Here is a 57,671-nt window from a genome sequence, read left to right as displayed (position 1 = left end):
TACACCTTGGCGCCGCAGCTTCTCCAAGCAGGGCAAATGATGCAGTTCTCAAACAGCAAGTCAGCAGCCAGTTCGCACAGGACGATTCCTGGATTTATAATGGAATGAAAAAGAAACAGGGTAACCGGATAACGTTCAGGCAAGTGTACAGATAGGGGGAGCGCGGGTGGCAAGGCTGCAAGTCCTGGTAGTGGATGACGAATGGAACATGAGAAATTTGCTGCGCATATATTTGACGAAGGAAGGGTTTGACGTCAAAGAGGCCTCAACCGGCCATGAGGCGTTGTCCCTGATTAACGGGCAGACCATTGACCTTGTCCTTCTCGATGTCATGATGCCGGATATGGACGGCTGGCAGATTTGCAAAGCGATCCGGAAGGAGACCGATGTGCCGGTCATGATGCTGACGGCCCGTTCGGAGACCAAAGACAAAGTGCTTGGCCTTGGCATCGGTGCGGACGATTATTTAACAAAGCCCTTTGAGCCGGAAGAATTGATTGCCCGTGTCTACTCGCTGCTCCGCAGGTCGTCCATCACGCATGCTTCGGCTGTGCAGCAGGAGCCTGCCATTGAGTTTCCGGACCTGAGGATTTATCCGGAAAGACGCGAAATTGTCATTTGCGGCCATCCGGCGGATTTTACGCAAAAAGAGTTCGATCTGTTCGCCACGCTGGCCAAAAGCCGGCAAAAAGTGTTCAGCCGGCCCGAGCTGCTCAATCTGCTGTGGGGGTATGACTATGACGGGGATTCCCGCGTCGTGGATACCCATGTCAAGAACATTCGGGAGAAGGTACAAAAGGCGGGCCTTGGCTATAATCCGATCCAAACCGTATGGGGAGTAGGCTACAAGTTTAGTGGGGCCGGTGAAACGAATGGGCAGAAATAGAATCGGATTCAAGCTGGGACTCGTCATTCTGGCCGCTTTTGTCATCGTATTGACGTCCCTGGCCTGGGCCGTTGACCGGATGTTTGCGGGCTTTTACAACACTGAAATGAGAACAGAGGTTGAAGAGCTGACGGCGCACTTCGCGGCGATGGCGGGTTCCCCTGATCTGTCTACGGAGCAGACGGTGCTTGAGTTCGCGGATTTCTCAAACGTAAGCATTGTGCATATTAACGAGAAGGGATCAATCATCGCTATGTCCGGCGAGCCAGTAACCGCGCTTTCGTTCATTCATGCCAAGGACGTAACCGCGCTGTTTTCCGGAACAACGGTCAGCTTCGAGCATCAGGACGGGGCAGGGAACCGTTATTTTGTCTCCGGCAAACCGATCCCGGGTTCTGATGGAAACCGCATAACCTCGGCTATATACGTGCTCTCTTCAACAAAGCATATGGATGAATCGATTTTGGCCGTACGGCGTCTGCTGATTCTTGCGGGGGCGGGAGCCTTCCTGTTGGCGATAGGGATTACGTGGATTATCGCCCGGATTTTATCCGGGCCTCTCATTCAAATGCAGCGGGCGACCCGGAATATCGCAGCCGGTGAACTGGAAACCCGCCTGAATATCCGCAGCAAGGACGAAATCGGAACCTTAGCCAAAGCGATCAATGATCTGGCCGGGGATCTGCAGCGGTACCGGGATACCCGGCAGGAGTTTTTTGCGAACATTTCCCACGAGCTTCGAACGCCGATTACCTATCTGGAAGGATATGCGAAGGTGCTTCGGGACCGGCTGTATGATACCGAAGACGAGAAGGACAAATATCTGGACATTGTCCACCAGGAAGCGCAGCGTTTGCAGCATATGGTGAACGATTTGTTTGAGCTGGCCAAAATGGAAGAAGGGAAGATCAGCCTGTCCCTGGAATGGATGGATCTTGCGGAAATCGCAGACAATGCGGTCCGGAAAATCCGGCTAAAAGCGAATGCGAAAGGGCTGCAGCTAAATGTCCGTGCAGACGGCGATGTCCCTTTGATTTATGGAGACGGGCTGCGCATGGAGCAGGTGCTGTCCAACCTGCTGGAGAATGCCGTCCGCTATACGGAACAAGGCGGGATTACGGTTAGCCTCGGTACGGAAGGTGCCTTCGTTTATCTCTCGGTGGAAGACACCGGGGTAGGCATTGCGGAGGAGGAGCTTCCCTATATTTTTGACCGTTTCTACCGGGTGGAGAAATCCCGTTCGCGTCAGCACGGCGGGACGGGCCTGGGACTTGCCATCGCCAAAAAGCTGATTGAGCTTCAAGGGGGAGAGATCACCGTCACAAGCAAACCCGGGGCCGGCACCCGGTTTGAGATTAGGTTCAGATTATCGGCGGAAGCAGGAGGAACGGCATGAAAAAGCTGGAGTGGCTTGTCGCCATATTCATTATAGTAATGGGCGTCATGTGTTTGGTCTTGTCGGCAGCCTCTTTTCGCGGCATGTCGTTCCCTGATACGGGGCGTTTGATGGGGAATTATTGTTTGTGGCTCGTCCCCCCTTCCCTTTTGATCGCTTTGATTTATTGCCTGATTAAGCTGTGGCGCAAGCGATAAAGCGGGGCCTGCTGCAATTGAAGAAAGTATTATACCGGCAGCCGATAAAAAGGCAGGGTTACCGACGGCCGAAAGCCCAGCTTCTGCACCAGATAATAAGACCCCTCGTTATCGAGACGGCAGGCCCATACCGGCTCCAGATCATGGTCCAGACAATAGTCGATTAACGCGGAGCATACGGAGACTGCATAACCTTTTCACCTGTGGGCATCCGCTGTCTCAATTCCAATCTCCAGCTGATTCGCCGTGCAGCAGGCCGAGAATGAAGCAGAAGCAATCTCTCCATCCCGCAGCAGGGTATAACCTATGCCTTCCTCGGCAAAAAGCTCTTTATTCCACCAGAAGAAACGGGGGATGACAGCTCCGGTTTGGATCAAAAACTGCTCTTTGGTTGTACGGATGACCGGCTCATCGTGCCTCGGAAAGTTCTGCTTCTCATCCAGGTAAGCATCGCGATTGAAGCTGAAGTTGACTCTGGTGTTTCTCAGAATCTTTTTCCTATCAAAGTCTTCGGGCGACAAATCGCGATTCTCCAGCCGGCTGTTATGGGAAGATAACATGGAATCAATCACCCCGCTCCATTCTCCCGCCGGATCTGTCTGCAGCCATTCCACCTGATGTCTGGTTGCCGATTGATTGGTTATGTAATCATAAAGTGCTTGAGTGAATGACTCGTTCCCCGGATCACCGAACAGCAATGACATTCCATAGGGATGAACTACATAAAAGGTACGGGGATTCTCGCTGCGATCGACATAGACACGGCCTGAAACATGCTGCTTAAGCACCGCTTCGGCAAACATGGTGTTGGTTTGCAATTGGCGAAGCGGCGGCAGCGCTTTGTAATAATCCTTGGGTGCCAGTTCAATCATCATTTTTATTGTCTCCTCTCTTTGCCGCTGAACCGGTTAAACAGCCAGCGCAATTTCCCACCGGAACACATGAGACATGCCTCTGTTAGCATAAGGTGCGCCGAACGTCGTTCGCCAGCCAGACTTCCGAAAGGCCGCTCAGGTATGGCCGGGTGGTGTTGCTCAGAATAAGATCGCCCGTATGCCGGTATTCAGCACTCCGGCGCCACGGTGATGGTACACATGACATCTTCATCTCTACTCGTACGGCAAGTATGTCCGCCGCGATAAATGCGACCTTCTCCTAATCAAGCATCTATTCGGTCTCCTCAGGCTCTTGGATTCCAAGTTAAGTGTCATTGTAGCATATTTTTACAATCAGGATCACCCAGACCCGACTCGTTAAATGGTTCATGGCGTTACATTATCGGCATCAGTCAGAGGTTCCTCTCAAAAAAATGCTCCTCGCAAAAATGTCTTGCCTCTTTTGGGACTATCTGGTATGATTTTGTCCTTCTCACTTTTATTGCCCTTGTCTGAAGTAGACGGACCAGCCGTCACATACACTTATCGGAGGTGCTGCCTATCATGCTTTATTTCACTCTGGCTTCCAAAGCCTATGCCCGCAATTTGCAATACCGAGGGGCGCACATGGTGCACAACCTCGCGAGCGCCAGCTTCGGCTTCATGTATGCCTGCCTCTGGATCGGTCTTGGCCAAGACCATTCGCTCGGGGAATACGGCACGCAGGGGATGGTCAGCTACATCGCCTTTAACCAGGCCGCGCTGTGGGTAACAACTTTCCTTACGAACGGTCTCGGCATTCCGCTTTCCGTCAGGACCGGCCACATTTCCCTTGATCTGATGCGTCCCGTTCATCTGTTCAGCCACTTGATGGCCAGGGAATGGGGGCAAATCGCCTACCAGTTTGTCTATAAGTCCATCCCGATTTATGTGCTCTATTATTTTGTGTTCCAGCTGCATTTTCCAGGAAGCTTGACGGATGTCGTCTGTGCTGCGGCAGCGCTTGCCGGGGCGGCCTATTTGTCAATCTGCATGAACTTTCTGATCGGCGCATCGGCGCTGTGGACGACGGAATCCTCCTGGCTGTATTGGGGCAACTATGCCATGAGCAACTTGCTTGCCGGGTTCTTCATTCCGCTGGAATGGCTGCCGGACTGGCTGGAGCGGATCGCCTGGCTGTCGCCCTACCCGTATCTGCTTTACGTCCCTACCCGTTTGTATCTGGGATACGGAGGAGGCTCGCTGCTCTGGGGAACGCTGCTTTGGTGCGTCCTCATGACCCTTGTCTGTCTGATGGCAACGGCGCTGCTGCGCCAAAAAGTGGAGGTGCAGGGCGGATGAATGCGAGAGCCTGGATTTCCCTTTACGGCCTGCTGATCCGGACCAGTGTGAGAAGCCGGATGCAATACAAGTTCAACTTTGTTTTGAGCACGCTGCTTGCGGCGTTGATTCAGATTTCGGAATTTTTGATGGTGGCGATTGTCCTGTACAAATTCGGTGCCATCAAGGGCTGGTCGCTGTACGAAATCGGATATTTGTATGCGGTTATGACGCTTGCCAAGACGCTGTACCGCACGTTTGCAGACGAAGTTCATCATCTGGAAAAATATTTGGTAAACGGCGAGCTCGACGGCTTGCTCATCCGTCCGCTTCCCGTGCTGCTGACACTGATGCCGCAGAGCTTCCGCATCATGCTGGGAGAAGTGCTGCAGGGCGGCTTTGTGCTGTACTGGGCACTGAGCGGCATGATGCAAAGCGGACAGGTTGGCTGGACGTCCGTGCCGTTAACTTTGTTTATTATTTTTACAGGGGCCATCATTTTGTTCTCGATCGGTCTTGCGACCGCGACATTGGGTTTTTGGACAACCCGCATTTCCGAGCTGCAGAACATCACGGAGGACGCAGCCAGGACGGCTGCTCAGTATCCGCTCACCCTGTATCCGAAGTGGATGTCCGGCCTGCTGCTCACCCTCATTCCGGTGGGACTGGTCAACTACCTGCCGTCTCTCTATATTTTGCGGGGCGAGATGGGACCGTGGGTGCTTGCTTTGACCGCCGGAGCCGCGGTCCTTTGCCTGGTGCTTAGCCTCCTGTTCTGGCGGCTCGGCCTGACGAAATACCAGAGCACGGGAAGCTGATGCTGTACAAAACTTTTAGGAGGCTGAAACAGTGCGAATCGAAGCCAAACATCTGAACAAGCAGTTCAAAACCCCCGTCGTCCGGGAAGGACGGTTTGCCGGCCTGCGCACTTTGTTTGCGCGCGACTATCGGGTGAAAGAAGCGGTCCGGGACATCAGCTTTGAGGTCGAATCCGGCGAGTTTGTCGGCTATATCGGGCCCAACGGGGCGGGAAAGTCGACAACCATCAAAATGCTGACGGGCATTCTGCATCCGACGGGAGGCGAAGTGCTGCTCGGCGGGATCAATCCGCATCGTGAGCGGCGCCGGGCCGTCAAGCGGCTTGGAGTCGTCTTCGGACAGCGCAGCCAGCTCTGGTGGGATTTGCCGGTCAAAGATTCCTTCGATATATTGGCCCGAATGTACCGGGTTGAAGAGAGCGTCAAGCGGAAACGGCTGGATCAATTCGCGGAGCTTCTGAACCTGCAGGAATTTTGGCAGACACCGGTGCGCAAGCTTTCGCTTGGCCAGCGCATGCGCGCAGACCTGGCGGCGGCGATGCTGCATGACCCGGATCTGCTGTTTCTGGACGAGCCGACCATCGGTCTCGATGTGAACGCGAAACGCGGCATTCGCGGGTTTCTGAAGCTGCTGAACGAGGAGTTCGGCAAGACGATCCTGCTGACCACTCACGACATGGACGACATCGAACAGCTGTGCCGGAGGGTCATGGTGATTGGGGACGGCGAATTGTCTTATGACGGGACCCCTCAGAGCCTGCGGGATGCGATCGGGCTGCCTACGCGGTTTCACGTAACCTACCGGGGAAATTGCAATATTCCTGATGGGACGATGTACAGGAGTTGCAGCGGTTCCATTGCGGAGGGCGAGGCGGGGAATGCGGGAATTAAGGGGAATACCACAGTAACGGGGACACGATCAGCGGTTGCGCCGGTTGCCGCTCCTCTTGTCGTCACCTCCAGACAGGGAAATATGATCACCGTGGAGGCCAACAGACAGGAAATGAAGACGATGGACGTGCTTCGCATGCTTGCGGAATGGGGAGAAATTGAGGACGTCGACATGGAGGAGCCCGATTTCGAAGAGGTAATTCACCGGGTTTATTAGACATAGGAGCTGAATGATGCCTGACGAATGAGGCTGGCGCTGTCCGTTCTTCAGGGCCGGTCAGCTGGGTGTCCAGCCGAAGGGCTTCCTGCAGCGGTCCCTTTGGAAAGAGATGATCCCGGCTTGCCCGGTTTGGTTGATTTGATTATAGTTAAGTTGGAACAGAAAGCGAAAATTCGGAAGCTTGTGGGAAAGGGGACGGAGAAGCCATTCCGGCGCCTCCCGAAAGAACAAGCAGAACAGGAGAGACGGTTAATGAGCGATCAACAATTATCCCCATTGGTTAAGGCTTTAAATATGGAACGGCATATCGAGGGCGGCTGGTTCAAGGAAACGTGGAAATCATCGTTCAGGATCCCGCATGAAGTGCTGAAGCCGAAGTATTCCGGGGCCAGGGCAGCGGCAAGCTCGACGTATTTCCTGCTGCATCCGGGCGAAGTGTCCGCGTGGCATGTCGTGTTGTCGGACGAGCTGTGGCTGCACCATTCCGGCGGTCCGCTGGAGCTGACGCTTGGCGGCAGCGGAGAGCAGCCGGAGGCGGGCGAGAAGATCATTCTCGGTATGGATGTTGAGAACGGGCAAATCCCGATGGCCCTTGTTCCGGCCAATGTGTGGCAGACAGCAAAGCCGATCGGCAATGAACCGGTATTTGTAACCTGTGTCGTTGCTCCGGCGTTTCATTACGATGACTTCAGCATGGTTGAGAAGAAATAAATGGACAATTGGAGTTGAACCGAAGCGATGGTTACGATTTCCGACATTGCCCGCTTGTCGGGTGTTGCCAAAAGCACGGTCTCCCGTTTTCTCAACGGGGGATCGGTGGGCAGCCATACGAAGGAGAAGATTGAAAAAGTCATTCGCGAGACCGGCTACGTGCCGAATTCATTTGCGCAAAGCCTGAAAGCCAAGCGGCCCAATATGATCGGGACCGTTGTGCCCCGCCTCGATTCCTATGCGTCTTCTAGAACTTTAATGGGGATTGACGAGCAGCTCCGCTCCATGGACTTCGATATGCTGATTTTGAACAGCAGCCGGGACCCGCACCGCGAGGTGGAGAATCTGTACAGCTTCGCCAGACAAAAGGTGGCGGGGATTATTTTGCTCGCGACCGAAATTGACGGGGAGCATGTCGCCGCGTTTAAGTCGCTGCAAGTGCCGTTAATTTTGGTAGGGCAGCAGTACCCGGGCATATACAGCATCATCCATGATGATGAAAGCTCCGCCTATGACTTGGGGAGGCTTGTTCTTCTGAAAGGGCACCGCCGCATCGCTTTTCTCGGGGTGTCGGAGAAGGACGTTGCCGTAGGCGTTGGCCGCAAGAAGGGCTTCAAGAGAGCGGCGGAGCAGTGCAGCGATGCTGAGGTGGTCTATTATGAAACCGGATTTGGCATAGAAGAAGCCCAGCAGACAGCGGTGGAAGTCATCCAAAGCGCCTGTCCAACCGTATTTGTCTGCGCGACGGACAACATCGCGCTCGGAGTGCTAAAGGCGGCAAACCGCCTCGGCTTTAAAGTGCCGGACGATTTCTCGATAACGGGGTTTGGCGGGTACGAAATTGCCGGCATCGTTCATCCCGGGCTGACAACGGTCAAGTTTTTTTACAAGGAAACGGGAAAAATGGCCGCATCCAGCATCATCAAGCTTGTCAACGGACAGCCCGTAGAACAAGTCATGCATTCACAATATGAAATAATCGAGCGTGAAAGCCTTGACATTCCGCAGGTGAATTGAATATAATCCATCTTAGAAACCGGTTCCAAAAACCGGAATTCCTTCAAACTCGTTTGGAACCGGTTTCTAAGGCGGAAAACTGATATTGTTGACATTAAATTTTTTTAAGTGCATTGGAACCGGTTCCGCAAACAAAGGAGACATAGACTATGGATCACAAACAAGTGGCTGAGGATATTCTTCAGGCGATCGGCGGCAAACAAAATGTGACCGCTGCTGCACACTGTGCCACACGCTTGCGCCTCGTGCTAGAGGATGACTCCAAAATTGATCAGAAAGCGCTTGATCAGATGGATGCCGTAAAAGGCACATTTTCCACGGGAGGACAGTACCAGATTATTCTGGGAGCCGGCACGGTAAACACGGTATACGGTGAATTTGCCGCATTGACCGGTCTTGGCGAAATGTCAACCAGCGATGTGAAAGAAGCCGGTGCAGCCAAAATGAATCTATTACAGCGGTTTGTGAAAGCCCTTTCCGATATTTTCGTGCCGATTATTCCGGCGATCGTGGCCGGCGGTTTGCTAATGGGGATCAACAATGTATTGACCGCGCAAAACTTGTTTGGAGCCAAATCGCTGGTTGAAATGTATCCGGGCATGGCGGATTGGGCCGGCATTATCAATTTGTTCGCCAATGCTCCGTTCGTCTTTTTGCCGATTCTGATCGGTTTCTCGGCGACTCGCAAGTTTGGCGGAAACCCTTATCTGGGCGCAGCGCTGGCGATGATTATGGTGCACCCGGATTTGCTGTTCGATGGGACCGGCGGCGGTGCCTGGAATTATCGCCATCCGCCCTCAATCGATTGCGGCCTTCTGTATTGGGATGGTCATCAGCTTCGCGGTTACCTTTACCATCACGCTGATCTGGGGCAGACGAAAAGGTGCGGCCGAAGATTCTGCAGCATAACATTAGAATCGCCGCCCGTAAATTTTATCTGATGGAACAAGGATTCCGCCAGGGGTACGAGGCGAAAGCAGCCTGCTCTCTAACTCCATGGGAAAAGGAGGTTAAACTTGAAATGGAGTGGACGAGAACAGAAAGATATCGGAAGCTGGAGGATACCAGCCCGGAAGAACTGTCGGAGCTGACCGCAAAGGTTGCGCATTGTCCATGGAGACAAAGCTTTCATATTCAGCCCGAAACCGGTCTTTTGAATGACCCAAACGGATTTGCCTACTACGAGGGAGAGTATCATTTGTTCTACCAATGGTTTCCGCTCGGCCCGGTACACGGACTCAAATACTGGTATCATACCAAATCAAAGGATCTGGTCCATTGGGAAAATGCCGGCGTCGGCATCAGGCCCGGCGGGGCATTCGACAGCCACGGGGCCTATTCGGGAAGCGGCATCGTACACGACGGCCTTCTGTACCTGATGTACACGGGAAACACGAGGGATGAACAATGGGAGCGCCGTCCCTACCAATGCATGGCTGTCATGAGGCCGGACGGCAGCATCTCCAAGTTCGAAGCTCCGCTTGTATCGGGTGCTCCGGACGGGTATACGGAGCATTTCCGCGATCCCAAGGTTTGGGAAGAGGACGGCACATTCTACGCGGTGATCGGCGCGCAGCGCAAGGACCATACCGGCTGCGCCCTCTTGTATCAATCATCCGATCTTAAGCGCTGGAGCTTTGCAGGAGAAATCAAAACCTCGCCAAAGCTCAGATCGTTCGGCTACATGTGGGAATGTCCGGATTATTTCGAGCTTGACGGCTCCGGCGTCCTCATGTTCTGCCCGCAGGGGATTGAAGCGGATGGAGAACGATTCCGGAACATTTACCAGGCCGGTTATGTGGCTGGCGAGAAGCTGAATCCGGACAGCCGCGAGCTGAAGCATGGCGCATTTCATGAACTGGACCGGGGCTTTGACTTCTACGCCTCCCAGACTACGCTTGCGCCTGACGGGCGCCGGATCATGATTGGATGGATGGGGCTGCCGGACATTGCCTGCCCGACCGATTCCTACGGCTGGGCCCACTGCCTGAGCCTGCCGCGCGAGCTGAGGCTTCTGGACGGGAAGCTGCGGCAGCTGCCCGTGCAGGAGCTTCGCGCTCTGAGAGGACAGGAGAGCTTCGCCGAAGGCGAACTGAACGCCGAATCAATCTCTCCAAAGGGCTTTGCCGGAACGCGCTATGAAATGATCTGCGAATTCGAGAACCGGGATGCCCGTTCGTTCGGCCTTGCATTTCGCTCCGGGAACGGCCAGCGAACGGTGCTGTCCTGCGATTCCATACAGGGCAGGCTGACGCTGGACAGAACCCTTTCCGGCGCACCCGTGGCAGCCGAATACGGAACGGTCCGCTCCTGCGCGGTTGACGCGGAGCGCTTGAAGCTGCATCTGTTTGTGGATACTTCCTCGGTTGAAGTGTTTGTCAATGACGGTGAAGAAGTGTTCACGGCGCGGATTTTTCCGGATCAGGGCAGCAAGGGCATCTCGTTGTTTGCGAGCGGCGGGCAAGCCGTTTATAAGGCCAGCAAGTGGGATTACTGAGGCCTGACCGCCGGATCGCTGCGGCTTGCCGTCGCCTCATTTGAAAGGAGAGCATCAAAAAATGCCTGCAGACAAGTGGTGGAAGCAAAGCGTTGTTTATCAAATCTATCCGAGAAGCTTTATGGACAGCAATGGGGACGGAATCGGGGACATTCCCGGCGTTACGTCCAGGCTCGATTATTTGAAGGAACTCGGAATCGATGTCGTATGGCTGTCTCCCGTTTATTCGTCGCCAAATGCCGATAACGGCTACGACATTAGCGATTACCGCGGCATCATGGAGGAATTCGGCACGATGGCCGATTGGGAGCATATGCTTAGTGAAATGCACAAGCGAGGCATCCGGCTGCTTATGGACCTTGTAGTCAACCATACATCGGATGAGCATGCCTGGTTTGTGGAAGCCCGCAAATCCAGAGATAATCCGTACAGAGACTATTATATCTGGCGTCCTGGTTCCCCGGATCACCCGCCGACGGACTGGGTCGCATCTTTTGGGGGATCGGCTTGGGATTATGATGAAGAAAGCGGGGAGTATTACCTTCATATGTTTTCCCCCAAACAGCCCGACCTGAACTGGGAAAATGCAGACATGCGCAGGGATATCTACGATATGATGAAATTTTGGCTGGATAAAGGCGTAGACGGATTTCGCATGGATGTGATCAATATGATTTCCAAAAAAGAGTGCCTCGCTCCCTATGAAGCTTGCGTGAGCGGGCGAAGGCGTCCACGGCGCATTCACGTATAATGCCGATGGCGTTCACGACTATTTGCGGGAAATGAACCGCGAGGTACTCTCGAAATACGACGTCATGACGGTCGGGGAATGTCCGAAGGTGACGACGGAGCAGGCAAGGCTGTATACGGGGGAATCCCGGAAGGAGCTTAGCATGGTTTTTCAGTTTGAGCATATGGGCCTGGATAAGCCGAAGGGCTGCCCAAAGTGGGAACTGAAGCGGCTGCAGCTCCACGATTTGAAGCAAAACCTGAGCAAATGGCAGACGGAATTGTCCGAGGAGGGCTGGAACAGCCTGTACTGGAACAATCATGATCAGCCGCGCATCGTCTCGCGGTTCGGCAATGACGGGCCGTTCAGGAAGGAATCGGCCAAGATGCTGGCCACTCTTTTGCACATGATGCAGGGAACGCCTTATATTTATCAGGGGGAAGAAATTGGCATGACCAATGCCCGTTTCGAATCGATTGACGATTATAACGATATCGAATCCCTGAATTATTATCGGGAGACGGTGCTGGAGAAGGGGGGTGACCCGGAGGAAGCGCTCCGTAGGATTCATGCCAAAGGACGCGATAACGGACGAACGCCGATGCAGTGGAACAGCGGACCGGGAGCGGGATTTACAACCGGCCGGCCGTGGCTCAAGATCAATCCGAATTATACCGAAATCAACGTGGAAGAGGCTTTAGCCGATCAGGACTCCATCTTTTACTACTATAAAAAATTGATAGAGCTGCGCAAGGCTTACCCGATTATAACCGAAGGCGCTTATGAGCTTATACTGGAGGATCACCCTGCGATCTTCGCCTATGTCCGCCGCCACGAGAAAGAAACCCTGCTTGTGATCAACAATTTCTATGAGCAGGAGACCGTATTTGAATGTCCGGATGGAATTGCCGGCCCGCGCGCCGAAATGCTGATCGGCAATTATAACCGGCAGCATATCCCCGATGTGTCACAGCTTACGCTTGCGCCTTACGAGTCGCTTGTAATTCGTTATCAAGGCAATTAAATAAAGATCGCTTGGATAGGAGGAACCGATATGTTTGGATGGCTTAAGAAAAAAGAGACAGTCGATACATTGGAAGTGACGGCTCCGCTTCGCGGCAGCGTCGTGTCGCTGGAAGAAGTGCCCGATCCCGCATTTTCCACCGGGGCGATGGGACCCGGTATCGCGATCAAGCCGAGTGAAGGCAAAATCGTCGCCCCGTTTGACGGCAAGGTGGCCCACCTGATCGAAAAAAGCAAGCATGCGATTGTTCTGGAACATGCATCAGGGGTGCAGATCCTGATTCACGTCGGGGTAAATACCGTTTCGCTTAAGGGAGAAGGATTTACCGCCCATGTCTGTACAGGGGATAAAGTCAAGGCGGGGCAGCTGCTGCTTGAATTTGACATCCCGGCCATCGAGAAGGCCGGATATCCCGTCATAACCCCGGTTCTTGTTCCGGACGGACAGGAGATGGTTGAATCCGTTGAGAGAGGGTCATCCGCCGATGCGGCGGTGCTGCGAATTCATTTGAAGAAATAAAGCTTACTATACATTCTGAAAAAAAAAAGCCCCTCCGCGCCGCCTTGCACAGGCGGTTTGGAGAGGCCTTTTGCATTTCTTCTGTGTTCAAGGGAAAGGGGTCACTACTCCCCAACCTTCTGGAAACGCCAGAACAGGCTGATGAAATCGCCTTTGATGCGCGGCAGGGTGAGGCCCGCATACATGAGCTCATCCCCGCCGTATACCTGGTCTGTCTCGGCATGGCGATACAGGTAGCTCGGCTCCAGCCCCTTGCATTTCAAAATCTGCACGCGCTCGCCCGGCTGCGACAGGACGCGGAAGAAGGCGAGCACGGCTTCGCTCTTGTCGCCCGCGACGAACGTCCAGGCGGCCTCGTTGCCTTCAAACGGGCTCAGGATCCGGTAGAAGGTGCCGAACTGAATAAGCGGCCGTATTTCCTTGTAGAGGGCGATCTGGGCCTTGACGGTTTCTTTCTCTTCCCCGGTCAGCTTGGTAAGTTCGAGCTCGTAGCCGAAATTCCCGGACATGGCGACATGACCCCGGATGTCCAGCGATGTCATCCTTCTCACCTGATGGTTCGGCACGGTCGACACGTGAGAGCCCATTGATACGGCAGGGTAAACCATGCTGTTGCCGTATTGGATTTTCAGGCGGCTGACGGCGTCCGTATTATCGCTTGTCCAGGTCTGCGGCATGTAATACAGCATGCCGGGATCATAACGTCCGCCGCCGCTGGAGCAGCTTTCGAACAGCACGTCGGGAAAGGCGGCCGTCAGCTCTTCCATGACCCGGTACAGGCCGAGCATATAACGGTGGGCGGTCTCCCGCTGGCGGTCCGGCGGAAGCGAAGCTGAGCCGATCTCGGTCATATGGCGGTTCATATCCCATTTGACATAGCTGATTGGGGCAGACGACAGGATATCGCTGATCGATTGAACGATATAGTCGCATACCTCGCTGCGGGACAAATCAAGCACCAGCTGATTGCGGCCCACCGTACGCGGACGGTCGGGCACATGCAGGCACCAGTCGGGATGGCTCCGGTACAGATCGCTGTCGGGAGAGACCATTTCCGGCTCAAACCACAAGCCGAATTGCATTCCCATGTCCGTAACACGGCGGGCCAGGCTGTCCAGCCCATCCGGCAGCTTGCGGCGGTCCACGACCCAGTCGCCCAGCGAGCTCAGATCGTTATCCCGCTTGCCGAACCAGCCGTCGTCGAGGACGAACAGCTCGATGCCGAGGCTTTTGCCTTCCCGGGCAATCGCTTCAATTTTGTCCGCGTCGAAATCGAAGTAAGTCGCTTCCCAGTTGTTGATCAGAATCGGGCGGACCGCATCGCGGAACTTCCCGCGGCTCAGGCGCGAACGGTACAACAGGTTAAAGGTGCGGGACATTTCGCCAAGGCCTTCGTTCGCGTACACCATAACGGCCTCCGGGGTCTGGAAGGAGGCGCCGGGTTCCAGCAGCCAGGTGAAGTCGAAAGGATTAATGCCGATCGAGACCCGCGTCGTCCGGTACTGCTGCACTTCGGCCTGGGCGATAAAGTTGCCGCTGTATACGAGGTTAAACGCGTACACTTCGCCTCAGTCCTCGTTCGTATCCTTGCGCAGCAGCGCAAGGAACGGATTTTGCTGCGGGCTGCTGGCTCCGCGCCGGCTTTCGGCCGCCTGGATGCCCGGAACGAGCGGGCGGCGCGCGATATTGCGTTCATTCGTATGGGAGCCGTAAAAGGTCAGCATATCGTATTCGTCATCTCGGAAATCGACGCTGGCGCTCAGAGTGCGAAGCAGCTTCAAGCTTTGGCTTCCGGTGTTGTCAAAACGCACCGAGCGGGTCAAGGCGCAAATATTGTTAAACACGGTATATATCAAGGTTGCCGTCAAGCCGGTCATGTTGTCCTCCAGAACCAGCTCAAGCGTATCGGCTTCGGCATCGTCCTCGGTGTAAGTGGCTGGCAACCCCTCTAGTTTGGGCTTGCCGGCATAGATGGTATGCGACCGGTATCTGAAATCCGTGATATTCGAGCCGTTTTCCTGCCCTACCTGATAGGCCGGGGTGCCGAAATCGCCGTTGCCGTAGGCCGGGTATTCCTGGGGGATCGTATCCAGCGAGAAAGTGCGGTCCGCCGGATCGGGATTCGGCGCAAAAGCGCGATCAATAAAGGAGAGCGGATTGCTTTCCCGGTAGGTCTTGATTTTGCGGCCCCAATACAAATGGGCCAAATAGCCGTCCCCGACAATTTGCATGACGTAGCTGGAATTTGCAGATTGCAGATGGAATACGCGGCGTTCTTGGTCATAATGAATCGTCATGGTGGAATGTCCTCCTTCATCCTTGGGCCTGAAGCTGGCCTGAAGCGGCAGGCTGCGGGCCACGCTGTGCAGCAATAATGGAATAATCGTGGAATCAATAAAATATTGCGATTCTTGTAAGTAGAAATGCCAAAATATCAAAGTGCGTAAATCTTTTATATAATCAGAATAGATATAATATAAGCAAGGAACAAGAGTAAGATAATTAACCTGGAGGGTAAAATATTGCCGTGAACGAAAAGCGGACATCGGTATCGTTTCACTTTGTGCTCCCCATGCCGCTGCTGATGCTCAAAGGCATCGGCTGGGAAATGATTGCTGACCACGGTTATGTTTGGGATGGAAGAAACCGGTCCGGGGATCACTGCATTTTGCAATATACGCTTTCCGGCCGCGGAGAAATTGAAATCGAAGGAAAAACGCACCGCTTGGAGCGGGGGGATGCGTTTCTGGTGGATGTGCCGGGCAACCACGTTTACCGCCTTCCGGCGGATTCGGAAGCCTGGGAGGTTCTTTATATCGAGCTGTCGCATGATGCGCTTGCCTACCTGAGAGAGTTGGCCGCAGCGGGGACGGGCGGGACTGTGTTCAAAATCGAACCGGATTCGGCATTGGTCGAATTGCTGTGGGCAACCTACCGGGAAGCTGTGCATGACAGCTACCGGGATATTTACCAATGCTCCCGGGCGGCTTATTCGCTCGTGATGCTGCTTGCCAGTCATTTGGAGCGCAAGCGGGGGAGCGCCAGCCTGCCGCCGGCTGTAGAGAAGTGCAAGCAATTTCTTGACGAGCATTACAGCGAGCCGATCGGTCTGGACGATATGGCGGCGGCCTCGAGCCGCTCCAAGTTCCATCTATCCCGCGAGTTTGAGCGGGTGATGGGCGCTACCCCCGGACGTTATTTGACGAAGGTCCGGCTGGAGCGGGCGTCCGTGCTGCTGCTGTCTCCGGAGGAATGGAATCTGGAGGAAATCGCGGGGATGACCGGATTTGCGAATGCCAACTATTTCGGGAAAGTATTCCGGAAGTTTACCGGCATGTCGCCCGGGGAATTCCGCAAACGCAGCGATAGGTATGAAATCAGAAGGATGCTGTTCCAAAGCTAGAATCCAAAATCCCCTTGCCGCCGAAGCGCTGCAAGGGGATTTTTAATTAGATGAAGCCTAAAATTTCAGCAGCGACGGATCAAACTCCGGAATCAGTCCTTCGGCGCTGGCCCGTCCCAGGAGGGATTGGATGGCTTTATAGCCGTCAGCGCCCAAATCGCGCGTAAATTCGTTGACATACAGATCGATGTGCTGCCGGGCTACCTTGGGATCCATCTCCTGGGCGTGCTCCAGAACATAGGCCCTGGAAGCTTCGGGATGCGACCAGGCATATTCGACCGATGCCCGCGTCCAGCCGGCGATTGCCTCCAGATCGAGCGAGCGGCGGGCAATAATGGCGCCAAGCGGGATCGGCGTACCGGTATCCCCCTCCCACCAGTTGCCCAGATCCTGAAGCAGCGCGAGGCCATAGGACGGATAAGTGAAGCGGGCCTCGTGGATGACGAGACCGGCATCGATCTTGCCGTCGCGCACGGCGGGCATAATTTCATCGAACGGCATGACGACGATTTCGCCTACGCCTCCGGGAACGTTCTGGGCGGCCCAGAGCCGGAAAAGCAGGTAGGCCGTTGAGCGTTCGCTCGGAACGGCCACACGGCGGCCGGAGAGCAGGGCGGGGTCGGGCTCTTTGGCGCTGCCGCCGCGCGTCAGTACCAGCGGGCCGCAGCCCCGCCCGAGCGCACCGCCGCAGGGCAGCAGGGCATATTCGGACAGCACCCAGGGCAGAGCCGCATACGAGATTTTGAGCACTTCCGGTCCCGTGCCGCTTGCGGCCAGATGGTTCGTAATATCAATATCGGCATAAGTGACATTCAGCTTCGGAGCGCCGGGAACGAGTCCGTGAGCCCAGGCGTGAAATACAAATGTGTCGTTGGGACACGGGGAAAAAGCAATATTCATCATTTATAAGACCTCCACCAAAGCCGAGCTCGCGGCTTCCAAAACTTTCAAAGCATCGCCGATGCGCCATGCGGACTTGTCCCTAGGACCGACCGCATTGGATATGGCCCGAAGCTCCAGCGCCGGCAGCCCGAACGCCCTGGCTGCCGCGGCTGCGCCGAAGCCCTCCATGCCTTCGGACGCCGCAAAGGGAATCCGCCCGGCCAGCGTGGAAGCCGTCCGGGCCGTCCCCGTCACGGTCGCCAGCGTCAGCGCCGGTCCCAGCCGAACCGGCAGCCCCGCTGCGGTGAGCGCTCCGGCGACCTGCCCGGCGAGTTCGCGGTCCACTTCGACGACCGCGCTGCCAAAGCCGAGCTCGTCCAGGCTGCTGAAGCCCTCCGGCGTCTCGGCGCCAAGGTCCGCGGCGACAATCGCGCTGGACACGACGAGCGAGCCGATCTCCGCCCGGCCCGGGTACCCGCCGCCGATTCCGGCGCTGATGACGAGCCCGTACCGGTCCCTTCCGGCCGCAAGCAGCTTCGTTGCGGCGATCGCCGCGGCCACCGGGCCTACCCCGGCGAGCTCGACGTCAAAGCGTTCGCTTCCGCCGAGCCCCCGCAGCACGGCCTCCAGCTCCGCCTCAACGGCGGTCATAATCAGCACCCGCCGCTTGTTTGGCCCCTTCATATCCGGCATCGTGACAAAACTCCTTATCCTGTATTCATCATAAAACATAAGCAGATTGATTATAGTCCTCTTCACCGTCCGGAACAACCATGACGAAAGGGGGGACGGTTGCCAAACTCTGCCGGGAAGCCCGGATTCCCTATCAAAATCGCCTATTCTATTTTTGTTTTGTCATAAAATTTGATATAAAAAGTATAAATAGAATAAGAGAGGGGAGGGAACAATCTCGGATGAACGGAAAATGGACCATCATCACCATCCTGATCTCCTGTCTTGTTCTGGACGTATTTGCGGGATCGGCTTCGGCCGCCGGGGAACCCCGGACTGCGCTGTTTGGCGTTAACGATGAGCTGACGGATACCCGGCTTGTGCCAAGGGAAGGGATCTACTATGTTCCTGTCCGGGAAGCGGCCGAAGCGATGAATCTGACGCTGGCGGGGACATCGGAGCAGCTGATCCTCACGAATGAAAGTGGAGCCGCCCTCGATCTGCGGCCTGCGGAGAACAAGGCGGCGATGCCGGACGGGACGGAAGTGAAAGCGGCGATGTTTGTGGACAAGGGAAGGACCATGATTCCGGTCGGCATTACGGCGCAGGCTTTTGGCTACCGGACCTTCTACAGAGGAAACGCTCTTTTGCTTCGAATCGTGAACGCTTCCGGGGTCATGGATGAAGCCGCATTTCTGGACAAATACCGGGAACGGATCGAGAACCATCTGAAGGAGACGGCAAAACCGGATGACAACCGCAAGGAAGCTGGCGGCAGCAAAAGCGGCAAGCCGCTGTATCTGACCTTTGACGACGGACCCAGCGCCCATACCGGCCAGTTGCTGGACGTTCTGGACAAATACGGGGCGCAGGCGACCTTCTTCATGCTCGGCAATCATATTAGCGATTATTCGGATTCGGTCAAACGGATGATCCAGAGAGGGGATGCGGTCGGCCTGCATGGCATGAGCCATCAGAAAGACAAGTTTTACAAATCCCCGGCTGCCGCGGCCGGGGAGATGGATGACGACAATGAGCGCCTGTACCAGGTTGCGGGCGTCAAATCACTGCTGATTCGGCCGCCCTACGGCAGTAAGCCGTATTTTGTGCAGTCGTTTCGGGACAAGGTGCTGGGCGAAGGCTATCATCTTTGGGACTGGAACGTAGATTCGCAGGATTGGAAGTTCAGAGAAGACACCCAGTCCACTTATGACAATGTCATGAAGCAGGTGAAAGCCGTAAGCCAAAAAGGCAAGGCGCCGATTATTCTGATGCACGACCTGCCGACGACGATTCAGGTGCTTCCGGCTATTTTGGACGCCCTCAAAAAGCAGGGCTACGATTTTGAAATGATTACCCCGGATATGAAGCCGGTGAATTTCTGGCACGATACCCGCTGATAAACCGCATTTGGCGGTCCTGCCTACCGCGCCCCATTTGCAAAAGCGAAAAGCCGGTCCCGGCCACCATTTCCTGTGTTCCGGACCGGCTTTTCGTATGAAATTGCCGATTCCCCGCGTTTGTGTATATCCGGCCTTAACGATAATATGAATAGACAGGCAAGTTTTAGAGCAGCCGCTTTAATCTACATATTTTTCTTTGTGAAAGCAGGTGAAGTCTTTTGTCGAGAATGAATGAGCAGGGCCGGGTGTCCCTTGATGACATAGACCGCAAGATCATTCAGGCGCTGCATTCGAATGGCAGAATCTCATATACCGATCTGGGCAAAGAAATCGGCTTGTCCCGGGTGGCGGTTCAGACCCGGATCAACGCGCTGATGGACGACGGCGTGATCGAGCGCTTTACGGCCGTAATCAATCCGGAGAAAATCGGCATTTCCGTCTCTGCCTTTTTCAATGTGGAGGTCGAGCCCAAATATTTGCAGCAGGTGGCCCAGGCGCTGGCGGAGGAGCCGGTGGTGACGAGTCTGTATCATATGACCGGCCCTTCGAAGCTGCATATGCATGCGCTTTTTGAAGACAACAAGGAGATGGAGCTGTTCATGAAGGAAAAGCTCTACGTGCTTCCGGGCATTACGAGTGTGGATTCCCAGGTGCTGATCACGAGATACAAGAGCCGGATGGGCATGAGACTGTAAGGGCGTGCCCAAGCGATGCGCGAAGGGGGACAAACTTTGGAAGCGAAGCTGAATGAAGTGCCAGACCACCTGGATTACGGGCTTCAAATCGTGTTCGTCGGCTTTAATCCGAGCCTTCGATCCTCGGAAGAAGGCCATCACTATGCGAACCCGCGAAACCGTTTCTGGCGGATTTTGCATCAGTCCGGACTTACCCCCAGGCTGTACGATCCGTCGGAAGACGGGGATCTGCTTGAGCTGGGCTATGGCTTTACTAATATCGTGGCCAGACCGACAAGAGGCGTGGAGGATATTACGCGTGAAGAATACCGCGAAGGCAGAGAGCTGCTGAAGGCGAAGCTGGCGAAATATCGCCCATATGTGGTATGCTTTGTCGGCAAAGGCGTTTACACGGAATACACTCGCCGCTCCCGGGCGGATTGGGGCTTTCAACAGGACCCCTACCTGGATGGGATGCATGAGTTTGTGGCCCCGTCTTCCAGCGGACTCGTCCGGATGCCGCTCAGCGAAATTATCGATATTTACCGCCTGCTTCGAAAAGCCGCCCTCGGGTAATGGCGGTCCCGCATTTTCATAGTCTGAAGAGGAACCGTTTTCCGAAAAGACGAAACGATTTCTCTATTTTTTTTTGCGCCCTGAAAAATAGACATAAACCCAGCAATTGAGCGGGTTTTGGCTGGACAAGCGCTCGGAAGCGGGCTTTTTAAAGGATTGACATCACTATATATAGAGGTTAAATTTAATATCATCATCTATATATAGGGTTTGAAACAGCGAGAGCTCGTTTAAAGACAATATAGAACCAATTTCGCGCCGGGATGCGAAAAAGTAAGTGAAGGGATGATCCAGGATGCTTATCGCCTATGATTCGAAGACAGGAAATGTAAAAAGATTTATAGGAAAGCTCAAGATGCCAGCCGTGCAAATCGACGACTCGATGACGCTTGACGAGCCGTTTGTGCTGGTTACATACACAACTGGCTTTGGACAGGTGCCTGAGCGGGTCGCATCGTTCCTGAAGCGCAATTATAAACAGCTCGTTGGCGTGGCCGCGAGCGGAAACCGCAACTGGGGCGACAAGTTTGCCAGAAGTGCGGACATCATCTCGGAGGAATACCATGTTCCGGTGGTCGGCAAATTCGAATTGTCGGGAACTTTCGGGGACGCAGAACGATTTAAACAGGAGGTGAGCCGCGTTGCGTCATATTGAACTCAACAACATGCTCATGAAGACGGGCGAGGACGGGTTTTATCAGTTGGAAAAGGATCGCGAAGCGGTTCGCGAATTTTTGGCGGAGGTTCAGAACAAAAGCATCACGTTTGAGAATACGGCTGCCAAAGTCAAATATATGATCGAAAATGATTTCTACGAGAATGTCTATGAAAAATATACACCGGAAGAAGTAGACCGCGTCTATGACATCACGCACAGCTACAAATTCGAGTTTCCGTCTTATATGGCGGCATCGAAGTTCTATACGGACTACGCGGTCAAGAGCAACGACCGCTCGCTCTATCTGGAGCACTACCCGGACCGGGTCGCTGTTGTAGCGCTGCATCTGGGACGCGGGAATGCGGCAACCGCTAATACGCTGGCCCGCTCCATGATGGAGCAGCGCCTGCAGCCGGCTACGCCGACCTTCCTCAACGCCGGCAAGAGCCGCCGCGGGGAAATGGTGTCCTGCTTCCTGCTGGAGATGGACGATTCCCTCAATTCCATCAACTATGTGCTGAATACGTGCATGCAGCTGTCCAAGATCGGCGGCGGCGTAGCCGTCAATCTGTCCAAGCTGCGCGGACGCGGCGAGCCGATCAAAGGCGTCGAAGGCGCCGCAAAAGGGATTATGCCGGTGCTGAAGCTGATGGAGGACGCCTTCTCCTACGCAGACCAAATGGGTCAGCGGAAGGGATCGGGCGCAGGCTACTATAATATTTTTGGCTGGGACGTTATTGAGTTTCTGGACAGCAAGAAGATCAATGCCGATGAAAGAACCCGCCTGAAGACGCTCTCGATCGGATTGATCGTTCCAAACCGTTTCTACCAGCTGGCCAAGGACAACGAGCCGCTGCACGTGTTCGGTCCTTACAGTGTATACAAGGCTTACGGTGTCCATATGGACGATATGGACATGGACGAGATGTACGACAAGCTGCTGGCCGACGACCGGGTGAAGAAGAAGGCCGTGATGAACGCGCGGGACATGCTGACCAAAATCGCCATGGTGCAGCTTGAATCCGGCTATCCTTATATCATGAACAAGAGCAACGCCAACAGTGGCCACGCCCTTAAAGGTGTAGGGCAGATCAAGATGTCCAACCTGTGTACGGAAATCTTCCAGCTTCAGGAGACTTCGGAAATCGCCGACTACGGCCAGCAGGATCAAATCCGCCGGGATATCAGCTGCAATCTGGCTTCTCTGAACATCGTCAATGTCATGGAAAACAAAAAAATCCGCGAGTCCGTTCACGAAGGCATGGTTGCGCTGACGGCGGTCAGCGACATGACGAACGTGGCCAACGCGCCAGGGGTTGCCAAGGCGAACCGGGAGATGCATTCCGTCGGCCTTGGGGTCATGAACCTGCACGGTTATTTTGCCAAGAACAAAATTGCCTATGAAAGCGAGGATGCGAAGGAGTTCGCGCGCTCCTTCTTTATGGCCATGAACTATCATTCTATCGAGAAGAGCATGGAAATCGCCATGGAAACCGGAGAAACCTTTGCGGGCTTTGAACAGTCGGAATACGCAAACGGCAACTATTTTGACCGTTATCTGAATACGGATTACCGTCCAACAAGCGAACGCGTCAAAGCGCTGTTTGAAGGCATGACGCTTCCTTCGCCGCAAGACTGGGCGCAGCTTAAGGATGCGGTTATGAAGAACGGACTGTACCATGCTTACCGCATGGCGATTGCGCCGACGGCGAGCATCTCTTATATCCAGAATGCCACATCAAGCGTAATGCCGATTGTGGAACAGATTGAGACGCGGACTTATGCCAATTCCACGACTTATTATCCGATGCCTTATCTGCAGCGTGATAATGTGTTCTACTACAAATCTGCCTATAATATGGATCAAATCAAGGTGCTGGATCTGATCGCCGAAATTCAAAACCATGTCGATCAGGGGATCTCGACCGTTCTGCACGTGAACAGCAACGTCACGACTCGCCAGCTTGCCCGATACTACATTTACGCGGCGAAAAAAGGACTGAAGTCGCTGTATTATACGCGGACGAAGAAGCTTTCCGTGGAGGAATGCATTACCTGCTCGATCTGATCCGGGCTTGCCGGACTTTGGCTTTACGCTTCACGAGGAAGGGAGAACAACAAAATGAGTGCTATTAAAGCGGTGAACTGGAACCGTCCGGACGACGACTTTACGATGATGTTCTGGAATCAGAATATTATGCAGTTCTGGACGGACGATGAAATTCCGCTCTCTGATGATAAAATGTCCTGGCTGACCCTGAATGATGACCAGAAGGACGCCTATATGAAGGTGCTCGGAGGCTTGACGCTGCTCGATACGATTCAGGGCGGCGTCGGCATGCCTCAAATCATGGAGCATGTGGACGGGCTGCAGCGCAAGGCTGTGCTGGCCTTCATGGGCATGATGGAACAGATCCACGCCAAGTCGTACAGCAGCATCTTCACGACGCTGGCTTCGAACGAGGAAATTGATGCCGTGTTCCGCTGGGTGGAAGAGAACACGTATTTACAGACCAAGGCGGAGACGATCCGCCAGTACTACAATAACATCCATTCGCCCAAGCAGCTGTTCCTGGCGATGGCGGCCTCCGTTCTGCTGGAGAGCTACCTGTTCTACAGCGGCTTCTTTTATCCGCTGTACCTGGCCGGACAAGGCAAGATGACCTGCAGCGGTGAAATCATCGACCTTATTTTGCGCGATGAAAGCATTCACGGTGTCTATGTCGGCGTGCTCGCCCAGGAAATCTATGCCGATCTCGATGAAGCGGACCAGCGCGATGTGTATGAGACGCTGGAAGGATTGCTGCGTTATCTGCACACCAATGAAGAACGGTACACGGAGCAGATCTATGCGCCGATCGGACTGGTGGATGAGGTGAAGGTATTCCTTCGCTACAACGCGAACAAAGCGATGATGAACCTCGGCTTTGACCCGTTGTTTCCGGAAGAGGAAGTCAATCCGATCGTGTTCAACGGCATCAGCACCCATACGAAGCAGCACGACTTCTTCTCCAAGAAGGGCAACGGCTATGTGCGCGCGCTGAATGTGGAGCCGCTGACGGACGACGATTTCAATTTTTAACAGCATTTGCTTGTACGCCGGGAGTCCCTGATCTTTAGGGGCTCCCGTTTTTTGTGCCCGGGAAGGAAGCATGAAGCAGCGGCTAGACCAGATTCGCTCGATTTGTCAGATTGCATGACATAGGCGGTTCAGCAGGGAGATTTTTCAGGCTTTTGCCGCGGTGAATCGCTGTATTGACAGCCCCGATAACATGTACTACCTTTGACAATGGATAAAATTTCTATTGGAACAGATTGGTTGAGGCAGCTTGATGTAATGATATATAACGGCTACATCACAGGCTGGGCGAGAAACCGATCCTTTATTGGAGGAGCAGGAGAGATGGAATTATTCAAAGCCTTGCAGCAGTACGACTATGAACAACTGGTATTTTGCCAGGATCAGGCCTCGGGACTCAAAGCGATTATTGCCATTCACGATACAACGCTGGGTCCGGCTTTGGGGGGTACGCGCATGTGGACCTATGCGTCAGAGGCAGCGGCGATCGAGGACGCCCTTCGTCTGGCAAAAGGCATGACTTACAAAAACGCGGTTTCCGGACTCAATCTCGGCGGCGGCAAAACGGTCATTATCGGCGATCCCAAGAAGGACAAGAACGAAGCGATGTTCCGGGCGTTCGGCCGCTATATCCAGGGCTTGAACGGACGTTATATAACGGCTGAAGATGTGGGCACAACCGTTGCGGATATGGATATTATTCATCAGGAAACCGATTTTGTGACCGGAACTTCCGCATCCTCAGGAGCTTCGGGCAACCCTTCTCCGGCTACGGCTTACGGGGTTTACCGGGGCATGAAGGCGGCGGCCAAAGAGGCTTTCGGCAGCGATTCCCTGGAGGGCCGTACAGTTGCGGTTCAGGGCGTCGGCAACGTGGCTATCCATCTGTGCAAATATTTACACGAAGAAGGCGCAAAGCTGATCGTGACGGATATCAACAAAGAAGCCGTTTTCGCGGCAGTGGAGAAATTCGGGGCAACCGCCGTCGATCCTTCGGATATTGTGGGCGTCTATTGCGATATTTACGCGCCGTGCGCGCTTGGGGCCACCATCGACGACGAGAGCATTCCGCGACTCAAGGCGAAGGTGATCGCGGGATCGGCAAACAACCAGCTGAAGGAAGCGCGTCACGGCGACATGCTGCATGAACTGGGCATCGTTTATGCGCCGGATTATGTCATCAACGGGGGCGGCGTGATCAACGTAGCCGACGAACTGAACGGCTATAATGCGGAACGTGCGATGAGCAAGGTTGGAGAGATCTACAACAGCATTTCGCGCATTTTTGAAATTTCGCACGAAGAAGGCATTCCGTCTTATGTCGCAGCAGACCGCCTGGCAGAGAAGCGCATCGAGCAGCTCAAAAATTCGCGCAGCACGTTCCTGCGCAATCCGCATCATTCTCTCAGCGGTCGCGAGTGCCGCTAAAGGCGTATAATGCAGGCCCGTACACGGACCTGCCGGAGCCTGGCTTACACCTCAAACTGGGCAAAGTCCAGGTGGTGAGCTGCGCTGCGGATGCACAAAAACCTTTGGAACCGCAGGATTCCAGAGGTTTTTTGTATATCTATCCGGGTTCTGTATAATTTGGAAGTGGAAGATTAAGGCGGGTACGATAGCCTCAATAGATAGGAGGATGAGACATGCGCCGAATCGTAAAGCTGGCGGGCTTACAGGTTCCTGCCATCGGCCAGGGGACCTGGTTCATGGGAGAGAAGGATTCTCTCAGAAGGCAAGAGGTACGCGCGCTGCAGACCGGGATCGATCTTGGGATGACCCTGATCGACACGGCCGAAATGTATGCCGAAGGCGGTGCGGAGAAAATCGTGGGCGAAGCCGTGGCCGGGCGCCGGGAGAAGGTATATCTGGTATCCAAGGTATACCCGCACAATGCCGGCGGCCGCAAAATGCTTCAGGCTTGCGAGCGCAGCCTGAAACGGCTCGGCACCGACTATATCGACCTGTACCTGCTGCACTGGAGAGGCAGCATACCGCTGGAGGATACAGTAGAGGCAATGGAACGGCTGAAGCAGGACGGGAAGATTCGGGCTTTCGGCGTATCCAATCTGGATACGGCGGATATGGAGGAGCTGTGGGAAATACCGGGCGGCGGCGGCTGCGTGACCAATCAGGTGCTCTATCATGCCGCATCGCGCGGGATAGAGGTCGATCTGCTCCCTTGGGCCCGGAGGCATGGGCTGCCGACGATGGCCTATTGTCCGCTTGCCCAGGGCGGACGGCTGCGGCGGGAGCTGCTGGAGCATCCGGTCATGCTCGAGCTCGCGGACAGCCGCGGAGTGACGACGGCGCAAATCGCCCTGGCCTGGGTCATCCGGAGCCGGGACGTCATCGCCATCCCGAAAGCGGTACAGGATCGCCACATCAAGGAGAATGCGGCCGCCGCGGAGATCCTGCTCACACAAGAGGAGCTGGACAGGATAGACCACGCCTTTCCGGCCCCGGCGAACAAGGTTTCCCTGGATATCGTCTAGGAAGGGCGGTATCCGTCCGGTTGATTTTTCATAGGGACAGATATAGAATGAGAAACAAATATGCATGGGAGCCTGCGGAAGCAAGCTGAGAGTACGACTGATCCGTCGTAGACCGTTCGAACCTGTTGGGTAATGCCAGCGTAGGGAGATTGTGCTCGGGAGTTATCATGAGACACTCTGCTTAGGCAAAGTGTCTTTTTTTCGTGAATGTGCCGGAATCGTCGCATATGTTCGGCCGTGCCCCGTTTTTTCAAAAATGTTGTTCTCCTGCCTGCCGGGTCGTTCTTTCGTGCTTTCTTCATACGGATCAAGGCTCCCTGAAAGGTTGGGTTCCAATGTCCATGGATATGAATGATCTGCTGCACAAAGTCGCGCCGATAATTGACCGGATTCGTTTATCGGGGCCATTGATTCACAACATCACCAACGAAGTCGTGACCAATTTCACGGCCAACGGTCTGCTTGCGCTTGGCGCTTCGCCTGTCATGGCTTCCGCTCTGGAAGAAGTCGCCGATATGGCCAGAGTTTCGGGAGCGCTTGTCCTCAATATGGGGACGCTCAACGGCAGCACGGTGGAGGCGATGATTGCGGCGGCCGCATCGGCCAACGAGGCGGGAGTTCCCGTCATGTTTGATCCGGTGGCGGCCGGGGCGACGCCTTTTCGGGCGGAAACGGCCCAGCGGATATTGAATGCCGTCAAAATTGACTTTATACGGGGCAATGCCGCCGAAGTCGCTAATCTGATCGGCGAAGAATGGGAGATCAAAGGAGTCGACGCCGGTGCCGTTCCGGAAGGCAAAGATCCGGCTGTGCTGGCAGCCCGTGCCGCATCGAGATGGAACACCGTTGTGGCGGTAAGCGGGCCGGAGGATTTTATTTCGGACGGGCGTACCACTTACGCCATCCGGGGTGGCCATCCGATTATGACCAAGGTGACGGGGACGGGCTGCCTGCTGACTTCCGTCATCGGAGCTTATTGCGCCGTAGAGCGGGATTATTTGCTGGCAGGGGTGTCAGCGCTGGCCGGATACGGCATCGCAGCGAAGCGGGCAGCGGGGCTGACGGAGCAGAACGGCCCTGGCAGCTTCCAGATCGAATTCTTGAACCAGCTGTACAAGTTGACAGCGGACTCGGTTATGCAGGAGGCCGATATTCGCATCATCGGGAGGGAAAACGGATGAACCGAGTCAACCGGGCACTGACGATTGCCGGCTCGGACAGCGGCGGAGGAGCGGGCATACAAGCCGACCTGAAAACCTTTCAGGAGCTTGGCGTTTTTGGGATGTCGGCTTTGACCGCCGTGACGGTCCAGAATACGCTTGGGGTGCAGGGCGTTCACCCGATGACGCCGGATGCGGTAGCGGCGCAGATTGAAGCCGTTGGCAGCGATCTTGGTGTGAACGCGTTGAAGACGGGCATGCTGTTCAGCGCCGATATTATCCGGGCTGTCGCGGCGAAAATATCCGAATTCGGCTGGAGCAAGCTGGTAGTGGATCCGGTGATGATCGCCAAAGGGGGTGCTGAGCTGCTGCAGGAAGAAGCCGTTCAGGCGATGTGCAGCCATCTGCTGCCGCTGGCGCTCGTCGTCACGCCGAACATTCCGGAGGCGGAGAAGCTGACAGGGCGGCCCATCCGCAGCCTTGCGGACAAGAAGGAGGCCGCCAGGAAGCTGTCCGAGCTGGGGGCCAAAAATGTAGTGATCAAGGGCGGCCATGATGCCTCGTCCGAAACGGAGTCGGTCGATCTGCTGTTTGACGGCAACGCCTTTACTGAATTTACGGGCCCAAGAATTCATACGAAGCATACGCACGGCACGGGCTGTACGTTCTCTGCGGCCATCGCGGCCGGTTTGGCCTCCGGTTTGGAGACGGGCGAAGCTGTGGGACGCGCGAGAGCTTTCATTCAGGCTGCCATTGAGGACGGACTGAACATAGGACAAGGGCATGGTCCGACGAACCATTGGGCTTACAGAAGACGTATGGAAATGAAGCGTTCCTCTTGTTCGGAATAACAGTTACGGTTATACCCTTGAAATAAGGACATGTTTTAAAAGAGGAAATAACTGGGTTATAATCTTGGGAGAGTAAATACAAAAGGGGAGGAACCGTAGTCATGATCATTATTCATGCCTTTTTGAGCATCAAGCCGTCCATGCGAGACGAGTTTCTGGAGCAAGCGGACGTGCTTGTCCAAAAATCCCGCGCAGAAGCGGGCAACATCTCTTATGCCCTGTTTGAAGCGGCTGAAGAGGAGAACGCCTTTGTTGTACTGGAAAAATGGAAGGACCAGGATGCCGTGAACGAGCACAACGGCACCGCCCATTTTGTCGGATTCTTTCAGAAGGCTGATGCCTATTTGGCCAAGCCGCCGAAGGTCGAGCTTTACGAATCTTCCGAAGCCTGATTGACGGAAGATCACCTTAAAATGCTGTCGCTTTAACAAAAGGCAGGCAAAGAGCGTGGTGCTTCATGCTCTTGCCTGCCTTTTGCCTTCTTAAGGCTGGGGAGTGGCGTAACCTTTGGGACGCAGGCCGCGCTTTAACTGCTTGATGCTGTAGCCGAAGTCCATCTGCAGATGCGGATAGTCGGGAAAGTCGGTCCAGTCCCCGCCCCAGGTAAAGCCCAGCTTTTTGGCGATCCCGACTACCTCAAGCCAATCGGACCGGCCGTTTTGGTTGCCGTCATAGTCCAGATCCCAAATGATATTGCCGTCCGGCTTCTTCAAGGCGAAATCGATCGCGAGGCCATAGTTGTGATAGGATTGGCCGCCCTTGGCGTAAGTCACAACAGCTCCGGCTTCACTACGTCCCTGATTATAAAGGGCATCCTGTTCTTCCGAACTGCGGAAGCCGTCGGTGATGACGACCCGAATCCCCTGCTGGCCGGTCAAACTGACGAGCTCCTTCTGTTTGGCGGCAACCACCGGGTGAAGTCCCGTTATCGGCGGCGGAGGGTTTATGCGCTCCGGCTGAAAAAGCTGGCCAAACCACCCCGATCGATAGCCGACCACGGCGAGTATAACCAGAAGCAGCACCCAAGGGAGCCGGCTTTTGCGTTTTGTCCGGTTGCTGCGTCCGGACGTTTTTTTGCGGGGTGACTGCTTGTGCCAGGCCGGGTTTCCGGCAGGGGAAGATGAATAGGCTTGATCTCTGAATGAGTCCTGACGAGCGGATGTACGCCGTACTGCTGAATGGGATTTGTTCATCATTTCTCCTCGGGTTCTGGTTGATTTGATCAGGTTTGATCATATTCACAAAAAGCGGGTCTGGTCTTAACCGAGCATCGACATAAATTCCTGCTCTGACAACAGGCGAATCGGGAGTCCGGCTTTGGCCAGCTTTTCCGCCTTTTGAATTTTGCTGCTGCGCTTGGTGCCGTTTAAAAGCTTGACATAGTCGCTTTGTCCGATCACAAGAAAGTGGGTCTGAAGCTCGACGGAGTCTGCGCAGCGCCCTCCGCAGTTGACCACCCGCTGCATCGCCTCGTGACGAGTGAGGGAGTCCATACGGCCGGTAAAAACTATATTTTTCTTATAAAAGGCGTGAGCCTTGTTGAATTCGGAAACGGTAGGCGTGATCGCAGTTTTGGCGGATAAGCGTCTGCTCCCTTTGTTCACTGCTTTTAAAGAGGAGAAGGTTTCACAGGCCCCGCCGGGAAGCAGCGCACCGAGCCGGTATCCGCAGCTTTCAGCCAAGGCCCGGCAATCTTCTGAGGCTTTAGCTTCGAGGCATTTCAGCAGCAGATGCGCTGCCGTCCGGGCATCCTCCAGGGCGTCGTGGTGGCGGAACGCACCTAGACCATGGAAAGCGGCCATATGGTTCAGCTTGTAACTGGGCAGTCCCGGCCATATTTTTCTGGAGAGCAGGTAGGAACAGACATATGTACAGTCCGGGTAATCGAGACCCTGGGCTTCCAGACAGCTCCGCAGCACACTCATATCGAAGGATGCGTTGTGAGCGACCAGCGTTCTCCCTTTCAGAAGGGAAGACAGTTCATTCCAGACTTCGGGAAAGATAGGCGCGCCTTCCACCATTTCAGGGGTAATTCCGTGAACGGCGACGCAGAAAGGATCGAATGCAACCTGGGGATTCACGAGCGTATATTTTTCCAAAGTGATCTTGCCGTCCTGCACTTCAACAATCCCTACTGCGCAAACGCTGGCACGGTTTCTCATATTTGCAACCTCAAAGTCAATCGCTATGTAATTCAAGCGGGTTCACCTGACTTTCTATAGCAGGATAAGCTTCTATCCATGGGTTTCATATCTTATGTATAACGGCCATGGCAGCCACAAAGTTACGGGAATCTATCGTTATTTTACTATATTTAGCGTTCGGCAGTATAGAAGCTAGCAATCGGGAATGAAGTATGAACAATCTCAGTCTTCTTGTGCTATAGAAACCCGAAAATAACTCTTGACAGGTGATTTGAAAGTGCTTACATTATGGAGTAATCGATTGCGTAAACGATTAAATGCACCCGGCTGCTGGTCGTGCTGGACGGAAAGAATGGTCAAGGAGCGTGTTGACAGCCTGCCTAAATGAATGACATTCAGGGAGAGAACGATAGGCCTGGGCGATTAAATAAAGAACACGAGGAAGGGGGGGGCTAAAGGACGTCGCCGATTGCTATGACGACGTAATCGATTACGCAAAAAGGCATGCATTTGTAAACGTGCAGCGGTCATTCCATCTGTCTTTTTCATGTTAGGGTCATTTGAAAGTATGATTCTGAAAACGTATGTTGGAGGCGATGTGATGAAGCGGAAAAAAAGCCGGTTTGTTCGGCTGACGGTTATTTTCACCGTGCTTGCCGCTTGCCTGTTCGATTTTGGAGGAGCGGGCTTGCCTGTGAGCAGCGGGTTTGCGTCGGAGGCTTTGCCGGAGGAGATCGTCAATCCGGATTTCGAAACCGGGGATTTGACCGGCTGGACCGTTCAAGGCGAGGCCTTCGGTGCCGCCGATGTAACGGATCAGGCCACCTACTGGGACGTGAACAAGCCTTTTAATCATCACGGCCAGTATCATCTATGGGGATTCAAGGATGGCGAGGATGGGCAAACCGGAATTTTGGAATCCAGCCATTTCCGGTTGGCCGGAAATCCGGATGTAGAAGGCAGCGGCCGGGTCAGCTTTTTGATCGGAGGCGGAAAAAACCAGGCTACGCCGTATGTGGCTCTGGTCCGGGCGTCGGACGGGAAGGAATTGTTTAAGGCCACTGGGCCTGATGACGAAGCCTATACAAGAGTGATATGGGAAGCATCGGAATATATCGGCCAGGAACTGTTTTTCAGAGTTGTCGATCAGGAGGCGGGGGGGTTCGGCCATCTGAATGTCGATGACTTCAGGACAAAGCTGCTCCCGACAACGATTGAGAATCCCGGCTTTGAATCCGGCAATTTGACGGGCTGGACGATCGCTCAAGGGGATGCGTTTAACGGGGCAGTCACGGATGCGTCCACCTATTGGGGAGGAGCGAGGCGCTTTGAACAGCAGGGGACGTACCATCTTTGGGGCTTTGCCGGAGCCTCCGAACAGGAAGCCGATGCAAGGACCGGCGTACTGGAGTCAAGCCGGTTTGAGGTGGCCGGCACCGGCGTGGTCAGCTTCTTGATCGGTGGAGGACAGGATGGCGACAATTTGTATGCCGCTTTAGTCAGAGCGTCGGACGGCCAGGAGTTGTTTAAAGCGACAGGGACCCAATCCGAAACGTACAGCCGGGTTGAGTGGGATGCCAAGGAATACTTGGGCGAAGAGGTTTATGTTAGGCTGGTCGACCGCAGCACGGGAGAGTTCGGCCATCTCAACTTCGATGATTTCCGGACCAATGTGGTGCCTGCTGCGGAAAGCGGTCGATATACCATCCCTAACCCGGATTTCGAAACTGGTGATCTGAGGGGATGGACCGCCGAAGGCGATGCCTTTACGGGTACGGTGACCAACCGATCAAGCTATTGGGACGAGAATTTGCCTTTTAACCAACAGGGGACTTATCATGTATGGGGTTATTCGGGCGCCCCGGAGGGCATGAATCCGGACTCGCGGACGGGATCGCTCACGTCCGGCACCTTCGTTCTGGGCGGCTCGGGTACGATCGATTTTCTGATCGGCGGGGCCAAGGATCCGGACAATCTGTATGTGGCTTTGATCCGGGCGGCAGACGGAGCGGTGCTGATGAAGGAAACAGGGCCGCAGCTGCCGGAATTCGAATCGTATCGGAAAGTCAGCTGGAACGCATCCAAATATTTGGGAGAAGAGGTCTATTTGAAAATAACCGATCAGTCAACGACAGGGCATATCAATGTGGACGGTTTCAATGTCTATGTGCCGGGCGTTATCGGAGGCTGGTCCTTTGACGAGGGATCCGGCCAAACCGCTGAGGATTCCGTGACGGCCCGGAAAGATCCGATTGACTATGTTTTTAACCAGGCCAGATACAAGCCGTCGAACGATCCGCAGCGCAGGAAAGGAATCAAAGGGAATGCCCTCTTGTTCGACGGGTATTCCACTTGGGTGACCCGAAAGGGAGCAGACATCGAGAAGCCGCAGGATGCCCTCACGATCGAAGCGTGGGTTGCCCCCAGATCCTACGAGTGGGGAGATGAGCATAGGCTGTCCGCTATCGTGAATCAGCATGACCGGGAGAACCGGCAGGGCTATATACTTGGCATGTACCGGCACGGGTCTTGGTCGATGCAGCTGGGATTGAACCAGGAATGGGTGGAAGCATGGTCGAACGATCATCCGCTTGCGAAGAACAAATGGAACTACGTGGTCGCCACTTATGACCGGGAACTATCGAAGATCAAGCTTTACTTGAACGGAGTCGAGGTCGCTTCGCAGGATACGCCCAGAGGCGCACCTATTACGCCTTCGGACCGCGAGCTGGTCATTGGCCAGAACAACCAGGGCGTTTTGTTGGCCGGCACGTTCACGCTCAACATGTTTAACGGGGTCATCGATGAAGTCAGAATACACGACCGGGCCATGACGGCCGAAGAGATTAAGGCTTCCTTCGAGCAATATTTGGCCCCATACGGCGGCCAGATCCCGTCCATCCCGCAACAGGATCTGGCGTGGGACCGGAATCTGCTGGCGGCCGACAGATACCGGCCGCAATATCATCTTACTTCCCCGGGCCAGTGGATGAATGAACCGCATGCGCCGATTTATTTCAACGGCCAGTATCACTTGTTCTATCAATTCAATCCCCAGGGGCCCTATTGGCACCAAATCCATTGGGGGCATTGGGTGAGCCCCGACATGGTCCATTGGCGCGATGCGGGCATCGCGCTGGCGCCGGAGAACAACAATCTCGACCCTGACGGCGACTGGTCCGGCAGCGCGACCTATGACGAGTCCGGCATTCCGGCCCTGTTCTTCACCGCCGGGAACGACAGCGCTTCTCCCAACCAAAGAACCGGCCTGGCAAGAAGCACTTATCCGCAGGACGGCGATAACGACCTGACAAATTGGGCGAAGCATCCGGTTCCCGTTACCGTACAGGAGCCAGGAACAGGGGCATGGGGGCAATTTAGGGACCCGTTCGTGTTCAAGGACGGTGACGAATGGGTGCAGCTGGTCTCCTCAGGACTGGAGGGCAAAGGCGGGACCGTTCTCGTGTACGCCTCCCAAAATATGACCGACTGGGAATACAAAGGACCGCTTTATGAAAGCGATTACCTCAAATACCCGTACCTGGGCAAGGTTTGGGAATTGCCTGTCCTGCTTCCGGTCGGAAAGGATAAGGACGGCAAGCAAAAGCATATTTTCCTGATCAGTCCGGTCGGCGAGGGTGCTGATGTGGAGGTCTACTATTGGATCGGTACATGGAATCATGAAGCTTACAGATTTACTCCCGACCAGGAAGAAGCGCAGCTGATCGATGTCGGCGATTTTCACTTTACCGGTCCGAGCGGGATGGTTGATCCCGTTACCGGACGCGCGATCCTGTTCACCATCGCGCAGGGGGAACGCACGCCCCAAGTGGATTATGATTCGGGATGGGCGCACGGCGGCGGCCTTCCGGTCCAACTGTTCCTTAGGGAGGACGGTAAGCTCGGAGTAGAACCGATCGCGGAGCTGCAATCGCTGCGAAATCAGGAGCTGGCCTCCTTTGAGTATCAAAATCTGGAACAGGCCAACGAGCTTCTGAGAAACATAAAGGGCGACATGCTGGAAATGATCATCGAGTTTGAACCGGGCAGCGCCGATCAGTACGGCATCAAAGTCCTTAGGTCTCCCCAGGGGGAAGAAGAGACGCTGATCTACTATGACGCAAAAGCTTCAACGCTTAACGTCAACCGCGATAAGACGACGCTTGACCCGGACGCCCGCACCCGCGGCATCCAGGGCGGCAAGCTGGAGCTTGCCGGCGAGAATCTTAGACTGCACCTGTTCCTGGACCGCTCGATGATTGAGGCTTACGCGAATGGCCTGAAAAGCTTGACCACAAGAGCTTATCCGAGCCGTTACGATGCGCTTGGGCTGCAAATATGGGCCAACGGTACGCTGAACGTGAAATCGATGCAGGTCTGGTCCATGAATTCCGCCTTCGGGGAAACCATTCCCGCCTTCGCCAAACCCGAACGTCCCCCTTATGCCGAACTGGCCAACCATGATTTCGCAACCGGAGACCTTACAGGTTGGACGGTCGTCTCCGGCAACACTTTCAGTGACGGCAACGTGACGGACCGCAATGACTGGGGCTGGGGTGGCCCGTTCAATCCGTCAGGCGTCATTCCCGGCAAATACCACTTATGGGGAATCCGGCCGGGAGATGTGGGGGACGAAGGTACGGGCGAGCTTCATTCGCAGAACTTCATCCTGGGCGGAGACGGTCAGATTGACTTTCTGATCGGCGGCGGCAAGGATCCGGACAAATTATATGTGGCGCTCGTCCGGACGTCGGACGGCAAGGAGCTGATGAAGTCGACCGGAAACAATTACGAAATGTATCAACGGAAGTTCTGGAATGCTTCAGCTTACATCGGAGAAGAGCTGTTTATCAAGATCGTCGATCAAAGTACCGGCGGCTGGGGGCACATTAATATCGACGACGTCAACGTTCCCGTTAAGATCGAAGTCAGCCTCGACGGGCTGATGAACCGGGTTCGGGATTTGGCTGAGGCCGGCGCGCTGGACCGCTCCCTGGAGAAGCAGTTGACCGTCAAGCTGGGGCAGGCCAAGCATCAATTGGAAAAAGGCAACAAGCGGCAGGTCATGAAGCATGTAGACGACTGCCTGAAACTGCTGGAAAAGAGCGATGCTGGCGGTCCGGTAAAATCGTCCATATCGATGTATGCCGGGTGGCTAAGCGCTGAGTGGTCCAAGTAAGGCCCAAAGTAAGAGCAAAAGAATCGCCGAAAAAGAAACTCCCCTAAAGAGCATCCAGCTCAGGGGAGTTTCATCCTGCCGCAGCACGATTGGACTAATGGCGTCATTAGCGTCATTAACTAAGGGGATTTTTTATAACGAAGCCGGATTCCTGCTCTTCTCTATTGGGCATGAACCGGCTTTTGTTGATTTTTCGAAAAGCAAGAAGGGCTGCCTTGTAGTGCTTAAGAGGAGGAGTTTGTGTTTAGACCCATAAAAACAAAGAAGCCTCCAGTCCCGATTTTTCGGGTGGAGGCTTTCTGTCTTTCATACGCTTATTTGCCCAGCTGCTGCATGGCCAAATCCAGACGGGCCATCGCTTCTTCGGCCGTGCTGCGCGGACAGGCCAGATTCATGCGCATAAAGCTCGCGCCCTCTTTGCCGAATGCGGAGCCGTCGTTCAGGCCTAGCCGGGCCTTTTCAACAATGAAGGCATTCAGCTCTTTGGAGTCCATGCCCAGGGCGCCGAAATCCAGCCATAATAAATAGGTAGCTTCCGGCAGACTGGACTTAATGAGCGGAGAGCCGTTGGAGTCCTTATAGCCGGACGTATGGCGGTGTACATATTCCAGATTGGACCGGATATAGGCGAGGCATTGATCCAGCCACTCTTCGCCATGATTGTATGCCGCTTCGGCAGCGGCCGTACCGAGGATGCCCATACCCGTCATCTCGTTCTTGCGCATGGTCGTTGCAAGCTTGGAGCGGAGATTCGGGTTCGGAATAATGACATTGGACGTATTTAAACCGGCGAGATTGAAGGTTTTGCTGGGCGCCGTACAGATAATGGAGCGGCTGCTTGCCGATTCGGATAAAGAGGCGTAAGGAATATGCCGATTTGGCTGAAACACAATGTCCGCATGGATTTCATCGGATACGATTAAAATATTGTGTTTTTCGGCGATTGTCTCCAGCTGTTCCAGCTCTTCCCGGCTCCAAACCCGGCCAACCGGATTGTGGGGGCTGCACAGAATGAGCAGCTTGACTTTGTCATTCATCAGGCTTTCCAAATGGTCGAAATCTATTGAATAGCTGTCGCCGTCCCGCCGCAGCGGGTTCAGGACCAGCTCCCGCCCCTGGTTCGCGACCACTCTGTAAAACGGAGGATAGACCGGCGGCTGGATAATGACCTGATCGCCGGGCTCCGTAAAGGCCTGGACAATCTGATGGAGCGCCGGCACGACTCCGGGAGAATGTACGATTGAATCGGGCTGGATGGTCCATCCGAAGCGCCGCTGCATCCAATCCGCTACGGCTTGTTTGTAGCTGTCCGTCATGTAGGTATATCCGAAAATGCCATGCTCTACTTTTTTATGCAGTGCCTGAATTACAGCGTCAGGCGCTCTAAAGTCCATGTCGGCAACCCACATGGGCAGAACGTCCTCGGTACCAAATATGGCAGAACGCGCATCCCATTTTGAGGATGAGGTATTGTTTCGATCAATCAAGGTGTTAAACGATGTCATAAAAGAAGCCTCCTTCAAAACTTGCAGTTGTTCAAGCTGTTTAATAGAAATAGTCTATACGAAATAGGTGTTCAATTCAAAAAAATCTATTAAAAGAATCTATTAAAAAATTCTATTATTCCTTTCATCCAACAATTGCCTCATGATGAACTAGTGAAGATTTGGTAGTATAACAAATGTTCCGATAGAGTTGTCATGAAGCGAGGTATGATTTATGAAACGTTGGAAGAAAATAGTTGCCCTGATCGTGCTTGGACTTGGCATGAGCGCAGCTCATCTATCAATGGATTTGAAGGTTAAAGGGGCACAGGAAGAAAGTATACCGGCTTTTAACGATATTAGCAGAAGCTTTGCCGCCGAGGCAATCAATGATTTATATAAACGAAAGATCATGGAAGGAACCGGGCCGGGTATATTTTCCCCAAAAAAGGCAATAACCCGCGCTGAAAGCATGACAGCCCTGTTCAGGCTGCTTGCGCTTGAGCCGTCCGCAGGCGGAATTCCGGTGTTTCAGGATACGCCGAAGGGCACCTGGTATTATGGATATGTTCAGGCCGGGGCCTATTTGGGACTGGCTCAAGGCCAAGGAACCGGCAAATACTTGCCGAATGAAGGCGTCGCCCGCCAGGAGCTTGCGGTATGGCTCACCCGCTTTCTGAAGCAGAAGGCAGGGAGCGGCAATCCGGGAAGCCTTTTTAGAGACGCCGGCGATATCGCGCCATGGGCGGCGTCAGACGTTTACACTGTACAAAGGATGGGCTTGATGGAGGGGGCGAACGGCCGTTTTCGTCCTGCCGATATCGTGACCCGCGAAGAAATGGCGGTCATTATGGACCGAATGATTACCAAGAAAGCATGGGAACAGCAAATAAGCGCTTCTCCCGCTGAACCAATACAACTGGGCTGGCAGTATGGGCAGACGGCAGAGGAGTTTAAGGCATCGGTCAGCCGCTCAGCCGTGAACGTCATTTCTCCAAGGTGGTATTTTCTTGAGAATAATGGAGCGATGTCCGACAAGACCGATCCGACCTTGGTTGCTTGGGCTAAAGCGACTGGCAGAAAAGTATGGGCTATGGCGGGCAACCGCTCCAATGCCGATGTGACCCATGATATGCTTTCAGACAGCAATCAGGCTAAAGAAACGGCCTCGGCGCTTGCCGCCTATGCGAAGAAATATAATCTTGACGGACTGAATCTGGATTTTGAGAATGTGCTTCCGAAAGACCGAAAGGCTTTAACGGCATTCGTGGCAGATCTTGCCGCCAAGCTGCATCGGAACGGGGATATGCTGTCGGTCTGCGTGTCCCCTGACCTCGGTTCGGACTGGACGGCTGCCTTTGACTATGCAGCGCTTGCAAGAAGCGCCGATTATCTCGTTCTAATGGGCTATGACGAGCATTGGGGGTCCGCCCCGGATCCCGGTCCGGTTGCCTCATTGCCCTGGGTGAAGTCCGCGCTTGAGAAGCTGCTGAACCAGACAGAACCGGAGAAGGTCATTCTGGGGATGCCTCTCTATAATCGCGACTGGTCCGTGAAAGCGGACGGAAGCACGTTTTCCTCGGAAGATATTACGCTTACCGAACAGATTGAGCGAATCGGCAGCTTCGGCATGAAGCCGGTGTGGAACGCTTCTTTAGGGCAGTATGTGTCCTCCTATACGCAGAGCAGGGTATTGCACCGTTTGTGGTTTGAGGACGCCCGTTCCCTGACACTTAAATACCGGATGGCTGCGGGCAACAATATCGCCGGCTTCGCCTACTGGTCGATTGGCGGAGAGAGTGAAGGAATCTGGGAAGCGCTGAACAATGCAAGCCGTTTTGACAATTATACATTTTAGTAGGACAAGATCATTTCATCCTGACCGGTAATGTTAATCACTCCATATTCAATCATCATTCGCGTTACTTCCCTGGCATCCCTAGCCGTCACAGCATTATCCGGGGAAGTTATTTCTCCCATATATTCAGAACAACAAAGAAGTTCCAACGGTGCTTGAATGGCTTAATGCCGAAGTTCCAGCTACGCTAATCGTATGAGATAAATTCCAGCTGAATCACGTCTTACAAACGTGTCTTACTAAATTTTAAGAGTTTTACGTTTTAATCCTACCATGTCTTACAGTATGACATGCTTCCCTTCCTCATAATATCTACTAGGAGGGGATAAACAGGAAGAAGCAAACCCAAGAAGAAACTCAAGAACTTATAAAAAAAGTCATCGATACATCCAAGTGAAACGGACTTAAAGATAAGACCCAAAAAATCAAAAGATTTTAACCGGCTCTGTGCAATAAATAAGAGGGTGTGGAAAACACACCCTCTTAAACAAGTAAAATTACTTATTTTTCTTTTGAAAAAGTAACATGTAAATGATAGAAAATATTAATGTAACTATAAATATAGTGTATAGTAACCGTTCAGTTTGTAATTCATAAATGGGATTGAAGCCATTAATTATCTTGGCTCTCCCAAACTGTCATAAATGTACTGGGTGTTTGAATCAGGAGATGAACGGTGAACTCTGTTGTATTCCTTTTTACACGGGTTGGTAATCGGGCGCTGTCTTACGATTCCGGATCGGGAATAGAAGGAAAGAAAACGGAGGGAAGACGGACATTTGTGTCCGGGATGATCATACGTCTCTTGGTACCACCCGATCGGAAGCCTGGGTCAATCTGATGCTTCTTGATGTGCGCGCCAAGCTTTTTCAAAGTTTAGTGCTTTTTTTGCAGCATCTGGTTCAGCACCTCGGACAAAACAAGCCCGATCGCAATGGAGCCGGAAATCAGGAACGCCTCGGCGGCAAGCTGGACAGCTACATTGTAGTCATTCTCCACAAACTTTCGCATGGCATCATAAGCCAGACCCCCAGGAACCAGAGGGATGATGCCCGCTACGCTGAATATAATGACCGGCATCTTATATGCTCTAGCAGAGAGCTGGCTGATCACGCCTACCATGAACGTGGCGGCCACCGTCGAGATGACCGTATCGAAGCGGGGATCCAGAATGAGATAGATTGTCCAGCCGAGCATTCCGGCGAGTCCGCACTGGAGCAGCGAACGCTTCGGAGCGTTAAAAATAATGCCGAAGCCGGCTGATGCGATAAAACTGGTTATGATCTGTGTCAGTATAAACATAAAATCCCTCTTAACTTATAGAAATGTAAATACGGCCGCCACTCCCGCGCCGATGGCGAATGCGGTGAGCATGGCCTCCGCTCCCCTTGACAAGCCGGACACCAGATGGCCGGCCATCAGATCCCTGACGGCATTGGTAATGAGCAGTCCGGGCACAAGCGGCATCACCGATCCGATAATGATTTTGTCCATCTCCTTGCCGATGCCAAGCCTAACAAACAGGTAGGAGAACAGCCCGATGAGCAGCGATGTCGTAAACTCGGCAAAAAACTTGACCTGAATCAGCCTGTGGAACAGAATCACCGCGGCATAGCCGACTCCCCCGCTAACCAGAGCAGGCACAACGTCAAACCAGCTGCCTCCGAACATGATCGCAAAGCAGCCGCTTGACACCGACGCAGCCGCGATCTGCAGCGCTACAGGATAAGCATGCCCGGATTCATCAATGTCTCTCAGCAGCGATACGGCTTCATCCGAATCCATTTCGCCGGCGACAAGCCTTCTGGAAATGCTGTTGACAGCCGCCACTTTCTCAAGATCGGTCGTCCGTTCCACGATCCGGATCAGCTTGGCCGCTTCAGTGCCGCCAGCCTGAAATATGATGCCTGTCGGGGTTACATAGCTGTGTGACGCGGAAATGCCCAGACCGGAGGCGATCCGGATCATCGTATCTTCCACCCGGTACGTTTCGGCTCCGCTTTGCAGCATGATTTTTCCTGCCAGCAGACATACGTCTATCGGCTCGCAGGGGACTTTATTTTCCCGGGATTCCACTTCATTGCTCACTCCTTCATCATCAACAATACGGAAGCTATTATATCATGCGGACATGCCGGTTTCGATGCTCCAGAATCAGAAGCACACTGAGGATCTTATGACTCGTTTACCCCGTGTAAATAAATGCTGCATTGTATAGAAATCTCTATTTATTGCAACAATAAAAATGATATATTTCAGAAAGTTTGGGAATAAAATCACAAAAAACAAATAAAATATCGACAATTTTGTTAAAAAAGCAATCTAACGCTTCGTTTTCTGCTATCTTTATAAGGTGGGTTAAGTTGATGCATTGTAAAATAGTTTTGCAATGTCCGGCGTTAACAAAACGTTATTAAGGCTTATTAAGGAGAGAGGAAAGATGGATAAAAAACCAAGATCGCTTCGAACGCTGATCGCGGTGGTTGTCACTTTGGTGACCTTGGGAGCGCTTATCTGGGGCATGTTCTTTACTGCGGATTACCTTGTCCTCGACCCGAAGGGGCCAATTGGGGAAGCGCAGAAGGATTTGATCATCATTTCGACGGTGCTCTGCAGCATCGTGATTGTTCCGGTTCTGATCCTGACTGCTATTATTGTATGGCGTTATCGCGACAATCCGAAGCGCAAAGCGGCTTACAAACCCAACTGGCATGACAGCACCATTCTTGAAACCATATGGTGGGGAGTTCCAATCCTAATTATCGTTGTCCTTGCTGCGGTAACGGCACGGTATACGTATGCGCTGGAGCCTTCCAAACCGATTGATGCGAACCAGAAGCCGCTAACCATTCAGGTTGTTTCGCTTGACTGGAAATGGCTGTTTATGTATCCGGAGGAAGGAATTGCGACAGTCAATACGCTGACCATTCCGGAAGATGTACCGGTTCGCTTTCAACTCTCAGCCGATTCTCCTATGAACTCGTTCTGGATTCCGCAGCTCGGCGGACAGATCTACGCGATGTCCGGAATGTCCATGACGCTGTACCTGAAGGCTGACGAGGTTGGCACCTATTTCGGTTCGGGCGCGAACTTTACAGGGGAACATTTTGGCAAAATGACATTTGACGTACATGCTGTGACTGGGGACGACTATCAGAAATGGGTTGACAAAGTGAAGGAGAACAAAGGCAGCACGCTCACGGAGGCAAGTTACGCAGATCTTGCTAAGCCTGGCGTAATGGGTGAAACCGAGTTTTCCTCCTTCCCTGAAGGATTGTACGACAAAATTGCCTTCAAGTATGTTGTTGACGGCCAAAGCAGCCACCATGGTTCTTCAGGAACGGCCGATGAAACCAAAAAAGATGGAACGGACATGGACATGCCGGGCATGAGCCATGATTCCCACCAGATGGGCGAGTCCCATCCTGGACACTGATGAAAGGGAAGGAGACCCTCTATGCTTGATTCAATAAAAGACTTTGCATCGTGGTTCTTCGTCACGGGTGATCCGCTGATCTATGGTGCGGATGTCTCGATCGTGCTGGCGAGTGCCGCCATTATCGGGGTACTGACCTATTTCAAGAAATGGACCTGGCTCTGGAAGAACTGGCTGACCACAGTAGACCACAAAAAGATCGGTATTATGTATATCCTGGCAGCGCTGCTTATGCTGTTCCGCGGCGGTGTAGACGCGCTGATGATGCGGACGCAAATTGCGCTTCCGGATATCAAATTTTTGCACCCTGAACATTATAACCAGGTGTTCACGACTCACGGAACGGTTATGATCCTGTTCATGGCAATGCCGCTGATGTTCGGATTGTTCAATATTATTGTTCCGCTTCAAATCGGAGCGCGCGACGTTGCGTTCCCGTTCCTGAACGCGCTGAGCTTCTGGTTGTTCTTCATGGGCGCGATGCTGTTCAACCTGTCCTTCGTAATCGGCGGTTCGCCGGATGCAGGCTGGACCAGTTATCCGCCATTGGCGGGGCTTATGCATAATCCGGGTGTAGGAGAGAACTTCTATATCTGGGGCATTCAGATTTCAGGGATCGGCTCGCTTGCGACAGGCATCAACTTCCTGGTAACGCTGATCAAGATGCGCGCGCCAGGCATGACCTTGATGAAAATGCCGATGTTCTCCTGGTCTGTATTCGCAACATGCATCATCATCGTGCTTGCATTCCCGATTCTGACCGTAACGCTTGCGCTGTTGTTCCTTGACCGCTTTGGCGGAGCGCATTTCTTTACGCTTGATCTTGGCGGCAATCCGATGATGTATATCAACTTGTTCTGGATGTGGGGTCATCCTGAAGTTTATATCGTGATCCTCCCTGCATTCGGTATTTTCTCCGAAGTTGTGGCGACATTCTCGCGCAAACGGCTTTTTGGTTACAAATCGATGGTATTTGCCATGCTGGTAATCAGCGTACTGTCGTTCTTCACCTGGCTGCATCACTTCTTTACGATGGGCTCGGGCGCGGATATCAATGCATTCTTTGCGATTACGACGATGCTGATTGCCATACCGACAGGTGTTAAAATATTCAACTGGTTGTTTACGATGTATCAAGGCCGCATCCGTTTTGAACTGCCGATGATGTGGACCATCGCTTTCATTCCGTGCTTCGTTGTCGGCGGGATGACAGGGGTTCTGCTGTCCGTAGCCCCTGCCGACTTCCAGTTCCATAACAGCTACTTCCTCATCGCGCACTTCCACCAAGTGCTGATCGGCGGCGTAGTGTTCGGTTATTTTGCAGGTCTGTATTATTGGTGGCCAAAAATGTTCGGATTCAAGCTGGATCACACCCTCGGCAAATGGGCGTTCTGGTTCTGGAACATCGGCTTCTACGTGTGCTTCATGCCGCAATATTCCTTGGGACTCATGGGTATGACCCGCCGGATCAGCGAGTATTCCTGGGATACGGGCTGGGCGCCGCTTAACTTTATTTCGACGATCGGCGCATTTTTGATGGGTATCGCCTTTATTTTGCAAGTTGCACAAATCGTTAAGAGCGTATTTAAGCATAAGAAGGTTTCCAATGATCCTTGGGATGCCCGTACACTTGAATGGACAACTGCCTCACCGGCTCCCGAATATAACTTTGCCGTTATTCCGCGCGTTCGCGCCGTGGATGACTGGTGGGAGACGAAAGAACGCCGTGCCAAAGGCATTGCGGACGATCCGCAGCCTGAGCTCGAACCGATTCATATGCCTAAAAACTCCGCAATTCCGATTATCATGTCGGTATGCTGGTTTGTGGCAGGCTTCGGCTTCGTATTCGGCTGGTGGTGGTTCTATGTGCCGGGTCTGATCGGTGTTGCGCTCTGCATGATCGCACGTTCTTTCTCTTACGACACTGATTATTATATCCCTGTAGATGAGATCAAACGCACCGAAGCGGCAATAAGGGGGTCTGTATAATGGCACAAAGCGTTGCACACAAGGGTAAGCATAGTGCAGACCATGACCATGGGCATCACGATCCGAATGAGCTTAAAATTCTTGGTTTCTGGTTCTTCCTGATTTCCGACGTCATTCTGTTCTCCGTATTGTTTGCCACGTATATCGTTCTGCGGCAAAATACGGCAGGGGGACCGACCGCAGAAGAATTGTTTGAAATGCCGGGTGTTATCGCCGAAACATTTATCCTGCTGACAAGCAGCTTCACCAGCGGATTGGCAGTGCTTGCCATGAACCGGAATCAGAAGAAACAGCTGATCGGCTGGCTGATCGTTACCGCTCTGCTTGGTGCTGCATTTATCGGACTTGAAGTATCCGAGTTTGTGAATATGGTGAATGAAGGGGCAACATTTACAACAAGCGCATTTCTGTCTGCCTTCTTCACTCTGGTCGGTACGCACGGACTTCACGTTTCCCTGGGTCTGGCGTGGATGATCGGACTTATGATTCAATTGGGCAAACGGGGAATTACGGAAACAACCAAAGGAAAGGTTACCGTTATCAGCTTGTATTGGCACTTTTTGGACGTTATCTGGATTTTCCTGCTCACGATCGTTTATCTGATGGGGGTGATGTAACATGGCACAACATAAAACAGCGGAGACAGGTTCACACGGCCACGATTCGCATGAAGGACATGGATCGCTTAAATCGTATGTCACCGGTTTTGTGCTTTCCATCGTTCTCACCATCATTCCCCTGGTCATCGTTCTGAATGATCTGTTGAACCGCACCGCTACATTTGTGGTGATTTTCGTTGCTGCAGTTCTGCAGCTGGTGGTTCAGCTGTTCTTCTTCATGCATATCAGGGAGACCGAGAAACCTCGCTGGAATGTGATGGGGCTGGTGCTAGGCATAATTATCCTGATTACGGTCGTTGGCGGTTCCATCTGGATTATGGAGTACAACAAAATAGGTTACTAATCCATTTTTGGATGTTATACGGGAGCTGTCCCCAAAGCAGTTTTTAACTGCTGAGGGGCTGCTCCTTTTTTTCATTTTTAATTCGGGAATAAAGGTAGGCAAGGATCTGCAATTCTTCCCCGGCTCGACCTTTTTGCTTCATGCCAGGAACTACCGGTAAATGCCTAAAGTATGATAAAATGTATTTACTAGGAAATGTTAGCTGGTCGTGGAATTTAAGATTTAAAACAGTATTTCGGGTAAATCGAAAGGAGAAAACTAGATGCAGGATAGTGAACGAATAAAATTCATAAACCCTGAAACAATGCCAGCATCGAATGGTTACACGAATATGGTGGAAGTTAGAAACGCACGGACGATTTATGTTTCCGGACAGGTGGCCTTAAACAAGGAGGGAGAAGTAGTTGGTAGAGGGGATCTGGCCAAACAAACGAAACAGGTTTTCGAGAATATCCAATCCGCATTGGAAGCTGCAGATGCAGGCTTTAATGATGTGGTGAAATTGACCTTTTTTTTAACCGACATTTCGCAAATGCAGGTTGTCCGGGATATTCGGGATCAGTACGTCAATACATTGAATCCGCCAGCCAGCTCAGCCGTTGAAGTTCGAAAGCTCATTAGGGACGACCTGCTGATTGAAACCTGAGGCAATCGCTGCTCCGGAACCTGTAGGTCTCGTGGAATGAAATAGCGGTGTACCTCGTGGATCCAGGTAAGTTGGTGGCGGTCGCCGGATGTTTAATTTTTGGCGGAAACGGTTAGTATACAGAACAAAGCGAATGACGAAGACATGGGTAAGGAACTGGTTCGAAAATACTGCCGGGAGTGATCAGCATGGCCGCTAAAATATATCCATTCAAGAGCAGAAAACAGATGAAGGAAAACGGGCATTATTTTGCTTTGACGCTCACAAGCATAGCCTGGGTAATCTTTGTTGTGGGAGTTATTCTTTGCCTCATTCGTTTGTCGGATTTCAATGACCGTAACATGTATTTAATGGGTGGAATCGGCTGCATTGTTGGCAGCATAGCGATTTACAGTATCGGGGGATTTCTCCACGCCGCGCAAAACAAAAAATTTCGTCAGGCACATGATGAAATGGCGTCCAAGCGAAAATCATAATACGACCTTAACATGAAATGGACCTCCATCGCCGGAGGTCTTATTTAAACTACTTGGGTCAATCAATTTTGTTTAAACCAGTCCAACCGGTTAGGATAACAGGATTCGATCCGCTGTTTCAATTCAGACAGTCCGACATCCTCGTTCTCAAAATTCCCGGTAATACAGCCGGAACAGAACTGGTGTGAGTTTATGAGCATCAGCTTGTAGCTCTCATTCCCTTCAAGGAGGGCCTGGGCTCTTCTTGCCGCTTCCGGGAAAGAAACAGGTTTTCTTGTGGTAATTTCATAGGGTGCGTAAATTTCGCTATTGAAAGAAGTGGGATGGAGTTTGCCAAACTGTTCGATCGTAATGAGCTGAAGGATGCCTTTATAGGTTAAGGTAATTACATTCTGGTTCCCGACATAAATTCCTGAGGATTCTCCTAGTCCACCGTACAAGGTTGTGAAAATAATGGATCCAGAGACGGGCTCCCGCCGTTTAAAGAAGCGTCCGAACATTGCTTTCTCCTTCTTTATTAGTAAAATAATTCCAATCTCTACTTCAAATTATAAAACCTATGGCAAATATTATCAATAATGGATCGGACAATCCTTTTTTTGTTTTATAAAAATAACAGGCGCATCTTGGAGACTAAGCGCTTGATCTTCGCTTAGTCTCCTGATACGCCTGTCTGCTTAAGGCTTACTTATTTTTGATGATTTGTGGCTCGGGATAATCCTTGCCTTTCGTGTCGACGGTAACTTTGCTCATAACCGCAAGGTCGTTCTCGTCAGGAAGATTATCGCTGTTACGAGGCAAATTTACAATAGCGTCGACCGTACTCATGCCTTTGACTACTTTTCCGAAACCGGCATACTGCCCGTCCAAATAATTTGCGGCATTTACCATAATGAAGAACTGGGAACCCGCAGAATCCGGATCCTGGGCACGCGCCATGGAAATGACCCCTCGCGTATGTTTCAAATTATTCTCGATACCATTGGCAATAAACTCTCCGGCAATGGAATAGCCGGGGCCGCCGGTCCCGTTTCCTGACGGGTCGCCGCCTTGAATCATAAAACCGGGGATAACGCGATGAAACTTCGTCCCGTCATAAAATCCTTTCTTTATCAGCGAAATAAAATTGTTGACCGTGTTTGGCGCTGCCTTCGGGTAAAGCTCGATTTCGATCTTGTCGCCGCTCTTGAGTTCAATGGTTACAATCGGGTCATCGCTTGAAGAGAACTTGGGATCGGGTTTAACTTCAGGAGAAGCGCTATTGCCTGGTTGAGTTGAGCTTGCGTTGCCGGAAGCGTTAGAGCTGCTGGCATTGCTTGAGCTGCCGCTGTTGTTGGAATTTTGGCCGGCATTCGGTTTCGAACCGCAGCCGGTTGCTGAAATGGCCAGAATGACCAGCATGCAGAATGCGGCCAGCTTGAAGGTGATGTGCCGTTTCATGTAGTGAATGACCTCCTCGATGTGCTATGTCAGTATGTTATTACTTTTATAATAACCGAGAATGCTTTTGGAATAAACTTTGGCAAATTTCAGCCGATTTTTTGCAAGGCCGCATTTTAATTTAGAACCCGAACATAGGCTCCGCTTTACGAAGGAAATTTATGCATAAACTTCCTTCCCGTATTATTTATCTATTTACCATACTGGAAAAATTTGATAATGTTAATGTGTGTTTTTGTACTTGCTTCCAAGCCGAAACCGTAAGATTATTATAAGTTAAGTCCGTGATTACTTCTAATCCGCAGGGGTGTTCAATGAAATATTTGCTGCTCAAAATTGTCATTGTCATACTAGTCCTGACCGTTGTGGGGACGGCGATTATGCCTGTAATAGATCTGAAAAACAAATATGAAACCGACAAGATCAAAGAATGGCAGCTGGTTTGGGTGGACAAGCTGGATCCGTCCGTTACCGAGGCGCAGCTGGGTCAATTGGAAGGATGGAAGACAGCGAGCACGGCAAATCCGCTGCCTGGTGTGCCGAAGGGCGAACATGGATCTGCAGCGGCGTGGATCAGGCTGGTTCTCCCTGCAAAAAGCGGCAGCTCCGTCATTATGATGCAAAACCTGTTCGGAAAACAGGTGCTTGTCCTGTTCGATAATCGGGTTGTTTACCAAACCAATCACAAGACTGTTCCTTATTCCAATAATATTCTGCTACCCATTTCACCCGGGAAAGCTCAACGTGTGATGTATATCGGGGTTTCGTCGTCCAGAGATCAGATCGGCCTTAAAGGCGAAGTCTCGTACGGCAACTTTAACGCGCTGCTTATTGAGTTTGTGAAAAAGGATTTGTCCGACTTTATCCTCGGCAGCGCTTTTATTTTTATCGCGGTTATTATGCTCATGTGTTCCTTGTTCTTAAATGATGAGAATATGAAGGGCTGGCTATCCCTCTCGATCGTTATATTATGTATCGGCATTTTGGTTATTACTTACTCGCCTTTTATGTACAATTTTTATGGAGAGTATGAGGCACTTTATGACAATCTGTTTGATCTATCGATGTTTGTGTTTTTTCCTGTATTCACCTATTATGTTGAGCAAATTTTTGATAAGAGTGGGTTTTTATTTCTTTTCCGCAGATTCCGCCAATTCCAGATGGTATACTCAGGACTTTGCGCAATTTTGCTGCTGGCTAATCGTCTCGGGATTCAAATGAACATTCAAAGCTACCGCTTTATAACGGTCAGGCTGCTAGGCTATCTGATCATCTTTCAGCTTGCTTTTCTGTTCGCCTGTGCCATTATTAACGCGGTTATGGGAAAAAAAGAAGGTATTATTTTTACCATTGGTTTTTCCATATTTACCTTTACGGCGTTGGTCGAGTTAATCTGGTATTTTGCAAAGGAACAGGATTACCGGTTTTTTTTATGGAAATGGGGCGTCCTTTGCTTTGTGCTTTCGCTTATTATTATCTTGGGGCGCCGGTTTGCCAAAAATCACGAGCAGGTTGTGGAATATTCGAAAAGACTGGAAATGTTCAACAATGAGCTGCAAAGGTCCGAGAAGATGGATATTATTAGCGAGCTGGCCGCCTCGGTCGCTCACGAAGTCCGCAATCCGCTGCAGGTGACGCGCGGGTTCATCCAGTTGCTTAACGAGAAATCGGAGAACAATCAGGAGAAGGTTTATCTCGCTATGGCGCTTGAGGAGCTTGATCGTGCATCAGACATTATTACTGACTTTCTGACATTCGCGAAGCCGGAGGTGGGCAAAGTCAGCAAGCTCAATATTCTGCAGGAATTCAAGCATATTGAAAGTATCCTGATTCCGATGGCCAATCTGCTGGGCGGCAAAATAGATGTCGATATTCCGGAGCATCTGCATATGACGGGAAGCTCATCGAAGTTCAAGCAGGCCTTTATCAATATTATCAAGAACAGTATTGAATCGCTGCAAGGCGAAGGGGAAATCAGGGTTTGGGCCTATGAAGAGAATGAGAACGTTTATATTCACGTGAAGGATAACGGAGAAGGCATGACAGAAGCGGAGCTTGCCAGATTAGGGGAGCCTTATTTCTCCAACAAGACCAAAGGCACCGGATTAGGACTCATGGTCACCTTCCGTATTATTGAAGTGATGCAGGGCGAGATTGAGTTTACGAGTGTAAAAGGAAAAGGCACAGAAGCAGTTATCCGGTTTCCTTCATCAATTGATTGAGAAGGAAACCGGATAACTGATCAGGCAATATTCAATTCTGTTAAAACGGTCTTAAATCACCATTTTGCACCTTGACCATAAGCACTTGAGTTAAGAACTTTAGCTGGACTTGGAGGAAGGACAATGAAGAACTCGTTCTCGTTCTCCTCAATGGTTCTCACATTGACGTGATCCGGCAGTGAAATTCCGAGAAACTCTTGAATCGCACCTTTCGGGTCAGACAATAACTTGCTTTTGAAAGTCGGATCTTGCCAAGCTTTTTGGATAACTTGCGATTGAAGAAGCGCTCCTGTTGACATATTTAATCACCCTTTCAAAATTGGTTATATTTCCCTATCTAGTTTAACATTAATAGAGTTAGTAATCTATATATTTTTTTAAATTTTTGACAATATATATTGAAGTCCCCCGCTTTCTAGCATTTTTCGTTCCGTTTCTATCTGTTCGCTTCCTGTTACGAGATCCTTCAGTAGAAAATCATAGAAGTCATAAAGCCGGGGGACCAAACCTTGTACAGACTTGACCGGTTCTTCCCATTGTTGGGCTCGAAGAGCGTAATGGGACAGGACGCCATATGTATAAAGTCCTTCTCTTATTTCATCGCACGTCGGCCGGCGATGGTCAGGAATATGCAGAGTGGATTGCACAATAGAAATAAGGCTATTGTAGCTGCCTTCCTCCAGATCCTTGTGCCAATCCTCCCAATCATCCAGCATTTGAAGCACAACAAGCACGTAGTCCACCGCATCCGAAAGCCCGGGGATCAGAGCTTCTCTGTCCGAAAGCAACAGAATGCCGCTGCTTGCAAGCTTGACAAGCGCAGCTTTATGCCCCATACGAACGGGATCGTCCTGAAACCAGTCCCGGTTATTTTCCTGAGACACGGCTATTGCCCATTCTGCAAGGTACTGTTTGTAATAGACCCAAAGCGGCGAGGAAACCGGGAAAAGAGTACCGTACAGCAGAGTAAATTCCGCGTGAAGCAGGTTCGACAATGCAAGGGTCTGTTTCAAATCCGCATCAGGGTTGTCCATCGCTTCGTCCTGCAAATGAAAGGACATCATCCCCAAAATATTGGCGGTCGCAATCATCCGGGTGACGTTTCGTTCCACCGGTGCCGCGTCCTCCATCCAGAAGGGCAGCAGAAAACAAATGTAATTCGAGGGCATTTCCCGCTCCAATATATTGAAGCGCTTTAGAAATTGTAGGGCCTGTACATTAAAAGGCGGGGCAAGATCGGCAACAATCGATTCCGCATGGCTGAATGCCAACTTCAAATCCTGTTCATAATCCCGAAACCAATCCATAAGACACCTCCAAATGATAGAAATATGTTTGCAGGAAGTCTTGCTGTATCCCCATTATAAAATAGAATGCCGTCCGATCAATAGATATTTTCTATTTTCTGTAAACCACCGTTATGCAGCCGCCCGGAAGCTTTCCGTGTAAAGGGCGGCTGAAGGTGCAGATGTTTGAAGTGCCCGGCTGTGCCGGGTTTACCATAATTGGCAAACCCCGATTACGATGAGCAGCACGCCGGAGATTACGGTTGCCCGGCTGCCCAGCTTTTCGGCCGCATATTTTTCGCCAAACCAGGAGCTCAGCGCAAACAGCAAGTAACTGAAGACGCCGACGGACAGAGAGGTGAGTACAATGTTCAATTGCGTTACACCGGCATTGAAGCCTCCGGCAAGTGCATTCATGGCAAGGGCGGTGCCGAGCAGAATGGACTCGCTGAAGCTGATTGATTTGGAGCTGTCCTTGTCCGCTTCTTCCGGATTGCGGAGCAGTCTGGAGAAGTGGCCTGCCGTTTCAGGCAGCACCTCTTCCGTCCCCCGTTCCTTGAATGCCTGCAGCAGAACCCATAGGCCTACAGCGATAATGACGGCCGAACCGATCGCGTGACTGATCCAGGGCTCGATCCAAAATGCGAGAATGCTGCCGAATGCTCCCGAGAGAAGCGTACCGAGAAAAGAAATGAGGGCGACGGTCAGATTGGAGTACCAGGGGATGCGGATTTTCCGTACGCCGTAGGCAATGCCGACGCCTGCATTGTCGAGATTGGAGGCCAATCCGATGGCGAGAACCGCCAGCAAATTGTAAGAAAACATGATGTTCGCTCCTTTGCCTTAGCTTTCAAAACAGCATATGCCCAGAGCCCAGAATTTGCTTCTAATGGAGCCGCGTTCATTTTCATAAAAACGTTATCTTTTCCGGCCGTAAACGGAGTATTCGTAGAAATGCCGCTGAGGACAAGCTGGAGGAAGCGGGATCCGTTCCAGAAGAAAATCGTAAATAAAGGATTGCCGGTGCGCCATGGAGCGCCTTTCTAACGTACGCCTGACCTGCCCTTGAGGCAGCGAGAAGGAGTACGTTTTTTCATGGGCTGAAGATGAAAAAAACTGCCCCTGGCGAATGAATATTCGTCCAGGGACAGCCGGGTAATCTCAGGGGCATTTAAGGATGACCGCCTGAGTAGGGTGGGAGGGAAAGCTGCGCTCCCGCTAGCTGGGGTCCCGCCAACATTTTAACGAAAATATACGCTAAGACCTCGAACTTGAAGCTTCCAATGAATTATGTGGCATTATAAAGTTGCAAGTACTTGTTTTGCCCAACCTTCTTTATTTTTTGGGTTAAAATAAACAAAATATATTTTAAATTCATTAATGATTGGTTGTTCCATAATTTCATTTTTCATAAAAGAGATTGTGACATGCCGCTGTCCTTCGTCATTCGGATGAAGTACCCAGCCAAAACGCTCCTCACCCATTTTACCCCAATTGTATTCAGGATATGATGATGATAATATGTCGATTATTTCTTCTGAAATACTTGAACTAACAGTAGTAGAGGTTAAGTGCCCTACACCTGAATATGACAACTGATTATCAATAGGTACTATAATAATTAATGGTGGTGATACTTGCTTTTCAACAATACGTTCCGCATAATCCCAGTATACATCTAATCTTAATTTATTTTTATAATCATTTACATTAGCAACGCTTCCAGAGTATTTAGCGTACTCCTCACTGGATTGAAAATAATTTAATTCTGCTTTTATAGATACATCATTTGGACCTACTTTAATTTTATTTGTTACAGCTTGATGATTAAATAAAGCGAGTAAGATACTTAGAGTTATACATACAGTTAAAAACATGAAAACGAAATGTTTTTTTTCACGTTCTCCTCTCCTCTTATTATATTCCTTGTAAAGTTTTTAACGTCAATTTCCAGTTCCCTATGGAACTGAGCCGATTTGATTTCCAGCTATGTTTTTTTGTAATTGAATCTGGACTTTTCGAGATGCTTCCAGACAATAACTTTCTCTTCATATTATATCCTTCAAAAACAAAATGCGCGTCCCGGATCGCCTTTTCCATAACAATGCTTCCTAAATCTCAAGTTTTCTGGATAACCCTTGTTATATGCTCCTCGGCAGATCAGAAAGCCAAGCGAATTCGATAATCCGCATAAAGCCGAGCCTATTCCGAACACAATAAACCCGTATAGGCGGCTTCTGATAGGCGCACAATTTGTTGACGATCGCTTTTTGTAAAAGTTAAAAACTTTAGTGGAATATGGTACATTTATAAAGAAAATTGACATGCGGAGGGACTAACATGCAGGATGATTACGGACGCAAGCTGGAGGAGCAGAAGAGCCTGTTTAAACAGCTTGGCATTAAGCTGGATGCGCTGACTATACATGAAAAAGATTTTGACGTGAAAATGCGAGGATACGACAAGACGCAGGTAGACAGCTTTCTGGATGAAATCATCGTCGATTATGAGCGTTTTTATGATATCATTACCGATCTGCTTGATAAATACAAAGAGATTCAGCGCAGGCAGTCCAATTGGGAAGAAGAGAAACGCATCTATGCCGCACAGCGTTTAAAATATGAGAACCCGAGCAATATTGACCGGCGTTTGGTCGAGGAAGGGATACGCAGTCTTGAAAGGAGCATCGAGCAGTTTAAGCTCAACATCCGCAATGACATCTAGAGCATAAATAACGTGGATTCCGAGAAGAATATTAAAGGTTTTTTCAGAATGTGGGATTTTTCATTGTATTACTGAACGAAACGTGCTAAAATGATATCAGGATTTAGAATAAGTCTAAATTCAATATACAAGCCAATGATAATCTTTAAAACGGATCGTCATAGCCAAAATCAACGAAATGGAGGAATTATGATGAGTACATTAAATTCTGCTACAAACCGCGCTGTTCAGGAACAATTGAATCTTCAGGTTGCCAACTGGACTCTACTGTATACAAAACTGCACAATTTCCACTGGTATGTAAAGGGCTCCAATTTCTTCACTCTTCACGCCAAGTTTGAGGAATTGTACAATGAGGCCGCAACATACGTGGATGATATCGCCGAACGCCTGCTGGCCATTGGCGGCAGCCCTGTTGCTACGCTTAAGGAATCATTGCAGATCGCTACATTGAGCGAAGCTGCCGGTCAGGAAAGCGCAGATCAAATGGTAGCAGCCGTTGTCAGCGATTTTGAAGCGATTGTCAAGCAGCTTGGGGAAGGCATGAAGGCTGCGGACGAGGCCGGAGATCAGGCTACATCGGACCTGCTGCTCGGTATTGCGGCAGCACTGGACAAACATATTTGGATGCTGAACGCTTATCTCGGCAAATAACATAAGGCTTGCCTAAGTGCTAAACTCCCTCTGTTCTTCAGACAGGCGGGAGTTTTTTCTATTGCAGAAATTGCGAAGCTAAATAAGCTGTTTCGTTACGCCGGAACGAACCGCCAGTACAAGCCAATCAGGAATCGCATGCAGGGTGATACCCGAAACCGAACCCGAAGAACTGGACCAATTGTCCGGGCTTTTTTATTTTGGGCGAATCATTGTCAGATTAAAAAAATGGCTCAATCTCAAAATCAGTGCTTGATTTTTCAGCCCAACAATCGATGGCGATTACATTCAATTAAAATGTCTGCTTTGTAACGGTTGCGATTTCGTGTGAAGTAACCCGGCAAGAGCCATGTGGAAGCACCACTGGACTCTTTTGCTATTTCTTACAAAAGTAATCATTGAACTGTGACTACCACGCTCAGTTCATCAATTCCGATTATTGGGACGTGTTGCCGGATTAATAAGCGTTTCTAACTACTTGGACTCGTCTTAGCTTTGTTTTACACCCGCCTCTATCATAGCCCTCTCATATCACCTTTTATTGAATATATCGTCTACATGACAGCTACCGTAAATTTAATTTGTTACGTAGCCTATCTTTTTACACAATTAAACTTGATAAACTCATATTGTGATTATTTACAAAAAAACAATTATAAATTATAATATTAGCAAAACTATCCAATATTAGGTGTTATATGAACAAAAAAGAATTTGTTTCTATTATTTGTATATCACTAACTATGCTTTTATTCTTAATTTCTTCTTGTAGTCATGAGGCGGTTGAAGGATACTCAGGAGCAGCGATTACGAGGTTTAGTGGATTGGAGTCTTCCAGTAATGACTCAAACAATTTTTTAATTGCTGTAATCGATACTGGGGTATCAAATCATTCCGATTTGTTGAAATCAATCGTATTCTTCAAGGATTTTGTAAATGGAAAAAACGAAAAATATGATGATAATGGTCATGGAACCGAAGTAAGTGGAGTAATAGCAGGTTACGGAAAGTCTATCAAAGGAGTAAATCCCTTCGCAAAGCTTGCTGTCTAAAAGCATTTGATCAATATGGTGATGCCGATATGTTGGCCTTATCTAAAAGTGTAGAATGGATTATACAAAATAAACAACTTCATAATATAAGAATTGTTTGTATGTCCTTTGGTTTTGATGAGTCTCCAATGTCAGAAAATTTAGTTTTGGAACAATTAATAAACAAGCTGTTAAATAATCAAATTATTGTTGTATCCTCTGCTGGAAATAATGGTAATAATAACGGAGAAATAACTTTACCAGGGAGATACAGTAACGTATTAGCTGTCGGGAGTATAAACTATGATCCACGAGATGATAGCACTATATTTGATTCTAAGATTTCTAACTTCTCTAGTACAAAAGTATTTGGGGAAAATTCGAACAAGCCAGATATATATGCTCCAGGTGAGCATATCATTACAACAAGTGCATTGAAAAAAAGGGGTTATACCGTAGTTAGTGGGACTTCATTTTCAGCTGCTATCGTGACTGGTCAAATATCAATAATGATGCAGAAGTATCCTAATAAAAATAATGAAGAAATACTAAGTACGATGAAAAAAAATCTGAGGAATAAAATATTTTATTTAAATTCAACACAAAAGTGAGGGGTAAAGTTTGCTTAACAAAAAAAAACACTTCAGAAAGACTTCGTTATTGGCAGTTATTTTTGTCGTAATTAGCTCGATTTTTATGTTTTCTTTTCTTCAGGATGAACAAGTGAAAAATGATATTGTTTTAGATGATGAATACGTGGAAGGTAAATATATTGAGTTAGCCCCCTTAATCTCGGAAATTAATCTTATGAGAAACATAGACGGCGGTTATGGTTATCTTGCAGAAGAAGCACAAAATCTGCCGGATTTATATAGTACATATTATGCAATAAAGTCAATAGAAATATTAAAGAACGAAAAAGTACCTCTACCTAAACAGAGTGACTTTCTCCTAATAGATCCAAATGAGAAAAATCGCACATCATTAGCTAACTTGTACTATTATTGTTCTATTTTTACTAATTTTAGTGATTCAAAGGATTTAGGTACCCAAATTACTAACTGGACAGTGAAAAGTTCTAAGGGTTAAGAAGCCAGAGAATCGCTGTCAAAATCAAGCTGCTCTTGCTTGGAGCGGATTATTCTCGTTATGGATAGATGCGGGTTGCGAGCAAACAGGTGAAAAATA

Annotated in this window: 49 protein-coding genes and 4 pseudogenes; 38 read left to right on the top strand and 15 right to left on the bottom strand. The window is 51.3% G+C overall.

All coding sequences use genetic code 11. The features are described 5' to 3' along the window. Positions 1-166: 166 nt before the first annotated feature. The 3 genes from K7397_RS15970 to K7397_RS15960 are packed head-to-tail and all read left to right on the top strand — an operon-like array spanning position 167 to position 2,479. Positions 167-886, top strand: a complete 720-nt coding sequence (locus K7397_RS15970; RefSeq protein ID WP_223068929.1) for a response regulator transcription factor — start codon at positions 167-169, stop codon at positions 884-886. Then, positions 873-2,282: a sensor histidine kinase gene (locus tag K7397_RS15965; protein ID WP_223068928.1), complete on the top strand. Its 1,410-nt coding sequence runs from the start codon at positions 873-875 to the stop codon at positions 2,280-2,282. The genes K7397_RS15970 and K7397_RS15965 overlap by 14 nt, the downstream gene beginning before the upstream one ends. Next, positions 2,279-2,479, top strand: coding sequence for a hypothetical protein (locus tag K7397_RS15960; RefSeq protein ID WP_223068927.1), 201 nt, complete (start codon positions 2,279-2,281; stop codon positions 2,477-2,479). Before K7397_RS15965 ends, K7397_RS15960 begins: the two co-directional genes overlap by 4 nt. A gap of 29 nt (positions 2,480-2,508) precedes the next feature. Here K7397_RS15960 and K7397_RS15950 read toward each other — a convergent pair. Next, a pseudogene (locus tag K7397_RS15950) lies at positions 2,509-3,282 on the bottom strand (GNAT family N-acetyltransferase). Between the two features lie 636 nt (positions 3,283-3,918). Here K7397_RS15950 and K7397_RS15945 point away from each other — a divergent pair. The 9 genes and pseudogenes from K7397_RS15945 to K7397_RS15905 all read left to right on the top strand — a co-directional run bounded on the left by K7397_RS15945 (position 3,919) and on the right by K7397_RS15905 (position 13,101). Next, positions 3,919-4,695 carry an ABC transporter permease gene (locus K7397_RS15945; RefSeq protein ID WP_223068925.1) on the top strand — a complete coding sequence of 259 codons (777 nt, stop codon included), beginning with the start codon at positions 3,919-3,921 and terminating at the stop codon, positions 4,693-4,695. Beyond that, the gene (locus K7397_RS15940) at positions 4,692-5,492 is read left to right on the top strand and encodes an ABC transporter permease (protein ID WP_223068924.1); all 801 of its coding nucleotides are present in this window, start codon (positions 4,692-4,694) and stop codon (positions 5,490-5,492) included. Before K7397_RS15945 ends, K7397_RS15940 begins: the two co-directional genes overlap by 4 nt. 31 nt (positions 5,493-5,523) lie before the next feature. Next, on the top strand, positions 5,524-6,600 hold the full coding sequence (locus K7397_RS15935) for an ABC transporter ATP-binding protein (protein WP_337926745.1): 1,077 nt from the start codon (positions 5,524-5,526) through the stop codon (positions 6,598-6,600). A 255-nt stretch (positions 6,601-6,855) separates the two neighbouring features. After that, positions 6,856-7,314: a cupin domain-containing protein gene (locus K7397_RS15930; protein ID WP_223068923.1), complete on the top strand. Its 459-nt coding sequence runs from the start codon at positions 6,856-6,858 to the stop codon at positions 7,312-7,314. 27 nt (positions 7,315-7,341) lie between these two features. Further along, on the top strand, positions 7,342-8,331 hold the full coding sequence (locus K7397_RS15925; protein WP_223068922.1) for a LacI family DNA-binding transcriptional regulator: 990 nt from the start codon (positions 7,342-7,344) through the stop codon (positions 8,329-8,331). A gap of 149 nt (positions 8,332-8,480) precedes the next feature. Continuing rightward, positions 8,481-9,158 (top strand): annotated as a pseudogene (locus tag K7397_RS15920) (glucose PTS transporter subunit EIIB); the annotation flags it as partial. A 194-nt stretch (positions 9,159-9,352) separates the two neighbouring features. Then, positions 9,353-10,828 carry a glycoside hydrolase family 32 protein gene (locus K7397_RS15915; RefSeq protein WP_223068920.1) on the top strand — a complete coding sequence of 492 codons (1,476 nt, stop codon included), beginning with the start codon at positions 9,353-9,355 and terminating at the stop codon, positions 10,826-10,828. A 61-nt stretch (positions 10,829-10,889) separates the two neighbouring features. Beyond that, positions 10,890-12,582, top strand: a pseudogene (locus tag K7397_RS15910) (glycoside hydrolase family 13 protein). 30 nt (positions 12,583-12,612) lie between these two features. Continuing rightward, positions 12,613-13,101 carry a PTS sugar transporter subunit IIA gene (locus K7397_RS15905; RefSeq protein ID WP_223068919.1) on the top strand — a complete coding sequence of 163 codons (489 nt, stop codon included), beginning with the start codon at positions 12,613-12,615 and terminating at the stop codon, positions 13,099-13,101. Positions 13,102-13,205: 104 nt separating this feature from the next. Here the strand turns inward: K7397_RS15905 and K7397_RS15900 are convergent. Further along, positions 13,206-15,398, bottom strand: a pseudogene (locus K7397_RS15900) (alpha-galactosidase). A 230-nt stretch (positions 15,399-15,628) separates the two neighbouring features. On the opposite strand from K7397_RS15900, the gene K7397_RS15895 reads away from it, so the two are divergent. After that, positions 15,629-16,504, top strand: coding sequence for an AraC family transcriptional regulator (locus K7397_RS15895; protein WP_223068918.1), 876 nt, complete (start codon positions 15,629-15,631; stop codon positions 16,502-16,504). A 57-nt stretch (positions 16,505-16,561) separates the two neighbouring features. Here K7397_RS15895 and K7397_RS15890 read toward each other — a convergent pair whose 3' ends face one another. Next, positions 16,562-17,404, bottom strand: coding sequence for a 1,4-dihydroxy-6-naphtoate synthase (locus K7397_RS15890; protein WP_223068942.1), 843 nt, complete (start codon positions 17,402-17,404; stop codon positions 16,562-16,564). A 3-nt stretch (positions 17,405-17,407) separates the two neighbouring features. Then, a complete protein-coding gene (locus K7397_RS15885; protein WP_223068941.1) occupies positions 17,408-18,079 on the bottom strand; it encodes a futalosine hydrolase in 672 nt (223 codons plus the stop codon). A gap of 221 nt (positions 18,080-18,300) precedes the next feature. Here K7397_RS15885 and K7397_RS15880 point away from each other — a divergent pair, with 221 nt between their 5' ends. The 11 genes from K7397_RS15880 (at position 18,301) to K7397_RS15830 (ending at position 29,343) form a co-directional block, all read left to right on the top strand. After that, positions 18,301-19,458, top strand: a complete 1,158-nt coding sequence (locus K7397_RS15880) for a polysaccharide deacetylase family protein (protein WP_223068917.1) — start codon at positions 18,301-18,303, stop codon at positions 19,456-19,458. Between the two features lie 230 nt (positions 19,459-19,688). Beyond that, positions 19,689-20,156, top strand: coding sequence for a chromate efflux transcriptional regulator ChrS (locus K7397_RS15875; RefSeq protein WP_223068940.1), 468 nt, complete (start codon positions 19,689-19,691; stop codon positions 20,154-20,156). 15 nt (positions 20,157-20,171) lie between these two features. After that, a complete protein-coding gene (locus K7397_RS15870) occupies positions 20,172-20,711 on the top strand; it encodes a mismatch-specific DNA-glycosylase (protein WP_223068916.1) in 540 nt (179 codons plus the stop codon). A gap of 295 nt (positions 20,712-21,006) precedes the next feature. Further along, a complete protein-coding gene (gene nrdI / locus K7397_RS15865; protein WP_223068915.1) occupies positions 21,007-21,366 on the top strand; it encodes a class Ib ribonucleoside-diphosphate reductase assembly flavoprotein NrdI in 360 nt (119 codons plus the stop codon). Next, positions 21,353-23,437 (top strand): class 1b ribonucleoside-diphosphate reductase subunit alpha, encoded by a 2,085-nt coding sequence (gene nrdE, locus K7397_RS15860; protein WP_223068914.1) that lies wholly within the window; start codon positions 21,353-21,355, stop codon positions 23,435-23,437. Before nrdI ends, nrdE begins: the two co-directional genes overlap by 14 nt. Positions 23,438-23,491: 54 nt before the next feature. Further along, entirely contained in the window at positions 23,492-24,451 is a 960-nt protein-coding gene (nrdF, locus tag K7397_RS15855; RefSeq protein WP_223068913.1) for a class 1b ribonucleoside-diphosphate reductase subunit beta, read from the top strand. Positions 24,452-24,772: 321 nt separating this feature from the next. Beyond that, positions 24,773-25,876: a Leu/Phe/Val dehydrogenase gene (locus K7397_RS15850; RefSeq protein ID WP_223068912.1), complete on the top strand. Its 1,104-nt coding sequence runs from the start codon at positions 24,773-24,775 to the stop codon at positions 25,874-25,876. 215 nt (positions 25,877-26,091) lie between these two features. Next, positions 26,092-26,940 (top strand): aldo/keto reductase, encoded by an 849-nt coding sequence (locus K7397_RS15845; RefSeq protein ID WP_223068911.1) that lies wholly within the window; start codon positions 26,092-26,094, stop codon positions 26,938-26,940. 341 nt (positions 26,941-27,281) lie between these two features. Further along, positions 27,282-28,121, top strand: a complete 840-nt coding sequence (gene thiM / locus K7397_RS15840; RefSeq protein WP_420488806.1) for a hydroxyethylthiazole kinase — start codon at positions 27,282-27,284, stop codon at positions 28,119-28,121. After that, the gene (gene thiD / locus K7397_RS15835) at positions 28,118-28,951 is read left to right on the top strand and encodes a bifunctional hydroxymethylpyrimidine kinase/phosphomethylpyrimidine kinase (protein WP_223068910.1); all 834 of its coding nucleotides are present in this window, start codon (positions 28,118-28,120) and stop codon (positions 28,949-28,951) included. The genes thiM and thiD overlap by 4 nt, the downstream gene beginning before the upstream one ends. Positions 28,952-29,052: 101 nt before the next feature. After that, the gene (locus tag K7397_RS15830) at positions 29,053-29,343 is read left to right on the top strand and encodes a putative quinol monooxygenase (RefSeq protein WP_223068909.1); all 291 of its coding nucleotides are present in this window, start codon (positions 29,053-29,055) and stop codon (positions 29,341-29,343) included. 90 nt (positions 29,344-29,433) lie between these two features. On the opposite strand, the gene K7397_RS15825 is transcribed toward K7397_RS15830, so the two are convergent. Further along, a complete protein-coding gene (locus K7397_RS15825; RefSeq protein ID WP_337926744.1) occupies positions 29,434-30,147 on the bottom strand; it encodes a M15 family metallopeptidase in 714 nt (237 codons plus the stop codon). Between the two features lie 63 nt (positions 30,148-30,210). After that, positions 30,211-31,149, bottom strand: a complete 939-nt coding sequence (locus tag K7397_RS15820) for an exonuclease domain-containing protein (RefSeq protein WP_223068908.1) — start codon at positions 31,147-31,149, stop codon at positions 30,211-30,213. A gap of 547 nt (positions 31,150-31,696) precedes the next feature. Between K7397_RS15820 and K7397_RS15815 the strand changes: the two genes are divergently transcribed. After that, positions 31,697-36,274 (top strand): GH32 C-terminal domain-containing protein, encoded by a 4,578-nt coding sequence (locus K7397_RS15815; protein WP_223068907.1) that lies wholly within the window; start codon positions 31,697-31,699, stop codon positions 36,272-36,274. 314 nt (positions 36,275-36,588) lie between these two features. On the opposite strand, the gene K7397_RS15810 is transcribed toward K7397_RS15815, so the two are convergent. Continuing rightward, the gene (locus K7397_RS15810) at positions 36,589-37,779 is read right to left on the bottom strand and encodes a MalY/PatB family protein (RefSeq protein ID WP_223068906.1); all 1,191 of its coding nucleotides are present in this window, start codon (positions 37,777-37,779) and stop codon (positions 36,589-36,591) included. A gap of 214 nt (positions 37,780-37,993) precedes the next feature. Between K7397_RS15810 and K7397_RS15805 the strand changes: the two genes are divergently transcribed. Then, positions 37,994-39,616, top strand: a complete 1,623-nt coding sequence (locus K7397_RS15805) for an S-layer homology domain-containing protein (RefSeq protein ID WP_223068905.1) — start codon at positions 37,994-37,996, stop codon at positions 39,614-39,616. An 876-nt stretch (positions 39,617-40,492) separates the two neighbouring features. Here K7397_RS15805 and K7397_RS15800 read toward each other — a convergent pair. Then, the gene (locus K7397_RS15800; protein ID WP_223068904.1) at positions 40,493-40,918 is read right to left on the bottom strand and encodes a threonine/serine exporter family protein; all 426 of its coding nucleotides are present in this window, start codon (positions 40,916-40,918) and stop codon (positions 40,493-40,495) included. Between the two features lie 15 nt (positions 40,919-40,933). Continuing rightward, a complete protein-coding gene (locus tag K7397_RS15795) occupies positions 40,934-41,692 on the bottom strand; it encodes a threonine/serine exporter family protein (protein WP_337926743.1) in 759 nt (252 codons plus the stop codon). 364 nt (positions 41,693-42,056) lie between these two features. On the opposite strand from K7397_RS15795, the gene qoxA reads away from it, so the two are divergent. The 6 genes from qoxA to K7397_RS15765 all read left to right on the top strand — a co-directional run bounded on the left by qoxA (position 42,057) and on the right by K7397_RS15765 (position 47,126). After that, positions 42,057-43,052 carry a cytochrome aa3 quinol oxidase subunit II gene (qoxA, locus tag K7397_RS15790; RefSeq protein ID WP_223068902.1) on the top strand — a complete coding sequence of 332 codons (996 nt, stop codon included), beginning with the start codon at positions 42,057-42,059 and terminating at the stop codon, positions 43,050-43,052. A 21-nt stretch (positions 43,053-43,073) separates the two neighbouring features. Next, positions 43,074-45,041, top strand: coding sequence for a cbb3-type cytochrome c oxidase subunit I (locus tag K7397_RS15785; protein ID WP_223068901.1), 1,968 nt, complete (start codon positions 43,074-43,076; stop codon positions 45,039-45,041). Further along, on the top strand, positions 45,041-45,658 hold the full coding sequence (cyoC, locus tag K7397_RS15780) for a cytochrome o ubiquinol oxidase subunit III (RefSeq protein WP_223068900.1): 618 nt from the start codon (positions 45,041-45,043) through the stop codon (positions 45,656-45,658). The genes K7397_RS15785 and cyoC overlap by 1 nt, the downstream gene beginning before the upstream one ends. A gap of 1 nt (position 45,659) precedes the next feature. Continuing rightward, complete coding sequence (cyoD, locus tag K7397_RS15775; protein WP_223068899.1) at positions 45,660-46,004, top strand: cytochrome o ubiquinol oxidase subunit IV; 345 nt, start codon at positions 45,660-45,662, stop codon at positions 46,002-46,004. 262 nt (positions 46,005-46,266) lie between these two features. Then, positions 46,267-46,650 (top strand): RidA family protein, encoded by a 384-nt coding sequence (locus K7397_RS15770; protein ID WP_223068898.1) that lies wholly within the window; start codon positions 46,267-46,269, stop codon positions 46,648-46,650. 188 nt (positions 46,651-46,838) lie between these two features. Beyond that, entirely contained in the window at positions 46,839-47,126 is a 288-nt protein-coding gene (locus K7397_RS15765; RefSeq protein WP_223068897.1) for a hypothetical protein, read from the top strand. A 62-nt stretch (positions 47,127-47,188) separates the two neighbouring features. Here K7397_RS15765 and K7397_RS15760 read toward each other — a convergent pair whose 3' ends face one another. Together K7397_RS15760 and K7397_RS15755 are read right to left on the bottom strand one after the other, a co-directional pair. After that, positions 47,189-47,626 (bottom strand): hypothetical protein, encoded by a 438-nt coding sequence (locus K7397_RS15760; RefSeq protein ID WP_223068896.1) that lies wholly within the window; start codon positions 47,624-47,626, stop codon positions 47,189-47,191. Positions 47,627-47,810: 184 nt separating this feature from the next. Beyond that, the gene (locus K7397_RS15755; protein WP_223068895.1) at positions 47,811-48,566 is read right to left on the bottom strand and encodes a peptidylprolyl isomerase; all 756 of its coding nucleotides are present in this window, start codon (positions 48,564-48,566) and stop codon (positions 47,811-47,813) included. A gap of 314 nt (positions 48,567-48,880) precedes the next feature. Between K7397_RS15755 and K7397_RS15750 the strand changes: the two genes are divergently transcribed. Continuing rightward, positions 48,881-50,788, top strand: coding sequence for a sensor histidine kinase (locus K7397_RS15750; protein WP_223068894.1), 1,908 nt, complete (start codon positions 48,881-48,883; stop codon positions 50,786-50,788). A gap of 56 nt (positions 50,789-50,844) precedes the next feature. Here the strand turns inward: K7397_RS15750 and K7397_RS15745 are convergent, their stop codons facing one another. From K7397_RS15745 to K7397_RS15730, 4 genes are all read right to left on the bottom strand, one after another. Next, positions 50,845-51,087, bottom strand: coding sequence for an NHLP leader peptide family RiPP precursor (locus tag K7397_RS15745; protein WP_223068893.1), 243 nt, complete (start codon positions 51,085-51,087; stop codon positions 50,845-50,847). 78 nt (positions 51,088-51,165) lie between these two features. Then, on the bottom strand, positions 51,166-52,095 hold the full coding sequence (locus tag K7397_RS15740; RefSeq protein WP_223068892.1) for a hypothetical protein: 930 nt from the start codon (positions 52,093-52,095) through the stop codon (positions 51,166-51,168). A gap of 189 nt (positions 52,096-52,284) precedes the next feature. Further along, positions 52,285-52,899 carry a sporulation membrane protein YtaF gene (gene ytaF, locus K7397_RS15735; RefSeq protein WP_223068891.1) on the bottom strand — a complete coding sequence of 205 codons (615 nt, stop codon included), beginning with the start codon at positions 52,897-52,899 and terminating at the stop codon, positions 52,285-52,287. A 473-nt stretch (positions 52,900-53,372) separates the two neighbouring features. Then, positions 53,373-53,951 (bottom strand): hypothetical protein, encoded by a 579-nt coding sequence (locus tag K7397_RS15730; protein WP_223068890.1) that lies wholly within the window; start codon positions 53,949-53,951, stop codon positions 53,373-53,375. Positions 53,952-54,414: 463 nt separating this feature from the next. Between K7397_RS15730 and K7397_RS15725 the strand changes: the two genes are divergently transcribed. From K7397_RS15725 to K7397_RS15705, 5 genes are all read left to right on the top strand, one after another. Beyond that, the gene (locus K7397_RS15725) at positions 54,415-54,798 is read left to right on the top strand and encodes a DivIVA domain-containing protein (protein WP_223068889.1); all 384 of its coding nucleotides are present in this window, start codon (positions 54,415-54,417) and stop codon (positions 54,796-54,798) included. A gap of 192 nt (positions 54,799-54,990) precedes the next feature. After that, a complete protein-coding gene (locus K7397_RS15720; RefSeq protein ID WP_223068888.1) occupies positions 54,991-55,452 on the top strand; it encodes a Dps family protein in 462 nt (153 codons plus the stop codon). 698 nt (positions 55,453-56,150) lie between these two features. Next, positions 56,151-56,504 (top strand): S8 family serine peptidase, encoded by a 354-nt coding sequence (locus K7397_RS21910; protein ID WP_223068887.1) that lies wholly within the window; start codon positions 56,151-56,153, stop codon positions 56,502-56,504. Between the two features lie 29 nt (positions 56,505-56,533). After that, positions 56,534-57,094: a S8 family serine peptidase gene (locus tag K7397_RS21905; RefSeq protein ID WP_223068886.1), complete on the top strand. Its 561-nt coding sequence runs from the start codon at positions 56,534-56,536 to the stop codon at positions 57,092-57,094. 10 nt (positions 57,095-57,104) lie between these two features. Continuing rightward, positions 57,105-57,572: a hypothetical protein gene (locus K7397_RS15705; RefSeq protein ID WP_223068885.1), complete on the top strand. Its 468-nt coding sequence runs from the start codon at positions 57,105-57,107 to the stop codon at positions 57,570-57,572. Positions 57,573-57,671 lie beyond the last annotated feature (99 nt).

This window comes from Paenibacillus caui (assembly GCF_019904135.1).
In the GTDB taxonomy this organism is placed as follows: Bacteria; Bacillota; Bacilli; order Paenibacillales; family Paenibacillaceae; genus Fontibacillus; species Fontibacillus caui.
This window is presented reverse-complemented; position numbering and strand designations above follow the sequence as displayed.

Excerpts from the sequence above, each read along its gene's own strand:
- ytaF (WP_223068891.1), bottom strand. The coding sequence starts at position 52,899 with ATGTTTTCTTACAATTTGCTGGCGGTTCTCGCCATCGGATTGGCCTCC.
- K7397_RS15870 (WP_223068916.1), top strand. The coding sequence starts at position 20,172 with ATGCGCGAAGGGGGACAAACTTTGGAAGCGAAGCTGAATGAAGTGCCA.
- qoxA (WP_223068902.1), top strand. The coding sequence starts at position 42,057 with ATGGATAAAAAACCAAGATCGCTTCGAACGCTGATCGCGGTGGTTGTC.
- K7397_RS15725 (WP_223068889.1), top strand. The coding sequence starts at position 54,415 with ATGCAGGATGATTACGGACGCAAGCTGGAGGAGCAGAAGAGCCTGTTT.
- thiD (WP_223068910.1), top strand. The coding sequence starts at position 28,118 with ATGAACCGAGTCAACCGGGCACTGACGATTGCCGGCTCGGACAGCGGC.
- K7397_RS21905 (WP_223068886.1), top strand. The coding sequence starts at position 56,534 with ATGTTGGCCTTATCTAAAAGTGTAGAATGGATTATACAAAATAAACAA.
- K7397_RS15915 (WP_223068920.1), top strand. The coding sequence starts at position 9,353 with ATGGAGTGGACGAGAACAGAAAGATATCGGAAGCTGGAGGATACCAGC.
- K7397_RS15880 (WP_223068917.1), top strand. The coding sequence starts at position 18,301 with ATGAACGGAAAATGGACCATCATCACCATCCTGATCTCCTGTCTTGTT.
- K7397_RS15965 (WP_223068928.1), top strand. The coding sequence starts at position 873 with ATGGGCAGAAATAGAATCGGATTCAAGCTGGGACTCGTCATTCTGGCC.
- cyoD (WP_223068899.1), top strand. The coding sequence starts at position 45,660 with ATGGCACAACATAAAACAGCGGAGACAGGTTCACACGGCCACGATTCG.
- K7397_RS15890 (WP_223068942.1), bottom strand. The coding sequence starts at position 17,404 with ATGAATATTGCTTTTTCCCCGTGTCCCAACGACACATTTGTATTTCAC.
- K7397_RS15800 (WP_223068904.1), bottom strand. The coding sequence starts at position 40,918 with ATGTTTATACTGACACAGATCATAACCAGTTTTATCGCATCAGCCGGC.
- thiM (WP_420488806.1), top strand. The coding sequence starts at position 27,282 with ATGGATATGAATGATCTGCTGCACAAAGTCGCGCCGATAATTGACCGG.
- K7397_RS15830 (WP_223068909.1), top strand. The coding sequence starts at position 29,053 with ATGATCATTATTCATGCCTTTTTGAGCATCAAGCCGTCCATGCGAGAC.
- K7397_RS15845 (WP_223068911.1), top strand. The coding sequence starts at position 26,092 with ATGCGCCGAATCGTAAAGCTGGCGGGCTTACAGGTTCCTGCCATCGGC.
- K7397_RS21910 (WP_223068887.1), top strand. The coding sequence starts at position 56,151 with ATGAACAAAAAAGAATTTGTTTCTATTATTTGTATATCACTAACTATG.
- K7397_RS15875 (WP_223068940.1), top strand. The coding sequence starts at position 19,689 with ATGAATGAGCAGGGCCGGGTGTCCCTTGATGACATAGACCGCAAGATC.
- K7397_RS15720 (WP_223068888.1), top strand. The coding sequence starts at position 54,991 with ATGAGTACATTAAATTCTGCTACAAACCGCGCTGTTCAGGAACAATTG.
- K7397_RS15785 (WP_223068901.1), top strand. The coding sequence starts at position 43,074 with ATGCTTGATTCAATAAAAGACTTTGCATCGTGGTTCTTCGTCACGGGT.
- K7397_RS15930 (WP_223068923.1), top strand. The coding sequence starts at position 6,856 with ATGAGCGATCAACAATTATCCCCATTGGTTAAGGCTTTAAATATGGAA.
- K7397_RS15945 (WP_223068925.1), top strand. The coding sequence starts at position 3,919 with ATGCTTTATTTCACTCTGGCTTCCAAAGCCTATGCCCGCAATTTGCAA.
- K7397_RS15770 (WP_223068898.1), top strand. The coding sequence starts at position 46,267 with ATGCAGGATAGTGAACGAATAAAATTCATAAACCCTGAAACAATGCCA.
- K7397_RS15885 (WP_223068941.1), bottom strand. The coding sequence starts at position 18,079 with ATGCCGGATATGAAGGGGCCAAACAAGCGGCGGGTGCTGATTATGACC.
- K7397_RS15740 (WP_223068892.1), bottom strand. The coding sequence starts at position 52,095 with ATGGATTGGTTTCGGGATTATGAACAGGATTTGAAGTTGGCATTCAGC.
- K7397_RS15805 (WP_223068905.1), top strand. The coding sequence starts at position 37,994 with ATGAAACGTTGGAAGAAAATAGTTGCCCTGATCGTGCTTGGACTTGGC.
- K7397_RS15925 (WP_223068922.1), top strand. The coding sequence starts at position 7,342 with ATGGTTACGATTTCCGACATTGCCCGCTTGTCGGGTGTTGCCAAAAGC.
- K7397_RS15850 (WP_223068912.1), top strand. The coding sequence starts at position 24,773 with ATGGAATTATTCAAAGCCTTGCAGCAGTACGACTATGAACAACTGGTA.
- nrdI (WP_223068915.1), top strand. The coding sequence starts at position 21,007 with ATGCTTATCGCCTATGATTCGAAGACAGGAAATGTAAAAAGATTTATA.
- K7397_RS15750 (WP_223068894.1), top strand. The coding sequence starts at position 48,881 with ATGAAATATTTGCTGCTCAAAATTGTCATTGTCATACTAGTCCTGACC.
- K7397_RS15960 (WP_223068927.1), top strand. The coding sequence starts at position 2,279 with ATGAAAAAGCTGGAGTGGCTTGTCGCCATATTCATTATAGTAATGGGC.
- K7397_RS15755 (WP_223068895.1), bottom strand. The coding sequence starts at position 48,566 with ATGAAACGGCACATCACCTTCAAGCTGGCCGCATTCTGCATGCTGGTC.
- K7397_RS15940 (WP_223068924.1), top strand. The coding sequence starts at position 4,692 with ATGAATGCGAGAGCCTGGATTTCCCTTTACGGCCTGCTGATCCGGACC.
- K7397_RS15730 (WP_223068890.1), bottom strand. The coding sequence starts at position 53,951 with ATGTTTTTAACTGTATGTATAACTCTAAGTATCTTACTCGCTTTATTT.
- K7397_RS15765 (WP_223068897.1), top strand. The coding sequence starts at position 46,839 with ATGGCCGCTAAAATATATCCATTCAAGAGCAGAAAACAGATGAAGGAA.
- cyoC (WP_223068900.1), top strand. The coding sequence starts at position 45,041 with ATGGCACAAAGCGTTGCACACAAGGGTAAGCATAGTGCAGACCATGAC.
- K7397_RS15815 (WP_223068907.1), top strand. The coding sequence starts at position 31,697 with ATGAAGCGGAAAAAAAGCCGGTTTGTTCGGCTGACGGTTATTTTCACC.
- K7397_RS15760 (WP_223068896.1), bottom strand. The coding sequence starts at position 47,626 with ATGTTCGGACGCTTCTTTAAACGGCGGGAGCCCGTCTCTGGATCCATT.
- K7397_RS15825 (WP_337926744.1), bottom strand. The coding sequence starts at position 30,147 with ATGATGAACAAATCCCATTCAGCAGTACGGCGTACATCCGCTCGTCAG.
- K7397_RS15905 (WP_223068919.1), top strand. The coding sequence starts at position 12,613 with ATGTTTGGATGGCTTAAGAAAAAAGAGACAGTCGATACATTGGAAGTG.
- K7397_RS15745 (WP_223068893.1), bottom strand. The coding sequence starts at position 51,087 with ATGTCAACAGGAGCGCTTCTTCAATCGCAAGTTATCCAAAAAGCTTGG.
- nrdF (WP_223068913.1), top strand. The coding sequence starts at position 23,492 with ATGAGTGCTATTAAAGCGGTGAACTGGAACCGTCCGGACGACGACTTT.
- K7397_RS15810 (WP_223068906.1), bottom strand. The coding sequence starts at position 37,779 with ATGACATCGTTTAACACCTTGATTGATCGAAACAATACCTCATCCTCA.